At 29.6% G+C, this 57,671-nt stretch carries 52 protein-coding genes, 6 tRNA genes and 1 CRISPR repeat array (2 of these 59 only partly in view); of the genes, 49 read left to right on the top strand and 9 right to left on the bottom strand.

The features are described from left to right. Window positions 1-749, top strand: the 3' portion of a protein-coding gene (locus ACWOA3_RS03405) for a formate/nitrite transporter family protein (RefSeq protein WP_003145840.1). Its footprint begins 37 nt before the window's first position; the window shows 749 of its 786 coding nt (coding positions 38-786); its start codon lies off the left edge, out of view; its stop codon occupies window positions 747-749. Window positions 750-932: 183 nt separating this feature from the next. Here ACWOA3_RS03405 and ACWOA3_RS03400 read toward each other — a convergent pair whose 3' ends face one another. Beyond that, complete coding sequence (locus tag ACWOA3_RS03400; protein ID WP_003145841.1) at window positions 933-2,018, bottom strand: branched-chain amino acid aminotransferase; 1,086 nt, start codon at window positions 2,016-2,018, stop codon at window positions 933-935. A 294-nt stretch (window positions 2,019-2,312) separates the two neighbouring features. Here ACWOA3_RS03400 and ACWOA3_RS03395 point away from each other — a divergent pair, with 294 nt between their 5' ends. The 7 genes from ACWOA3_RS03395 (at window position 2,313) to ACWOA3_RS03365 (ending at window position 7,137) form a co-directional block, all read left to right on the top strand. Beyond that, on the top strand, window positions 2,313-3,491 hold the full coding sequence (locus ACWOA3_RS03395; RefSeq protein ID WP_442566432.1) for an aminotransferase class I/II-fold pyridoxal phosphate-dependent enzyme: 1,179 nt from the start codon (window positions 2,313-2,315) through the stop codon (window positions 3,489-3,491). 21 nt (window positions 3,492-3,512) lie between these two features. Continuing rightward, window positions 3,513-4,139: a dTMP kinase gene (gene tmk, locus ACWOA3_RS03390; RefSeq protein ID WP_003145843.1), complete on the top strand. Its 627-nt coding sequence runs from the start codon at window positions 3,513-3,515 to the stop codon at window positions 4,137-4,139. Next, window positions 4,129-4,965: a DNA polymerase III subunit delta' gene (locus tag ACWOA3_RS03385; protein WP_456884106.1), complete on the top strand. Its 837-nt coding sequence runs from the start codon at window positions 4,129-4,131 to the stop codon at window positions 4,963-4,965. Before tmk ends, ACWOA3_RS03385 begins: the two co-directional genes overlap by 11 nt. Before the next feature lie 73 nt (window positions 4,966-5,038). Beyond that, complete coding sequence (locus tag ACWOA3_RS03380) at window positions 5,039-5,701, top strand: tRNA1(Val) (adenine(37)-N6)-methyltransferase (protein ID WP_456884105.1); 663 nt, start codon at window positions 5,039-5,041, stop codon at window positions 5,699-5,701. Continuing rightward, the gene (locus ACWOA3_RS03375; protein ID WP_456884103.1) at window positions 5,685-5,996 is read left to right on the top strand and encodes a GIY-YIG nuclease family protein; all 312 of its coding nucleotides are present in this window, start codon (window positions 5,685-5,687) and stop codon (window positions 5,994-5,996) included. Before ACWOA3_RS03380 ends, ACWOA3_RS03375 begins: the two co-directional genes overlap by 17 nt. Then, window positions 5,997-6,827, top strand: coding sequence for a 16S rRNA (cytidine(1402)-2'-O)-methyltransferase (gene rsmI / locus ACWOA3_RS03370; RefSeq protein WP_456884100.1), 831 nt, complete (start codon window positions 5,997-5,999; stop codon window positions 6,825-6,827). Further along, window positions 6,820-7,137, top strand: a complete 318-nt coding sequence (locus ACWOA3_RS03365) for a hypothetical protein (protein WP_314991156.1) — start codon at window positions 6,820-6,822, stop codon at window positions 7,135-7,137. The genes rsmI and ACWOA3_RS03365 overlap by 8 nt, the downstream gene beginning before the upstream one ends. Before the next feature lie 21 nt (window positions 7,138-7,158). On the opposite strand, the gene ACWOA3_RS03360 is transcribed toward ACWOA3_RS03365, so the two are convergent. Together ACWOA3_RS03360 and trkA are read right to left on the bottom strand one after the other, a co-directional pair. Further along, complete coding sequence (locus ACWOA3_RS03360; protein WP_442566427.1) at window positions 7,159-8,652, bottom strand: potassium transporter TrkG; 1,494 nt, start codon at window positions 8,650-8,652, stop codon at window positions 7,159-7,161. Between the two features lie 3 nt (window positions 8,653-8,655). After that, window positions 8,656-10,035 carry a Trk system potassium transporter TrkA gene (gene trkA, locus ACWOA3_RS03355; RefSeq protein ID WP_456884098.1) on the bottom strand — a complete coding sequence of 460 codons (1,380 nt, stop codon included), beginning with the start codon at window positions 10,033-10,035 and terminating at the stop codon, window positions 8,656-8,658. Between the two features lie 428 nt (window positions 10,036-10,463). On the opposite strand from trkA, the gene dnaG reads away from it, so the two are divergent. The 3 genes from dnaG (at window position 10,464) to ACWOA3_RS03340 (ending at window position 15,213) form a co-directional block, all read left to right on the top strand. Then, window positions 10,464-12,254: a DNA primase gene (gene dnaG, locus ACWOA3_RS03350; RefSeq protein WP_456884097.1), complete on the top strand. Its 1,791-nt coding sequence runs from the start codon at window positions 10,464-10,466 to the stop codon at window positions 12,252-12,254. A gap of 12 nt (window positions 12,255-12,266) precedes the next feature. Continuing rightward, window positions 12,267-13,352: an RNA polymerase sigma factor RpoD gene (gene rpoD / locus ACWOA3_RS03345; RefSeq protein ID WP_003145858.1), complete on the top strand. Its 1,086-nt coding sequence runs from the start codon at window positions 12,267-12,269 to the stop codon at window positions 13,350-13,352. A gap of 436 nt (window positions 13,353-13,788) precedes the next feature. After that, on the top strand, window positions 13,789-15,213 hold the full coding sequence (locus ACWOA3_RS03340; protein ID WP_456884096.1) for a peptide MFS transporter: 1,425 nt from the start codon (window positions 13,789-13,791) through the stop codon (window positions 15,211-15,213). A 105-nt stretch (window positions 15,214-15,318) separates the two neighbouring features. Here ACWOA3_RS03340 and ACWOA3_RS03335 read toward each other — a convergent pair whose 3' ends face one another. Continuing rightward, a complete protein-coding gene (locus ACWOA3_RS03335) occupies window positions 15,319-15,579 on the bottom strand; it encodes a TM2 domain-containing protein (protein ID WP_456884094.1) in 261 nt (86 codons plus the stop codon). Window positions 15,580-15,741: 162 nt separating this feature from the next. Then, entirely contained in the window at window positions 15,742-16,128 is a 387-nt protein-coding gene (locus ACWOA3_RS03330) for a rhodanese-like domain-containing protein (protein ID WP_442566410.1), read from the bottom strand. An 85-nt stretch (window positions 16,129-16,213) separates the two neighbouring features. On the opposite strand from ACWOA3_RS03330, the gene ACWOA3_RS03325 reads away from it, so the two are divergent. From ACWOA3_RS03325 to rpsI, 29 genes are all read left to right on the top strand, one after another. Then, window positions 16,214-17,005, top strand: coding sequence for a TrmH family RNA methyltransferase (locus ACWOA3_RS03325; RefSeq protein ID WP_456884092.1), 792 nt, complete (start codon window positions 16,214-16,216; stop codon window positions 17,003-17,005). A 68-nt stretch (window positions 17,006-17,073) separates the two neighbouring features. Continuing rightward, window positions 17,074-18,027, top strand: a complete 954-nt coding sequence (gene corA, locus ACWOA3_RS03320; RefSeq protein WP_456884090.1) for a magnesium/cobalt transporter CorA — start codon at window positions 17,074-17,076, stop codon at window positions 18,025-18,027. Window positions 18,028-18,051: 24 nt separating this feature from the next. Further along, entirely contained in the window at window positions 18,052-18,258 is a 207-nt protein-coding gene (locus tag ACWOA3_RS03315; RefSeq protein ID WP_456884088.1) for a DUF1146 family protein, read from the top strand. A gap of 20 nt (window positions 18,259-18,278) precedes the next feature. Further along, window positions 18,279-19,427, top strand: coding sequence for an AI-2E family transporter (locus ACWOA3_RS03310; protein ID WP_456884086.1), 1,149 nt, complete (start codon window positions 18,279-18,281; stop codon window positions 19,425-19,427). A 246-nt stretch (window positions 19,428-19,673) separates the two neighbouring features. After that, window positions 19,674-20,096, top strand: a complete 423-nt coding sequence (locus tag ACWOA3_RS03305) for a cell division protein SepF (protein WP_456884085.1) — start codon at window positions 19,674-19,676, stop codon at window positions 20,094-20,096. Between the two features lie 2 nt (window positions 20,097-20,098). Continuing rightward, window positions 20,099-20,380, top strand: coding sequence for a YggT family protein (locus ACWOA3_RS03300; RefSeq protein ID WP_271965732.1), 282 nt, complete (start codon window positions 20,099-20,101; stop codon window positions 20,378-20,380). A gap of 4 nt (window positions 20,381-20,384) precedes the next feature. Then, window positions 20,385-21,155 (top strand): YlmH family RNA-binding protein, encoded by a 771-nt coding sequence (locus ACWOA3_RS03295; protein WP_456884083.1) that lies wholly within the window; start codon window positions 20,385-20,387, stop codon window positions 21,153-21,155. Between the two features lie 153 nt (window positions 21,156-21,308). Next, window positions 21,309-22,193: a phosphate/phosphite/phosphonate ABC transporter substrate-binding protein gene (locus tag ACWOA3_RS03290; protein ID WP_442566403.1), complete on the top strand. Its 885-nt coding sequence runs from the start codon at window positions 21,309-21,311 to the stop codon at window positions 22,191-22,193. A gap of 196 nt (window positions 22,194-22,389) precedes the next feature. Further along, window positions 22,390-22,463 (top strand) — tRNA-Asn (locus tag ACWOA3_RS03285). A 2-nt stretch (window positions 22,464-22,465) separates the two neighbouring features. After that, a tRNA-Ser gene (locus ACWOA3_RS03280) sits at window positions 22,466-22,553 on the top strand. Between the two features lie 11 nt (window positions 22,554-22,564). Then, window positions 22,565-22,639: transfer RNA gene (locus tag ACWOA3_RS03275), tRNA-Glu, on the top strand. 31 nt (window positions 22,640-22,670) lie between these two features. Further along, window positions 22,671-22,746 (top strand) — tRNA-Asp (locus ACWOA3_RS03270). A gap of 5 nt (window positions 22,747-22,751) precedes the next feature. Further along, a tRNA-Phe gene (locus tag ACWOA3_RS03265) sits at window positions 22,752-22,824 on the top strand. Between the two features lie 26 nt (window positions 22,825-22,850). Next, window positions 22,851-22,926, top strand: a tRNA-His gene (locus ACWOA3_RS03260). A 149-nt stretch (window positions 22,927-23,075) separates the two neighbouring features. Further along, window positions 23,076-23,423, top strand: coding sequence for a thioredoxin (locus ACWOA3_RS03255; protein ID WP_442566402.1), 348 nt, complete (start codon window positions 23,076-23,078; stop codon window positions 23,421-23,423). A gap of 214 nt (window positions 23,424-23,637) precedes the next feature. Further along, window positions 23,638-24,375 carry a phosphonate ABC transporter ATP-binding protein gene (gene phnC, locus ACWOA3_RS03250; RefSeq protein ID WP_456884080.1) on the top strand — a complete coding sequence of 246 codons (738 nt, stop codon included), beginning with the start codon at window positions 23,638-23,640 and terminating at the stop codon, window positions 24,373-24,375. Continuing rightward, window positions 24,350-25,909, top strand: coding sequence for a PhnE/PtxC family ABC transporter permease (locus ACWOA3_RS03245; protein ID WP_456884079.1), 1,560 nt, complete (start codon window positions 24,350-24,352; stop codon window positions 25,907-25,909). Before phnC ends, ACWOA3_RS03245 begins: the two co-directional genes overlap by 26 nt. Window positions 25,910-25,933: 24 nt before the next feature. Next, window positions 25,934-26,443 (top strand): ribosome maturation factor RimM, encoded by a 510-nt coding sequence (gene rimM / locus ACWOA3_RS03240; protein WP_456884077.1) that lies wholly within the window; start codon window positions 25,934-25,936, stop codon window positions 26,441-26,443. Beyond that, window positions 26,443-27,174 (top strand): tRNA (guanosine(37)-N1)-methyltransferase TrmD, encoded by a 732-nt coding sequence (gene trmD, locus ACWOA3_RS03235; RefSeq protein ID WP_204642753.1) that lies wholly within the window; start codon window positions 26,443-26,445, stop codon window positions 27,172-27,174. Before rimM ends, trmD begins: the two co-directional genes overlap by 1 nt. An 81-nt stretch (window positions 27,175-27,255) precedes the next feature. Beyond that, window positions 27,256-28,464 carry a 30S ribosomal protein S1 gene (rpsA, locus tag ACWOA3_RS03230; RefSeq protein WP_456884074.1) on the top strand — a complete coding sequence of 403 codons (1,209 nt, stop codon included), beginning with the start codon at window positions 27,256-27,258 and terminating at the stop codon, window positions 28,462-28,464. Between the two features lie 102 nt (window positions 28,465-28,566). Then, window positions 28,567-29,874 carry a ribosome biogenesis GTPase Der gene (der, locus tag ACWOA3_RS03225; RefSeq protein ID WP_456884072.1) on the top strand — a complete coding sequence of 436 codons (1,308 nt, stop codon included), beginning with the start codon at window positions 28,567-28,569 and terminating at the stop codon, window positions 29,872-29,874. A 272-nt stretch (window positions 29,875-30,146) separates the two neighbouring features. Continuing rightward, window positions 30,147-30,872, top strand: a complete 726-nt coding sequence (locus tag ACWOA3_RS03220) for a zinc metallopeptidase (protein WP_399544115.1) — start codon at window positions 30,147-30,149, stop codon at window positions 30,870-30,872. Between the two features lie 351 nt (window positions 30,873-31,223). Next, window positions 31,224-31,577, top strand: coding sequence for a holo-ACP synthase (gene acpS, locus ACWOA3_RS03215; protein ID WP_003145887.1), 354 nt, complete (start codon window positions 31,224-31,226; stop codon window positions 31,575-31,577). 4 nt (window positions 31,578-31,581) lie between these two features. Continuing rightward, entirely contained in the window at window positions 31,582-32,709 is a 1,128-nt protein-coding gene (alr, locus tag ACWOA3_RS03210; protein WP_003145888.1) for an alanine racemase, read from the top strand. A gap of 1 nt (window position 32,710) precedes the next feature. Beyond that, window positions 32,711-34,879, top strand: coding sequence for a Tex family protein (locus ACWOA3_RS03205; protein ID WP_456884069.1), 2,169 nt, complete (start codon window positions 32,711-32,713; stop codon window positions 34,877-34,879). A gap of 11 nt (window positions 34,880-34,890) precedes the next feature. Further along, window positions 34,891-36,762: an acyltransferase family protein gene (locus ACWOA3_RS03200; RefSeq protein ID WP_456884067.1), complete on the top strand. Its 1,872-nt coding sequence runs from the start codon at window positions 34,891-34,893 to the stop codon at window positions 36,760-36,762. A gap of 424 nt (window positions 36,763-37,186) precedes the next feature. Beyond that, window positions 37,187-38,650: a glutamate--tRNA ligase gene (gene gltX / locus ACWOA3_RS03195; RefSeq protein ID WP_442566684.1), complete on the top strand. Its 1,464-nt coding sequence runs from the start codon at window positions 37,187-37,189 to the stop codon at window positions 38,648-38,650. Between the two features lie 253 nt (window positions 38,651-38,903). Next, window positions 38,904-39,341, top strand: coding sequence for a 50S ribosomal protein L13 (gene rplM, locus ACWOA3_RS03190; protein WP_003144827.1), 438 nt, complete (start codon window positions 38,904-38,906; stop codon window positions 39,339-39,341). 19 nt (window positions 39,342-39,360) lie between these two features. Continuing rightward, window positions 39,361-39,753, top strand: coding sequence for a 30S ribosomal protein S9 (rpsI, locus tag ACWOA3_RS03185; RefSeq protein ID WP_003145894.1), 393 nt, complete (start codon window positions 39,361-39,363; stop codon window positions 39,751-39,753). A gap of 169 nt (window positions 39,754-39,922) precedes the next feature. Here the strand turns inward: rpsI and ACWOA3_RS03180 are convergent, their stop codons facing one another. Continuing rightward, window positions 39,923-40,543: a hypothetical protein gene (locus ACWOA3_RS03180; protein WP_456884065.1), complete on the bottom strand. Its 621-nt coding sequence runs from the start codon at window positions 40,541-40,543 to the stop codon at window positions 39,923-39,925. A gap of 359 nt (window positions 40,544-40,902) precedes the next feature. On the opposite strand from ACWOA3_RS03180, the gene ACWOA3_RS03175 reads away from it, so the two are divergent. From ACWOA3_RS03175 to ACWOA3_RS03160, 4 genes are all read left to right on the top strand, one after another. Continuing rightward, on the top strand, window positions 40,903-41,565 hold the full coding sequence (locus ACWOA3_RS03175; protein ID WP_003145896.1) for a gamma-glutamyl-gamma-aminobutyrate hydrolase family protein: 663 nt from the start codon (window positions 40,903-40,905) through the stop codon (window positions 41,563-41,565). Window positions 41,566-41,832: 267 nt separating this feature from the next. After that, window positions 41,833-42,435: a 30S ribosomal protein S4 gene (rpsD, locus tag ACWOA3_RS03170; protein ID WP_003145898.1), complete on the top strand. Its 603-nt coding sequence runs from the start codon at window positions 41,833-41,835 to the stop codon at window positions 42,433-42,435. 687 nt (window positions 42,436-43,122) lie between these two features. Beyond that, window positions 43,123-44,238 (top strand): alanine dehydrogenase, encoded by a 1,116-nt coding sequence (gene ald / locus ACWOA3_RS03165; protein ID WP_003145899.1) that lies wholly within the window; start codon window positions 43,123-43,125, stop codon window positions 44,236-44,238. Between the two features lie 250 nt (window positions 44,239-44,488). Then, complete coding sequence (locus tag ACWOA3_RS03160) at window positions 44,489-45,862, top strand: amino acid permease (protein ID WP_456884135.1); 1,374 nt, start codon at window positions 44,489-44,491, stop codon at window positions 45,860-45,862. Window positions 45,863-45,957: 95 nt separating this feature from the next. Here ACWOA3_RS03160 and ACWOA3_RS03155 read toward each other — a convergent pair whose 3' ends face one another. Further along, window positions 45,958-46,503, bottom strand: coding sequence for a thermonuclease family protein (locus ACWOA3_RS03155; protein WP_456884063.1), 546 nt, complete (start codon window positions 46,501-46,503; stop codon window positions 45,958-45,960). Between the two features lie 342 nt (window positions 46,504-46,845). On the opposite strand from ACWOA3_RS03155, the gene ACWOA3_RS03150 reads away from it, so the two are divergent. From ACWOA3_RS03150 to csn2, 5 genes are all read left to right on the top strand, one after another. Then, on the top strand, window positions 46,846-48,324 hold the full coding sequence (locus ACWOA3_RS03150; RefSeq protein ID WP_456884061.1) for an aldehyde dehydrogenase family protein: 1,479 nt from the start codon (window positions 46,846-46,848) through the stop codon (window positions 48,322-48,324). A 258-nt stretch (window positions 48,325-48,582) separates the two neighbouring features. Continuing rightward, window positions 48,583-52,758, top strand: coding sequence for a type II CRISPR RNA-guided endonuclease Cas9 (gene cas9, locus ACWOA3_RS03145; protein ID WP_456884059.1), 4,176 nt, complete (start codon window positions 48,583-48,585; stop codon window positions 52,756-52,758). Next, window positions 52,733-53,608 (top strand): type II CRISPR-associated endonuclease Cas1, encoded by an 876-nt coding sequence (gene cas1, locus ACWOA3_RS03140; protein ID WP_442566680.1) that lies wholly within the window; start codon window positions 52,733-52,735, stop codon window positions 53,606-53,608. The genes cas9 and cas1 overlap by 26 nt, the downstream gene beginning before the upstream one ends. A 4-nt stretch (window positions 53,609-53,612) precedes the next feature. After that, window positions 53,613-53,918, top strand: coding sequence for a CRISPR-associated endonuclease Cas2 (gene cas2 / locus ACWOA3_RS03135; RefSeq protein ID WP_048803087.1), 306 nt, complete (start codon window positions 53,613-53,615; stop codon window positions 53,916-53,918). Next, window positions 53,915-54,589: a type II-A CRISPR-associated protein Csn2 gene (gene csn2, locus ACWOA3_RS03130; RefSeq protein WP_456884057.1), complete on the top strand. Its 675-nt coding sequence runs from the start codon at window positions 53,915-53,917 to the stop codon at window positions 54,587-54,589. Before cas2 ends, csn2 begins: the two co-directional genes overlap by 4 nt. A gap of 161 nt (window positions 54,590-54,750) precedes the next feature. After that, a CRISPR array of direct repeats spans window positions 54,751-55,834; the repeat unit is 36 nt; unit sequence GTTTGAGAGATATGTAAATTTTGAATTCTACAAAAC. A gap of 207 nt (window positions 55,835-56,041) precedes the next feature. On the opposite strand, the gene ACWOA3_RS03125 is transcribed toward csn2, so the two are convergent. Together ACWOA3_RS03125 and ACWOA3_RS03120 are read right to left on the bottom strand one after the other, a co-directional pair. Then, entirely contained in the window at window positions 56,042-57,403 is a 1,362-nt protein-coding gene (locus ACWOA3_RS03125; protein ID WP_456884055.1) for a UDP-N-acetylmuramoyl-tripeptide--D-alanyl-D-alanine ligase, read from the bottom strand. A gap of 8 nt (window positions 57,404-57,411) precedes the next feature. Then, window positions 57,412-57,671, bottom strand: partial view of a D-alanine--D-alanine ligase gene (locus ACWOA3_RS03120; protein WP_456884054.1) — the 3' portion only. Its footprint extends 808 nt past the window's final position; only the last 260 of its 1,068 coding nucleotides appear in the window; the start codon falls outside the window, past its right edge — the gene reads right to left on this strand; the stop codon is at window positions 57,412-57,414.

The following is a 57,671-nucleotide window of genomic DNA, read 5'->3' as shown; positions in this document are numbered from 1 at the left end:
CACAAGAAACTTACGAGTTAACTTGTAAAAAAGGTGTTGCTAAAGCGACTGCAAGCCTTAAATACATGTTAAGTTTAGGATTCTTAGGTGGTGCATTCATCGGGGTAGGTTTCTTAGCTTTACTTCGTGTATCAGGATCAATTCCTAAAGAATTCGGAGGAATTGGTGCATTATTAGGGGCATCTGTTTTCCCAATCGGACTTATTTGTATTTTAGTAGGTGGTGGAGAGTTAGTTACAGGTAATATGATGGCTGTAACTGTTGCATGGTTTAATAAGAAAATTAGTTTTAAACTATTAGCTAAAAACATGGTTGTTATTTCATTTGCAAACCTTGTAGGTTCATTAGTTATTGCTTATTTCTTAGGACATTTAACTGGTTTAACTGGTGGGGCTATTGCAGCTAAAACTATTTCAGCTGGTGAATCAAAAGTATACTTAACATTCTGGCAAGTATTCTTCTCAGCTGTAGGTTGTAACTGGTTAGTAGGTATGGCAGTATGGTTAAACTTCGCTGCTAAAGATGTAGGTAGTAAAATGTTTGGTGTATGGTTCCCAATTATGACATTCGTTGCTATTGGATTCCAACACTTGGTTGCGAACATGTTCGCAATCCCAGCTGCTATGTTTGAAGGTGCAAATATCTCTGTTTTACAATTTATCCAAAACATGGGAACAGTATTCTTAGGAAACTTTGTTGGAGCTGTTACTTTAGTTTCTGCTCTATACACATTTGCTTACAAAAAATAAGTTTATAAAAGTCGATAAAATATAATTTACATTAATAATATTAGCAAATAAAAATAAAGATGAAGTTGGTGTTATACTATACTTCATCTTTTTATTGTATTACATATTATTTGTACTTTGGATAAATAACAACAAGATAAAAAAGATTCCAAATTGTTTAACTTGGAATCTTTTATTTTTATATTATTCTTCTACTTTAACAACCCATCCGAATTTGTCTTCAACTTTACCAAGTTGGATACCAGTTAGTAGGTTGTAGATTTTTTGAGTCCATTCTCCTGGTTTATCATCTTTGATAAGTTCTAATTTCTTAGTACCATCGAATAATTCACCAACAGGAGCGATTACTGCAGCAGTACCACATAAGAATACTTCTTCAAGTTTTCCATTGTCATATGCTTCGTAAACTTCTTCAAGAGATAATTTTCTTTCTTCTACTTTTTCACCTAATGATTTAAGTAATTCTAATACTGATGCACGAGTGATACCTGGAAGGATTGAACCGTTTAATTCAGGTGTAACGAATGTTCCATCAATTTTGAAGAAGATATTCATTGCTCCTCCTTCTTCGATGTATTTTTGTTCTACTCCATCAAGCCATAGAGATTGAGAGTAACCAAGTTCTTGAGCTTTCTTTTGACCTTTAAGAGATCCAGCATAGTTACCTGCAGTTTTAGCGAATCCGAATCCACCACGTACAGCACGTACATATTCGTGTTCTACAAAGATTTTATTAGGTTGAAGACCAGCTTTGAAGTAGCTTCCTGATGGAGATAAGATGATTATAAACTTAACTTCATGGTTAGGGTGTACTCCAAGTGCTTCTTCAGAACCATATAAGAATGGTCTAACGTATAGTGAAGTACCTTCAGATTTTGGAATCCAGTCTTTATCGATAGAGATTAATTTTTTAAGAGCTGCTAATGCGAACTCTTCATCTAATTGTGGTAAAGCTATACGGTCCGATGATTTATTTAAACGTCTAAAGTTTTGTTCTGGACGGAATAAAACAGCTTCTCCATTTGCGTTATATGCTTTCATTCCTTCGAAAACACTTTGTCCGTAGTGTAATACGTTTAATGCAGGTGATACTGGGATAGGTCCATAAGGTACGATACGTGGATCATACCAACCTTTGTCAGATGACCAATCCATAACGAACATGTGATCAGTGAATACTGAACCGAATCCTAATTTATCATCTGGTGTTTTTTCCTTTGGATTTTTAGTAAGTTCTACTCTTATATCATTTACTGTTAGTTTTGTCATAATAATATTTCTCCTTTTATAAACAATTAATTTTTTAAATATGTTAAAGTTATTATAATACTAATCAAAGTTTTTTTCAATACTTTTCTTTAAATTTTCTGAAATTTTAATCAAAATATCCGAAATTAGATGTTGAAAATTTTCTGAAAAATGCTATAAAATTATATGTAAACATTGATTGAAATTTTATTCTATATTACTAATATGAATTCTATTTTTACTAAAAATATGATACAATATTAGTAGTATTACATTAACAATGTATCTAATATAATAAGGAAGGAAGATAAATTTATGGAAATTAAAAAATCATTAGAAAATAAGTTCAACACGTCACTTGCAAACCTTACAGGTTCACCGATAAGAGAGTTTGATAGATATGCTTCTTCTATAGAAGGAATTATCAAATTAACTTTGGGAGAGCCAGATTTTGACACTGCAGAAGAAGTTAAAGAAGCTGCTAAACGCGCTTTAGATAATAATAGAACACACTATTCAGTAAATAATGGTATTGCTGAGTTACGTACAGCATGGGCTGCGAATTTAGAGAAAAGATATAACTTAAATTATAGCCCTGATGAAATTATCGTAACAATAGGGGCATCGGCTGCGATAGAACACACAATTTCTGCTGTTACTAACGAGGGAGATACTATCTTAGTAGTAACACCATACTTCTCAGCTTATGAGGGAGTTGGTATTTTAAATAAATGTAATATCAAATTTATAGATACAGTTGACAATGGATTTAAAGTTCTTCCTAGCGATTTAGAAAAAGCTTTAGAAGAAAATAAAGATGCAAAAGCAATATTAATTAACTATCCAAATAACCCAAGTGGTGTTACATATACAAGAGAAGAAGTTAAAGCTATTGCTGATGTATTAGGAAAATATGATATTTTTGTAATTAGTGATGAAATATATGGGGATATTACATATAATTACAAACACACATCATTAGCGGAATTTATTCCGGAACAAACTGTTCTTATTAGTGGATTATCTAAATCTCATGCTATGACAGGATGGCGTGTAGGATTCATCGCAGCTCCATTAGCGATGATTAGAAAAATTGGAGTATTCCACTTATTTACAGTTTCTGGTGCAGCTACATTTATTCAAGACGCAGCGGTAGTAGCACTTAATGATGAAAATGTGGATAAATACAATAGACATATGATTGAGACATATAGAGAAAGAAAAGATTATATGGTTCCAAAACTACGTGAATTAGGATTTGAAATTCCTGAAATCGATGGAGCGTTTTATATCTTTGCTAAAATTCCAGCTAAGTACCGTGATTTAGGTGCTATGGAGTTCTGTAAAATATTAGCGAAAGAAGCTCGTGTTGGAGTTATTCCGGGAACAGCTTTTGGTAGCGCATATAATGACTTCTTTAGAATTAGTTATGCAACAAGCATCGAGAATATTAAAGAAGCAGTTGAAAGAATTTCTCAATTTATGAATAAATAATATAGTAGAAAGGTTATTCGAATGAAAGGTAAATTCATAACAGTAGAAGGTTCAGATGGTTCAGGTAAAACGAGCTTTATTAACTTTGCTACAGAGTATTTAACAAGAAAAGGTTATAAGGTTATTACAACACGTGAACCTGGAGGAACAGATTTTAGTGAGAAAGTTCGTGAACTTTTATTTGATAGTTCTAACGATATTGACGCTAAAACTGAAAGTTTGCTATTTTGTGCAAGTAGACGCGATCATATTGTAAAAAAAATACTTCCACATGTAAATGAAGGTTATATAGTTATATGCGATCGTTTTGTTGATAGTTCAGTAGCTTACCAATCTTATGGTCGTGGACTTAGTAAACAAGATATATTGGATATTAATGCATATGCTACTGATAACTTAGAACCTGATTTAACTTTATACTTTTCAGTAGACGTTGAGGTAGGTCTAGCTCGTACAAAAAATAGAGACGACAATAACCGTATGGATCAGGAAAGTTTAGACTTTTATAAAAATGTAAAACGAGGTTATGATGACCTTTCGAAAGAGAATACAGAGCGCATCAAAGTAATTGATGCAAGTGATACTTATGAAAATGTTCAAAAACAAGCACTTTCAATACTGGAAGGATTTTTAGACAATGAACTTTAGTAAAGATGAAATTGTAATAAAATCTTTAACAAATACATTAAAAACTAATAAACTATCCCATGCCTATCTAGTGATAGGCGAGGATAGTTTATATTCTGATGAGTTTATTTTAAGTTTTGTTAAAGCAATATTTTGTTTAGAAAATAAAAATAAAGAATTTTTTAGTTGCGAGAGCTGTAACAATTGTCGCAGTATAAATCACGGCAACTATGTAGATTTTTATAAATTAACTAGTGATACTTCTATAAAAAAAGATGAAATTCAAACATTGAAATCTGACTTAAGTATTAAATCATTTTATGGTAAAAAAATATATTGGATAAAAGATATCGAAAAAATGACAGAACAAGCTGCAAATAGCTTGCTTAAGTTTTTAGAAGAACCTGAAGACGATATTATTGCTATTCTTAGCTGTAAAAATATTAGTGCAGTATTACCGACTATTATTTCACGATGTCAACAGATAAAATTAGTAAGGCAGAGTGAAGATAGGGAAGTTACAGAAAATGAAGAAATAATAAAGATTGTTTCTGAATATGTAAAAAGATATAGTAGGAAGCCACATATGGCTAATATCTATGTTCTAGGCTTACTTAAAGTTAAGGAAGATATATTAGAGTTTTTTAAATATTTGAGCATTAAAACTACAAACAGTTATTCTGAATCTAGTCAACATGACATAGTGAACATAAGTAAAGTTCAAGAGAAAGTACTGCTTGCTTTAGCTGATTTAAATGCTAATGTTAATGCAACATTAGTTTTAGAAAAATTTTTATTTACAGTTTTATTGGATAAAATCAATTTAGATTTTTTATTGCGAGGTTAGTATGGAAGAGAATTTGAGAGTAGATTTAGTTTCAAAAAATTTTAAAATTTTGCAGAAGGTTGATTATTATAGTATGTCAACAGATTCTTTTTTACTTCCTTATTTTGCTAATGTACCGAGAAGTTTCAAAAAAAGTATAATTGAACTTTGTAGTGGTAATGGTGGGATTTCGATTATTCTAAGAGAAAAATCAGATGCTAAAGTTGAAATGTTAGAAATTCAAGAAGACTTAGTTGAACTTACTAAAAAAAGCATAGAACTTAATGGAATTACGAATATAGAAGTAAGAAATGGTGATGTAAAAAATGTGAAAGAATACTATAAGCCATCATCGTTTGATTATGTAATTTGTAATCCACCGTACTTTCCAGTGGAGAATATGCCGAATCAACGTGAAAAGTTAAATCATAATATTTCACGTCATGAACTTTTATGTAATTTAAGTGATATTGTAAAAGCAATAAGATATTTGGTTAAACAAAATGGTAAGTTTGCTATGGTACATCGAACATACAGGATAAGTGATATTATTTCTGAATGTGAAAAAAATGGCTTAGCTATTAAAAGAATTAGATTTGTTTATAGCAAAGAAACAAGTGATACTAGTAAAATAGTATTAATTGAAGGAAGTATCTCGAAAGTTAGTGATATCAAAGTAGAACAACCATTTTATATTTATAATGAAGATGGAAGTTATACAGATGAAATGAAGAAAGTGTATGGTATTTATGAGTAGTTTTATGTATGTAGTTGAGTGTAGTGATAAAACTTGGTATACTGGATATACGACTGATATTGTTAGACGAATAAAAACTCATAATGCAAAAAAAGGTGCGAAATACACTAGGGTTAGAGTGCCGGTAAAACTTTTGTACTTTGAAGAATTTGAAACTAAAAGTGAAGCGACGAGAGCTGAAAGTTTATTTAAGAAATTAACACGTACTAAAAAAGAAGAATTTATTTTATTAAATTTAGATGCAAGTAAAAGGCAAGAAGTAAAAGGTTTAAATAAAAAAATAGAGGAAAAATAAATGTTATATTTAGTAGGAACGCCAATAGGTAATTTGGAAGATATTACTTTAAGAGCATTAAGGGTGCTAAAAGAAGCGGATATTATAGCTTGTGAAGATACAAGAAATACACAAAAATTATTGAATCATTATGAAATAAAAGGTAAAAAACTACTTAGTTACCATGAACATAATGAAGATAAGATGAGTGATAAAATAATAGAATACTTAGAAGAGGGATTAGAAATAGCATTGGTAACAGATGCTGGGATGCCATGTATTTCAGATCCAGGGTATGTACTGGTGGAAAAGGTGAAGGGAGCAGGACTTGATGTTGTTGCTTTACCTGGTGCTAATGCTGGACTTACTGCATTAGTGGCAAGTGGAATAGAATCATATAATTATACTTTTTATGGATTCTTACCACGAAAAACTAAAGAACTTAAACAAAAGTTAGAAATTATTTTAAGCTCGAAAACAACTGGTATTTTGTATGAGAGTCCACATAGGGTGAAAAACTTAGTGGAAGAAATCGTAAAAATATCCCCAACAAGAAAAATTGCAGTAGCGAGAGAACTTACAAAGATGTTTGAACAAATTGAAACATTTGAAGCTAGTATAATATTAGATATGTTGGGTGAAGAGATTAAGGAAAAAGGGGAGTTTGTTGTTATTATTTCTCCTTCAAAAGATGAAGAAAAAGATGAATTTAATCTTGATGATATTGTAGAAATAATTTATGAAAAAGTACAAAATGGTGAAAAAAAATCAGAAGCTATTAAAAATACTGCTAAAGAATACGGCATAAATAAAAAAGAGGTTTATAGTTTATATCATGAAAAATATGATTAATTTCATAATAGTAAATGTATTGATAATAATATTTTTAATTGCCGCAATTCACATAAAAATATTTTTCCTACCTTTAACAGTATTTGTATTCTTAAATATATATCTAATATATAGAAGAAGTTCAGATTTAGATAAAAATGAACAGAAGAAAAAAATTATGTTGCACAATGTTAAGAATTCTCTAGGTGTGATTCTAGGATATACTGAAGCTCATAATGATGAATTAATTACAAAAGAGGAACTTGATGAACGAATTAATGAAGAAATTCAAGAGATAGTTTCAATGATAAAAGACGAGATCTATAAGTAGAACTCGTCTTTTTGTTTTGTATTACTCATTATAACTATTTATTATTCTTTGACTTTCTCTAGCTTTTTTTCTACGTTTTTTCCATGTGTTAGCAGAGAAGAATACTATTAATGGCATCAATTCTAAACGACCTAATAGCATTGAGATAGATAATATAATTTTAGTAAAATATGGTATTTGTGAGAAGTTACTCATTGGACCATAGTGATTGAATGCTGGTCCAGCGTTACTGATTGATGTAACTGTTAAAGAAATTGCATCTTCAAAGTCATTGATTTGGAATGTTATTAAGAATAATATTATCACATATACAAATCCGAATAATAGTAAATAGTTAGAAAGTGGAGTAGTGTCTTTTATTACTTTTCCATCGATTTTAACCATCGCTATTTTTCTAGGGTTTAAAGCTTTACTTATACTTAGTTTGGCATTTTTTACGAAGAAAATAAGTCGTGGAATTTTTATTCCACCAGCAGTTCCTCCTGTACAACCTCCAACGATCATCAGTATTAAGATTATCATTTTTGAAAATACTGGCCAAATGTTAAAGTCATTATATGTAAAACCTGTAGTGGAAACAACAGATGAAACTGTGAAAAATACATCTAATAAACTATGGTTTGGCGTATCATATGAACGATAAATATCTAGAAACATGATTACAGAAAGTATACCAATCATTCCAAAGAACCATCTAAGTTCTTCACTTTTTAGAACTTTGAAGTATCTTTTAAAAATAATAAAATATAATAAACTTAAATTCATTGAGAAAATAAGCATAAAGATAGCGATTACTACTGTAACATAAGTACTGTTATAATATGCGATTCCTGCATTTCTTACTGAGAAGCCACCGGTTCCAGCAGTAGAGAAAGCTAGGTTTATACTATCAAAAAATCCAACGCCACCAAACATTAAGAATATAAATAAAAGTACTGTAAGTGCTATATATATTCCATATAGATAAATTGCTGTTTGTTTCATAGAAGATACAACTTTCCCGAAATAAGGACCAGGTACCTCGGCTTTTGCTATATGAATAGTATGAGGGGATCTTGGTAAAATTGCTAGAGCGAATACAATAACCCCCATACCACCTATAAAGTGGGTGAAACTTCTCCAAAATAGTAAACTTTTGCTTAAAGTCTCAATATCTTCTAAAATAGTTGAACCAGTAGTTGTAAAGCCACTTACTGTTTCGAAGAAACTATCTATATAGTGAGGTATTTCTCCTGAAATATAGAAAGGAAGTGCTCCAAGAATTGAAAAGATAACCCAAGTAAGAGTAACTATCACATACCCCTCTCTTTTGTAGAAATCACGTTCGGTAACATCTTTTGTTAAAAAATGTAGTAATAATGATATTATAAAACATATCATTATAGTAATTAAAAATGAGTTAGTCACATAAGTAGGTTCTTTATATATTAATGAAATAATTGTAGGAAGTATTAGTAAAGCGGCTAAAAGAATTAGCATTTTACCTAGAACATTAAAAATCATTTTAAAATTCATAGATTACCTCCTAGCAAGAATATCATCGATATGTTCAATTTTCTGTTGATAACTAACTACAACGACATTATCATTCACTTTAATTTCATCATCACCATTTGGGAAGATTTGTCTATTATTACGAATTATAAATGCTATAAGAGTATTATCATTAATATCAAGATCTTTCAATTTAATACCAATAACTTTTGAATTTTCGCTTGAGATTTTGAACTCAATTACCTCAGCGTTATTATTCGCTATTCTATAGAAATTCTCTATATCTGTAGTACGACTACATTGTAAAGATTTTGTATGTTTTTTTATTATATTTCCCACGATTTCTTTAGGAGTAATATATGAATATTGACCGATATCCTCAGCTATCTGTTTTAGAGATGCACGATTAACTTTTGCTACAGTTTTCTTAATACCAAGTTTATGTGCGTATATATTAATTATAATATTTTCTTCATCTAAACCAGTTAAAGATATACAACTATCGAAAGTCTGAATACCTTCTTCTATTAAAGTATCACGATCGCTTCCGTCAGCCCAAATAACATCTATTTCAGGATATGTCTCACTCAAAGAAATTGCTTTTTCTTTATCAATTTCTATTACTTTAGTGTAGAAAGAAGCTTTTTGTAAAAATTCCACAAGATAGTAGGCTACTTTTCCTCCACCTATTATTAAAGATGAAGTTATTTTCTTTTCTAAATTTTCTTTATTTCCTAATAGTTTATAGAATTTCTTTAGATTTTTATTTGAAGCAGTTATATGAACTTTATCTCCAACTTCAAATATATAATTCCCACGAGGAACGAATACTTCTCCCTTTCTTTCAACTAAACATACTAGGGAAGGGAAATCAATGTATTTTCTAATATCAATAAGTGAAACCCCCTTTAGTAAACTATTTTCATTTATTAATACTTCTAGAATATTAAATTTATTGTTTGAAAAACTTTCTACTTTTGTTGCGGTAGGATACTTAAGCATATAGAAAATTTGCTTAGCTGCTTCGTACTCAGGGTTAACCATAAGATCTATTCCTAGAGATTGTTTAATAAATTCTTTTGTTTTAGAATATTCAGGGTTACGAATTCTTGCTATCGTATATTTTGCTCCTATTTGTTTAGCTGCAATACAAGATATCATGTTTATTTCATCACTAGTAGTTACTGAAATAAACATGTCAGAATTAGCTGCATCTGCTTCTAATAATATGTCTGAATTTGCTCCGTTACCGATTAATCCATTTATATCATATGTTTCAACAAGTTTTTCAACACGACGTTCATTTGTATCTATAATTGTGACTTCATCAAACGTGTTAGAAAAATCGGCACAAAGAAGCTCTCCGACTTTACCGCCACCGACTATAATTACTTTCACTTTCATACTCCTTTTTTAAATGATATTCATATTATAACCTAAATTAATAGAATTTTCTATACCATATGATTTTACTAATGACTGACGTGATATAATAGGTGGATTTAAGGAAGAGTCTGATTTAAATTGTATCTTATCAAAATGTATAAATATAATCTTCTAAAAATATCATTTTATGTGAGTTTGGAATTGTTAATCATTAGACTATAGAATTGATAACAGTGATATTATAATAAAATTTGTCATTATAAAATCTAAATGTATGATTGTAGAAATAATATAATATTAATTTTGAGAGGAAAAATTAACTTAGTGTGATAATATAAATATTTTAACAAAGTCTATCAAAATCCCTTTGTTTATGTTATAATTAGTGTTGGGAAATAATCTATTCATTTATTCTTAATGGTAAATTGAGGAAGAGGAGGAGTAAGGTGGCAAAAATATCTAAACAAGACATTGACTATATTTTTGATAATATTGATATAGTTAGTCTAGTTAGTGAATATGTCAAATTAGAAAAAAGAGGACAAAATTATTTAGGTTTATGTCCGTTTCATAATGAGAAAACACCATCGTTTACTGTTTCTCCAGAGAAAAAAATAGCCCATTGTTTTGGATGCGGTAAAGGTGGAAATATTTTCCAATTTGTTTCGCTAATTGAAAATATTACGTATAATCAGGCGATCGTAAAGCTTGGGGCAAGGTTAGGACTGAATATAGAGTCAAAAGTGAATTTAGAAGCTAATTACGATTTAAATAATGAGCTGGACATAATGTATTATGGGCACATGCTTTTAGCAGATTATTATAACTATATTTTACTAAATACAAAAGAGGCTGAAGAAGCGCTTAATTACTTATTGAATAGGGGACTTAGCATAGATGTTATTAAACACTTCAATATAGGTTATGCTCCCCGAGATAATAATATAGCTTTAAACTTTTTTAATTCTAATCAAATTAGCTTAGATTTAATGGTTGAAGCTGGGCTATTAGGAAAAAATGAAAGTGGCAATTATTATGATGTTTTTAAAGACAGAGTAATGTTTCCTATAAAAAATAATCAAAATCAAGTTGTAGCATTTTCGGGTAGAACTATGTCTACGGATAAAAGTGTTGCGAAATACTACAATACGCATGAAACGAAAATTTTTGAAAAAAGAACAGTCTTATATAACTTCTCGGATGCGAGAGCTTTTATAGCTAAAGAGAATGAAGTAATATTATGTGAAGGTTATATGGATGTTATTAAAGCTCATCAAAATGGTATAAAGAATGCTGTTGCTTTGATGGGGACAAATATAGACAATAATAAATTAAAAGAGATTTTATCACTTGTGAAGAAGGTCACATTAAGTTTAGACAATGATGACGCTGGTTCAAAAGCACAGATAGAAATTGGGAATAGGATTATCCAGACAACAGATAATGTCTATAAATTAAAATTTTCTGGATCTAAAGATTTAGATGAGTTTTTATCAGATAAAAATTCTAAAAATAAAGATTTTGATGCTGTAAACTATATTAAAAATAATAAAGAACACTTTATTAATTATAAAATTAAATATTGTAAAAATGATTCTAAGACTAATATTGAACTAAGAATTCAGTATAAAAACGAATTACTTAAAAATATTGCTTATATGGAAGATGAATCATTAAGATACATATTGCTTACTAATTTGGCAGAGGAGTTCGGAATCGAGCGACAAGTTCTTCTTAGAGAATTAGGTCAAGTGAATGTGAAAAGAAAACAACCGGCTGTTGAATGGGTAGCGCCATCTAATCCAGAACAGTTGTTTAGAGTAACGAATTATGACAAAAAGGTGTGCAAGTTATTTAAATACTTTTTTGTTGATAGGGCATTGTTTATTGAAAAATATAATGATCTAGAGAAATGTAATTTCCCACAAGAAGTATTTGTGAATCTTATGGATTTCTTGGTTATTTACTATAATAATAATCTTGAGTTTCATATTCATAAATTCATTCATAGTATTGAAGATGATGAGGTTGTCAGACTTGCAACTTATATTGATGAAACAGATTTTCTAATAGAAGAAAATCCAACTGTAGAAGTTGTAAGCGACTATATCAAGTATTTTTCAGATAATCAAATTACATTAGAAGAGATAAAAGACAGACTTAGGGTTGCGATTCAAGAAATGGATGTGGAAACTCAAAAAGAATTGCTGTCACAGTTGAAAAAGTATAAGAAATAGAAGGAGAAGAACATGGCTAAGAAAGCAAAAGATTTTGAAACAATAAAAAAAGAATTGTTAGAAAAAGGTAAAAAACAGGGTGAATTAACTCAAGAAGAGATTGTAGATGCATTGTCAAAATTAGACATTTCTTCAGAAGCGATGGATGATTTTTATGAAGAGTTAAATAGTGAAGATATTATTTTAATTAATGCAAATCATGTAGAAGAAGAGGAAGAGGAACTAGATTTAGAAGATTTATCAGTTCCAGCTGGAATCAGAACAAATGACCCTGTAAGAATGTACCTAAAAGAAATTGGTAAAGTTCCTTTATTATCAAAAGAAAAAGAATTAGAACTTTCAAAAATTATTGAAACAGGAACAGAAGCGGAAAAAGAACAAGCTAAAAAAGATTTAGCTGAAGCTAACTTACGTCTTGTAGTAAGTATTGCAAAACGTTATGTAGGACGTGGAATGTTATTCCTAGACTTAATCCAAGAAGGAAACATGGGATTAATTAAAGCTGTTGAAAAATTTGATTACTCAAAAGGATTCAAATTCTCAACATATGCAACATGGTGGATTCGTCAAGCGATTACTCGTGCTATTGCCGACCAAGCTAGAACAATTCGTATCCCTGTTCACATGGTTGAAACAATTAACCGTCTGATTCGTATTCAAAGACAATTACTTCAAGATTTAGGGCGTGAACCTAAACCAGAAGAAATCGCTAAAAAAATGAATATGACTCCAGAAAAAGTACGTGAGATACTAAAAATAGCTCAAGAACCTGTATCATTAGAAACACCAATTGGTGAAGAAGATGATTCACATTTAGGAGATTTTATCGAGGATAAAGATGCACAATCTCCAGTAGAGCATGCGGCTAACGAATTATTAAAAGAACAACTAGAAGAGATTTTAGAAACTCTTACTGATCGTGAAGAAAATGTATTAAAACTACGTTTCGGCCTAAAAGATGGTAAGACTCACACACTTGAAGAGGTTGGTAGTGCGTTTGGAGTAACACGTGAACGTATCCGTCAAATTGAAGCGAAAGCTATTAGAAAATTAAAACACCCATCTAAGCTTAATAAACTAAAAGGGTTTATGGAGTAATATTTAATTGAATTGCTTAAATTGATTAAACTTATAATAATGGCAATGGATAGTATTTAAAGAAATTATTATAACAGTAAAAAGGCAGTCTAAAGACTGTCTTTTTATTTATGAAAAATTTCTATTTTAAAATATATATTTGTTGAAACTAAGATATTATTGTATATAAATTTTTTTAACATTTTTTTAATGTAATCGATATAATTTATCATTTGAAATCAACTTTACGTATTATAAAATAATAAAAGAATAAAAGTAAAATAATCATGTATAATTTTTCTGTTATAGTACATAAAATTTTAAAAATAGGAAAATATATTTATGGTGTAAAATTGGCGCTAACGCAACATTTCAGAAATAAATTGATTTTTATAAAAGCTTAGTATATAATGTAATTGTAAATACATAACGAGGATAAATTAAGGAGGAAAATGTTATGGAAAAAAAAGAAAAAATGAAACATCCCAAAGGTCTTCATTTAGTAAATTTAACAACTGTTATACAAAACTTTTATGCTTATGGTATCATCGGGTTCATGATTCTGTTCTTCACAACAGGGACTTCGGAAGGTGGATTAGGTCTTGAAAAAGGATTTGCGGTAACTTTATACGGTTACTATGCCGCTGCAGGATATATGATGGCTCTTATTGGTGGTTGGTTAGCCGATAAATATCTAGGTCTTCAAAAATCTATCATCTTAGGGACATTGTTTAGTTGTATAGGTTATATTGCATTATACTTTTCAACTAGTGAATTATGGACAGTAATTTCAAGTTTAATTCTTTTATTAGTTGCAGCGGGTATTGGTAAAGGGAATATCAGTGCTATAGTTGGTGCTCTTTATGAGCGTGACCAAGTTACAATGAAAGATGCAGCATATAGTATCTTCTATATGGCGATTAACATTGGTAGTTTATTTGGACCAATAGTATTTGGATTAATTACAGATAGCTGGTTTGCAAATGTTGCTAATGACGGAAAAATTGTTTCTTATGGATATCGTGTTGGATTCTTAGCTGCTGCTGCTCTAGCATTCTTACAATTTGCAGTATTCGCATTCTTTGCACCTACTTGGTTAAAAGATAAAGGTAAATATCCAACAGCAAGTAAAACTGCTAAAAAATCAGTTAACCATCCATTAACAAAAATTGATATGGATAGAATGAAAGCTATGGCAGTAATGTTTGTATTCTCAACTTTATTCTGGGCAGCTTGGTTCCAAACTCAAACTTCATTTGCAATTTTAACTCAAAAAGCTGTAGATAGAAATATTTTTGGTTGGACAGTACCAACACCATGGTTAGTATCATTTAATGGTCTGTTATGTGCAATACTAGCTCCAGTATTTGGTGCATTCTGGGTTAAACTAAGTAAAACTAAACGTGGAGATTTAGATACTGGTACAAAAATGGGACTAGGAATGATTATTTCAGGATTAGCTTTCGTTGTAATGGTATTAGGTCTAAATACAATCAATGGTGACGTAGAAAGTGGAATGAAAATTAACATCATGTATGTTCTTTTAACATATGTATTATTAACAGTTGGGGAACTATTCTTATCTCCGATCGGAATGGCAATGTTTAATAAACTTGCTCCAGCCAAATATGCATCATTAGCTATGGGTATCTGGTATTTAACATTCTCATTAGCAAATATTATTTCTGGATATTTAGCTAAATTAACAGTTCAATTAAACTATACTCAAGTATTTACTTATATTGGAGGGGTAGTTATTGTTCTAGGTGTAGTATTAGTTCTTCTTAAAGGATACTTAAATAAATATATGCATATTGATAAATTAGAAGAAGAAGCAAAAGCTATCGCTGATGCTGAAGAAAAAGAAGCTGAAGTAGCTTAATAAAAAATTTGAAGACGATAATAAAAACTCAAGGTTATTACGGATGTGATAGCCTTGAGTTTTGTTTTTTTTAGTATTTACGTAGCAATTGAATTTATTATCTAATTAATAATGGATAAAAATATCACCCTGCTCATTAGCTGGTCTAAACAGTGTAATTATAAAAGAAAAAACAGCTATTATCGATGGGATGAATATCCAACAAAATAATAGGCACAGTATTCCTTTAAAATTTTTACCTACATAAAAATATTGTATTCCAAAATGTCCTAAGAAGAATGTAATTAGAAGATATACAACTTTATTAACATATCTTCCTGGGATGTATCCACGGTTCATATTAGGATCATAGTAATATTTAGTCATAAATTGACCTCCATTTGGATTGATTAAGCATATAATACCATAAATTATAGTAGTGTTCAATAAATAATTATCAGTGAATTATTTTATAGGTGTTAAAACTATTCTCAAAAATAAAAAAAGTACTTAACAATCTTTATTAAGATTAAATTAAGTACTTAAAAATTATTTTTTAGTTTTTAGGTTTTCTTTCCAATCTTGTAGACCATTTTTTAGCATATATACATTTGTATATCCGTGCTTTTTAAGAGTTAGTGCAGCACGAGGAGCTAATGTTCCATTTTTATCGCAAAGATAAATAGGTTGGTCTTTTCTTAAAGATGTATAAAGGAAATTGAATTGAGAAGATGGCATGTTACGAGCACCGTTGATGTGAGCGTATTTAAAATCTTCTTTTTCTCTAACGTCAATTAATTGAACTTTTCTAAGATTTTTTCTAAATTCTTCGTAAGGAAGTTTTGTTACAGCACCTTTTAATCTGAAGTAATTAAAAAGTCCAACTGCTCCTAAAACAACCACTAAAACTATTGTTGATAGTAAAAATGATGACATAATGAACTCCTTTTTATTGTAATATCTGTAAATGAATTATATCATAATTTGAATATTTCTTCAATATTGTTTATAATTATTATGAATGCTAAAAGTACAAACTAAATTTATTGGAGAAAAAATGATCACATCAGTTAGTAATAAGAAAATTAAAGATATACAAAAATTAAAAGAAAATAAAAATATAAAAAAATATGGAAAGTATTTAATAGAAGGGAAACATCTTGTTGAAGAGGCTATGAAAGCAAGCGTAGTTGATGAAATAGTGATTTCAGAAGACTTTGAGGAGTGTAGTCTGATAGATGCTTTTGATGGAGAAGTTACTAAAGTTGCAAACAGTGTAATGAAACATTTATCTGATACTATAACTACACAAGGAATAATAGGGGTATGTAATATAGATAAAAAAGAACTAGACATAAAAAAATATAAGAAAGTTCTTATTCTAGACAAAGTTCAAGATCCGGGCAATTTAGGTACTATTATCAGAACTGCTGATGCATTTGCTTTTGATTGCATTATCCTTGGAAAAGGTACTACGAGCTTATATGGACAAAAGGTCATTAGAAGTACACAAGGAAGTAATTTCCATATAGATTGTTTTGACAATGTTGAACTTGTGGATTTACTTGGAAAAATGACAGATTTTAGTGTTTTTGCAACAAGTTTAAAAGCTGATAAATATATAGAACAATTAAATAATATTACAGGAAATGTTGCGGTAATATTTGGTAATGAAGGTGCTGGAGTAAGTGAAGAAATTTTAGATAAAGTAAATAACTTGCTTAAAATATCGATGCCTGGTAAAGCGGAGAGTTTGAATGTCTCAATAGCTGCGGGTATTGTAATGCATTATATTTCTTCTAATTTAAAATAATAAATTTACTATTTTTTATAAGTGTGGTATTATTGTAATTGTGAAAATAAAGAGAGAGGTGAAATCTAATGTTAAAAACTATAGCAGTAGATAAAAAAGGAAACATACTTACTGATGTTAGTTTAGAAAGACTTAAAGATCAGGATATAGCATGGTTTTGGGTTGATTTTGATACGCCAACACGTAGTGAAATCAATTTGCTATCTACATTCTTCAAGTTCCACGAACTTTTAATTGAAGACTGTTTAACACTTTTACAAAGACCAAAAATTGAAATTACAAGACAACAAATATTCTTAGTATCTCATGTTTTGAAAAATATTGATGATGATTATGAAACTTTGAATATGTTTGTTGGAAAAAATTATATCGTAACGTTTCACCTCTCACATATACGTTATGTTAATAAGATTATACCGAAGATTTTACAACGTGGTGCAGAATATTCACCTTTACATGTAATGCACATGCTTGTTTCAGAGATTGTAGAAGGATACATACCTATAATTTCAAAAATCGAAAATCGTCTGGATGAAATAGAAGAGACAGACTCATATACTTCAGGAAGTAAGATAATGGATGAGGTATTTGACCTTCGAAGTGATTTGTTAAAACTTAGACGTGGATTATTACCGACTCGAGAGCTTATTCATAGATTCTTAGTTTCTCGTCGTGTCGAAATGACTGATAATGATAGAAAGTATTTCCACGATATATATGATGACCTTGTTCAACAAACAGAGATTATAGAAGCGAACCGTGAGTTAGCTAGTGATATCCGTGAAAACTTCATGACATACAACTCATTAAAATCGAACAATATTATGATGACCCTAACGGTTATATCTACAATTTTCCTTCCGTTAACCTTCATAGTTGGATGGTACGGTATGAACTTTAAAAATATGCCAGAGTTAGAATGGCATTATGGATACTTTTTAGTAGTTGCTATAATGTTCGGTATTGCGCTTGGAATGCTTTGGTTCTTCAAGAAAAAAGGTTGGCTTGATATGTTTAAATAACATATTAAGTATAGAGGATTACTTATGAGTATTTTTAAACTGACAGTTTTGTTTTTTATGATATTATTAGCGAATTTCTCTATATTAAGAATTGATTTTGGAAAATTTTTCAAGAAAAACAGTATTAGAGAAATTAAAGTTTTTGTAAGTCTAGCTTCTTTTGCGCTGGGGTATATTGCTTATAAGACCATTATTACAATTTATGAATTATCTTTAACTATAGTTAAGTAATTCAATAGAAAGGAAATTGTATGGATAAAGAATTAGAAAAAAATAATAGAGAATCAAGATTAGAAAAATCTAGAGAAGATAAATTATTAGCTTTTATTGGAGGAAAATTCATAATCTATATATTATTAATAGTTATTTTATTAGGAATCGCTATTTATTTATATACAGAAATTTCTTATATATTTACTCCAATTAATACAATAATTTCTAGTATAATTACACCGATAATAGTAGCGTATGTATTTTATTACATGTTAAATCCACTTGTAAATTTCTTTTCTAAGAAAATTTCAAGATTTTCAGCGAGTCTACTTGCGATTTTAGTTGGTATAATTACGATACTAATTGTTATTATTGGAGTAGTACCTATAATTGTTGAACAAACACAAAACTTGATTACTGCAATGCCTAGATATATTGAAATTGTAAAAGGATATTTAGAAGAATATTCTGATAATGCTTATGTCCAAGTAGTTGTAGAGTATGTTAATACGAACTTAAATGCTTCAAAAATTAGTGCAAGATTGATTACGATTGTAACATCGGTTGCTCAGGGGATAGTTTCATCTATTTCTTCAACGGCTTCGGTGTTGGTAACTATGCCATTTGTTCTATTTTTCTTATTAAAAGATGCATCTAAATTCAATAAGTTTGTAATAAGTTTATTACCTAAAAAATTAGAAAAACCAGTTGCAGAAACAATTGATGAAATTGATGAAAAAGTTGGATCTTATATTCAAGGACAAATGTTAGTGTCATTATGCATAGGAGTAATGTTATTTATAGGGTATAATGTAATAGGGTTACACTACGCATTTTCACTAGCTACTATTGCTGCATTTTTAAGTATAGTTCCTTATTTAGGACCGGTTATCGCCATTACACCTGCCATGTTAGTTGCGGCATCAACAAGTTGGGTTATGGTAGTTAAAATGTTGGTAGTTTGGGGAGTTGTACAGTTTTTAGAAGGAAATATAATTTCTCCTAACATAATGGGACGAAGCATGAATATGCATCCTTTAACGGTTATTTTTGTAATCTTGATAGGGGTGAATATTTCGGGTGTAGTTGGGGCAATCTTAGGAATACCTGTTTATTCAATTTTAAAAGTTTTAATTTCTAAACTTTTAATTTCTCTAAAAGATAGATACGATAAATTTTATGGATAATTGATAAAATGAGCTTTAGAGTTTATAACTCTAAGGTTCATTTTTATTTTTGAACTTAAGAAATGGGTGTTTGATCTGGATGTAATTTAATAAGTTAATTAATGATTATGATGGTATAGATTAATTTTAGAAATGTATTTTGAAATATTAATATAATTTAAGTAGATATTAGTAAATCATTTTCATTATTGCTAGAAATATGCTATAATATTGTAGTTAAATATTAGTAAGTTGAGGTTTAAGAATATGAGTATGATGAAAAAATTTAATAATTTATTCGTTAATGAAGATGATTTTGAAGATGAAGTAGTAGAAAGAGAAGAAGTAAGACAAGAACAACCGAAACCAAGAGTTGTAAAAAAGGAGAATCTAGTGCAAAGTAAACAAAATGTACAAAGTCAACCATCAGGAAGAACAAATAATGTAATCTTAACAGAACCATTAGTTTTTGCTGATAGTAAAGATATAGTTGACGATATTAAACGTAATAAAGTAGTAATTATTAATCTAAGTAAATTAGATGTTGAAACTTCAGATAGATTGTTAGACTTTATTTCAGGTGGAATTTATGCACTTGGAGCAAGATTAAAAACTATAGGTGAAGATATTTACCTATGTGTTCCTAATGGAGTTGAAGTGTCAGGAGACTTTTACGAAGGAGAGTATTAATTTTGCTAAATATAACAGAATATTTTTGGGTGTATAAATTCATAATTTATTTATTTAATTTTTATGAATACAGTATGCTAGCGTATATTTTAACATCATGGGTACCGCAAATCAAAAATAATTTTATAGTAGAATTTCTAGAAGCTATTTGTGAACCGTATTTAAAACTATTTAGAAAGTTCATACCACCTATTGGAATGTTGGATATTTCACCTGTCGTAGCGCTTATTGTATTAAGTGTAATACAAAACCTTATAATAGCATTGTTGTTTAAAACAGTATAGTATTATGAAAAAATTAAATTTTTTACAGCAAGCGTCAGTAGAACAAAAAGAAGTAGCCGAAAAACTTTTGCAGAGTATAAGTTTTGTGGAAAATAGAAATACTGTTACAAAGTTTCTAACTAATTTCGAACAGGTAATTTTAGAACAAATAGTTGCATATAATTATAGTGATTTTAAAATAGAATTTTTTGGTGGATATAATGATGCTGAGAAAAAGAAAGTAAAGATTATTTCTAATGAATATTATGATATAGATTATGATATTGTTTGCTTGAAAGCTAAATATAATAATAAATTTAACAAGATAGAGCATAGAAATATTTTAGGTGCAATTCATAACCTAGGTATTAATATAAATAGATTTGGGGATATCGTTGTTCTTGAGAATGAAGTTTATATTTTTGTTGATGAAGAAATTGCAGATTTTATAGCGATGGAATTTACAAAAGCGGGTAGGGTAAACCTGAATTTCGAAAGAGTTGAATTAGCTGATGTTGCTATAGAAAAGAAATATGAAGATTTTGAAATAGTAAGTTCCTCATTTAGATTAGATTCAATAGTAGCGAAAATTACTAATAAATCTCGAAGTAAGGTGAAAGAGTTCTTAGATCAAGATTTTATAAAGTTAAACCATGTAATCGTTAGAAATGGCGAAAAAAATTGTACAATTCAAGATATAATTTCTATTAGGAAGTACGGCAGATTCGTGGTTAAAGAATACAAACAAAACAAAAAGAGTTTAAAATATAGAATTACAATATCAAAATTAATTTAATCAAATGATTGTCTCAAAATCGACATAAAGTCGTATTATGAGACAATTTTTTTATTGTTTTTAAAATGAGCGTTTTCATTTTATTGTTGAATGTATTATGCTATACTCAATTGTATAAAACAAATTTATACAAATAATTATGAGGTAAGTAAAATGAAAAAAATATTATTAACTATTTTTTCTTTCTTATTGGTATTTTCTTTAATTGGTTGTTCTCAAAAGAGCTCAACTAAAGAAGAAAAAGTGTTAAAACTTGGTGTAGTACCTAGCAGCAATAGTGAAAAACTGGTAGATGATTTATCACCATTTGCGAAAGCTCTAGGAGATAAACTAGGGATGAAAGTTGAGGTATTTACTGCTAGTAGTTATATTGGAGTTATAGAAGGTATAGGAAGTGGAAGTGTTGATTTTGGGTTGGTACCTCCATTTTCTGCAGTGCTTTCTAATAAGCAAAGTAATACAAAAAACCTACTAGTAGGAAGAAGTACTAGTGGAAAACCTGGTTATTTTGCAGAAGTATTTGTTAGAAAAGATTCTAACATAAAAAGCTTAGCTGATTTAAAAGGTAAAAAAATTGCTTTTGTTGATCCTTCATCTGCTTCAGGTTACATTTATGCAGGTGCAATGTTGAAAGATGCTGGAATTGATTTAGACAAAGATATACACTATCAATTTAGTGGAGGTCATGATAAAAGCTTACAATTATTACTAAATAAAGATGTTGATGCAGTAGCTAGCTATGAAAATGTAATTAGAAAATATACAAAAGAATTTCCTACGCTAAAAGAAGATGTTACAGCAATAGCAAAAAGTGAGCTAATACCAGGAGTAACAGTAGTAGCATCTAACAATTTAGATGAAGAAACACAGAAAAAAATTAAACAGGCATTATTAGATATTCAAAATGATAAAGAAACAATTCAGATTTTAACAAATCTATTCAGTATTACTGGTTTTGAAGAACCAAATAATGACGCATATAAAGCAATAGTGAGAATCTCTGAAAAAATGAATATTGATTTGAATAAAGTAAAATAATACGAATAATTTCAAAAAAATATTAATTCTATAAAAAAATTATTCAAAATTGAATTTTAAAAATGCTATTTTGTCAAAGATAATAGGTTATTTTTAAATATGTAATTGGAAAAATAAAAAAAGTTATACAAAAGTATTGACATTATGTTAATACTTTTGTATAATAAATATTGTTCGTTAGGAGCACAAATATTTATCCACAGTAGCTCAGTTGGTAGTAGCATCTGACTGTTAATCAGAGGGTCGCAGGTTCGAGTCCTGCCTGTGGAGTTGGAGTAGTACTCAAGAGGCTGAAGAGGCGCCCCTGCTAAGGGTGTAGGTCGGGAAACCGGCGCGAGGGTTCAAATCCCTCCTGCTCCGTTTTTTTTATTGGCCCGTTGGTCAAGTGGTTAAGACACCGCCCTTTCACGGCGGTAACACGGGTTCGAATCCCGTACGGGTCACCATTTGAATTAAATACATTGAGAATAAGAGTTAGGTCCCGTGGTGTAGCGGTTATCACGCCTGCCTGTCACGCAGGAGATCGCGGGTTCGATTCCCGTCGGGACCGCCATTTTTGCCTTGATAGCTCAGTTGGTAGAGCAATGGATTGAAGCTCCATGTGTCGGCAGTTCGACTCTGTCTCAAGGCATTTTTTTATTTAAACTTAATATTTTGGCGGCTGTGGCGAAGTGGTTAACGCATCGGATTGTGGTTCCGACATTCGGGGGTTCGATTCCCCTCAGCCGCCCCATTTTTAGAAATTAGCAAAGGAGTAGTGTAGAAGTACATTACTTCTTTTTTCTATATAATATGGAATTTTAAAGTTTGTAAGCAAAAAAATAGAAATTTTTAAAAAATAAGAGTAAAATTAAACCTATAAACTTAAGGAGATAAAATAATATGGGAAAAACATTTGAACAAGATTTAGAAAACTTTAAAGTAATTGATTCAAAAACTGCATTTGAAAAAATTGAATCAAAAGAAAAATTTGTACTATTTATTGGTAGATCATCATGCCCATTCTGTAGAAGATTTATGCCAAAAATTAGTGAAGTAGTTGTTTCTAATAACGTAGAAGCATTCTTCATTAACTCTGAAGATTTTTCTGATGCATCAGGAATAGATTCGTTACGTGAAAAATATTCAGTTAGAACAGTACCAGGTTTATTAGTTGCTGAAGCTGGTGAAGTTAAAGTTGTATGTGATTCTAGTTTATCTGTAGAAGAAATTACATCATTTATTAAATAATAATTTAACTCGTCTATTTAAGGTAGGCGAGTTTATTATTTTATAAGCTACAATAATCAATTATTATAAAAATTCATGGTAAATATATTGTATAAATTTTAAATGTAAAATACTGAAAAAAAACGTTTTAAATGATATAATAGTAGTTATAAAATTTTGCTAAAGTATTTATTAGTTTATTTTAAAATTCATTATATGATAATGAGGTGATTGAGTGAAAAGTGAAAAGTTAGAAGTTAAAAACTTAGTTTTTAATTATGGAGTAAAAAATATTTTGAATGATATTTCGTTCAACGTTGAAAAAGGGGAATTCATAGCTGTAGTTGGAAAGAGTGGCGCAGGTAAATCAACTTTACTTCGTTGCTTGAATTTATTAAATAAACCCAAATCTGGGGAAATTAATATTGCAGGCGAGAATATAATAAATTTTAATAAAAAGAAGTTGAAACTCATTAGAAGAAAAATTGCTTTTATCTTCCAAGATTACAATGTTCTTGATAATCTTTATACAGTTGAAAATGTTTTAACTCCTTATTTAGTAAATAAGTCGGCTCTTGGTTTATTACTTGGATATACAAAAAAAGAGTATATTGAAGGTGTAGGATATTTAAAACAGGTTGGATTAGAAGAAGAAGCGTTTAAAAAATCTAAGTATTTATCGGGAGGGCAAAAACAGCGTGTTGCAATAGCTAAAGCTCTCGCTCAAAATCCAACAATATTGTTAGCGGACGAGCCTGTAAGTAGTTTAGATGAAAAAAATACTACATTAATTATGGATACATTTAAAAAGTTGAATGAAAAAAATAGAATTACTGTTTTAATTAACTTACATGATGTAAATCTTGCAAAAAAATATAGTACAAAAATTTTAGGATTGAAAGACGGAAAAGTTTTATTTTATAAAGATTCTGATATGGTGACTGAAGATGAATTTGAAGAACTTTATAATTAAAAAACATATAAATAAAATATTAGCAGGGATATTTGGAATATGTATATTTCTGATTGTTAATATGCAATATGATGCTAAGACTTTTTCAGTAGGATTTAAAAGAATACAAAATTTATTAGGTCGTATGTATCCTATTGATTTTACTATTTTAGGAGAACTAAAACAACCTATAATTGAAACTATAAATATTGCTTTGTTTTCATCAATATTAGCTTTATTTACAGCGTTATTATTTTTACCGATATTGACAAATTTACTTTTTAAATTGAAAATAATACCTAAATTATTTAGTGCTATATTTTCCATTTTTAGAACAATACCTTTTCTAATTATTGCGGCTATTCTTGTTAGTTTATTTAGTACAGGTGTGTTTAGTGGATTTGTAAGTATTTATTTAATTAATTTCCTTACAGCTTCTAAATTGCTTAAGGAGTATGCAGAAGAAGTAGAGATTAAACAGTTAGAGGCAATGGAGTCATTAGGAAGTTCAAAATTTATTATATATAAAAATGCAATTCTTTCTAATTTGAAACCTCAAGTAATTTCGGTTTATTTCCTAACATTAGAGTCTAGTATTCGTGGAGCGAGTGTTCTAGGATTAGTAGGAGCAGGTGGGATAGGTCAAAGATTGTGGCAAGAGCTGAATCATTTGAGATATGATAGAGTCTCGATAATTATACTTACTCTAGTAATTCTAATATTTTTTATCGATTTAGTGAGTTACTTTTTTAGAAATTATAGTAACTCTTCACAATTAACTTTTGATAAATTCATCTTTAGAAAAAATATCATTAAAGTTGTTACGCCTATAGTTCTAGTTGGTAGTATTCTGTATGTCACTAAATATATTACTATTACTCAAGAAAGATTTTTAATAGGATTAAAACAGTTAAGAGTACTGGGAAATGGAATTATAAATCCTGATCTAGCATATGTACCAAAGATGTTTACCGAGTTAATGGTAAGTATTGAAATAGCATTTAGTGCAACGATATTTGCGGCAGTAACAGCAATTTTCACATCGTACTTATCTTCGGTTAATTTATTTGGTAAATATAAAGCGCTAAGCATGAAAATTTTCATAAATATACTAAGAACATTCCCTCCAATAATAGTAGCCTTAATATTCTTTAGAGGATTTGGACCAGGGGCAATCAGTAGCTTTTTCGCATTATACATTTATACAGTTGGTGTAATGACAAAAATGTATAATGAGGTTCTAGAAGGGATAAATACTAATGTGCTTTTAATGGCGAAGAGTCTAGGTCTTGGAAGTTTCATTAGTTATATAAAAATAATATTTAATGGATATTTCCCTGAATTTATTACTATAGTGTTGTATAGATTTGAATCGAATATTAAAAATTCTACGATACTAGGTATGGTTGGAGCAGGTGGAATTGGACATTTACTTGTAAATAATATAGAATATAGGAATTGGAATAGAATTTCAACATTATTAATTGGGTTATCACTTTCGATAATCATTATAGAAAATATATCATATTTAATTAGAATGAAAGTTAAAAAATAGTATAAAAGTACATAGGAGGATTAAATGCGTTTAAAAGTAGGAAAAATTGTAAATACGCACTCATTGAAAGGAGAAGTAAAAGTAATTTCATCTACAGATTTTGAAGAGCAACGCTTTGAAAAAGGCACTGAATTATTAATAACACGTGGTAATCAAGTTGTAAAAGAAGTGACTGTAGAAAGTTATAGAACTCATAAAAACAACCTTTTAGTGAAGTTTGTTGGAATTGACTCGATTGAAGAAGCAGAAAAACTTAAAAATCTGCAAATTAAAATTGACTCAGAAAATATTGGAGAGTTGGAAGAAAATGAATTCTACTTTCATGAAATCATCGGATGTGAAGTTTTTGATGAAAATGGGAAATCTTTAGGTGAAATTTCTGAAATCCTAACACCAGGAGCTAATGATGTTTGGGTTATAAAATCTCAAAACGGTAAAGAAATCTTGATACCATATATTGAGGATGTAGTGAAGAAAATAGATGTTGAGAATAAGAAAATAGATATCGAAGTTATGGAAGGGTTAATTGACTAATGAAAATTGATATACTGACGTTGTTTCCAGACATGTTTGATTCATTAAATCATTCTATACTTGGAAAAGCAAAAGATAATAAGTTATTAGATATAAATATTGTCGACTATCGTAAATTCTCTGGGAATAAGCATAATCAAGTAGATGATTATCCATTCGGTGGAGGTCAAGGTATGGTTTTAAAACCCGAACCAATATTTAATGCCGTTGAAAGTTTAGATAAAACAGATAAAACACGTATCATCTTATTATGTCCTCAAGGGGAAAGATTTAGTCAGAAAAAAGCTGAGGAACTTTCAGAAGAAGAGCATTTAATATTTATCTGTGGTCATTATGAAGGATATGACGAAAGAATTAGAGAATACCTTGTAACTGATGAACTCTCAATTGGAGATTTTATCTTAACTGGTGGGGAATTTGCTGCGATGACTATGGTTGATAGTATTGCTAGACTAGTACCAGATGTATTAGGAAAAGAAGAATCTCATAAAGATGATTCATTTTCAACAGGTCTTTTAGAATATCCACAATATACGAGACCAAAAGATTATAAAGGGATGGTAGTCCCTGATGTTTTAACAAGTGGACATCATAAGAACATAGAAACTTACAGAAAAAAAGAAAGTCTACGAAGAACATATCTTAGACGTCCAGATTTACTAGATAACTATGAATTGAGTAAAGAGGAATCAAAATTACTCGATGAAATAAAAAAAGAATTAAAAAATTAACATAAAATAAATGACATAACTATATTTTTGATGTATAATATTAATATAGTATGTATTGTAAGCACAGGAGGATTAGAAGTAATGACAACTTCATTTGAGGAATTATTAAATAGCTCAGAAATGCTGAAAAAAGGAGACAAAGTAACTGGTACAGTATCTAAAATCGAAAACGATAAAGTATACGTAGATGTAGCAGGAGCTCAATACGACTGCGTAATTTTACGTAATCAAATTACAAGAAAACCATTCGAGAATATTGAAGAAGTATTATCAGTTGGCGATGAAGTAGAAGCTCAAGTAACAGGAATCAGAGCTGACCGTGAAAAAAGATCAGAAGATGTACCTGGTGCAATTTATTTATCACACAAAATTTTAGAAAATGCTGAATATAAAAAATTAATGGAATTATCTTGGACAGGAATCATTGAAAAATTCGAAAATGGAGAATTAATTCAAGCTACAGTTTCAGGACAAACTAAAGGTGGATTATTAGCAGACGTAGAAGGATTACGTGCATTTATCCCAGGTTCATATATCGACACTAAATTTAGAAAAGACCTATCTAAATTTGTAGGAAATGAGTACACATTCAAAATTGAAGAAGTGGACAAATCTAAAAATAAAATTATCTTAAACAGACGTGTAATTTTAGAAGAAGAAAAAGCTAAAAAATTAGCAGAAGTTTATGGTAACATTAATGAAGGTGATGTTATCGAAGGTAAAGTTAGTCGTATTACTGACTTCGGTGCTTTTGTAAACATTGGTGAAGTTGACGGATTACTTCACATCTCAGAAATTTCTCATGCTCGTGTAGAAAAAGTTTCTGACGTACTTTCGGTTGGGGATACAGTTAAAGTTGCTGTTATCGCTGTAGATAAAGAAAATGAAAAAATTTCACTTTCAGCAAAAACATTATTACCAACTCAATGGGAAGTAGCTCGTGCTACAATCAAAGCTGGTGATGTATTAGAAGGAGTTGTTCGTAACACAACTGCATTCGGTGCTTTCGTAGAAGTTTTACCAGAAGTTGAAGGATTAGTTCACATTTCTCAAATTTCTCATGATAGAGTAACAAACGTAGAAGACGTTCTTAAAAAAGGTGACAAAGTTACTGTAAAAGTATTAGAATTTGATTTCGAGAGCGAAAGATTATCTCTATCAATCAAAGAACTTTTAGAAAAACCAGTTAAAGAAGAAGTTAAAGAAGAAGCTGAATATGATACTTCTTACTTAAAAGATGAAGACACTTCATTTAGTTTAGGAGAAAAATTTAAAGACATCGAACTTTAATTTGAAAAAATAGAGAAATAAAGGCAGTAGATAGCTTGTCTATTGCTTTTATTTTTTAGGTATAAAGATAAAGTAAAAATTTAAAGATATGGAGGGAAAAACATGGCAAAACCAACAGTTGCGATAATAGGACGACCTAATGTAGGTAAATCTACAATTTTCAATAAAATTATTGGTGATAGACTTTCTATTGTAGAAGACGTAGCAGGTGTTACGCGTGATAGAATTTATTCAAAAGCAGAATGGTTGAACTATTCATTCTTCATGATTGATACAGGGGGAATTGAGTTAGAAGATACTCCATTCCAAAAACAAATCAGAGCGCAAGCTGAATTAGCAATCGATGAAGCTGATGTAATTATATTCTTAACAAACGGTCGCGATGGTGTTACTAGTGATGATGAAGAAGTTGCAAAATTATTATATAAAACTGATAAACCAGTAGTTCTTGCAGTAAATAAAATTGATAATTTTGATATGAATCATATGATTTATGATTTCTATTCATTAGGATTTGGAGATCCATTCCCAATTTCTGGATCACACGGTTTAGGTATCGGTGATTTATTAGATGAAGTTTGTAAAAACTTTAAAGTTCAAGAAGAAGAGGAAGAAGATGATAAAATCAGATTCTCACTAATAGGACGTCCTAACGTAGGGAAATCAAGTTTAATTAACACAATCCTAGGAGAAGAGCGTGTAATTGCCTCTGATATTGCTGGTACAACACGTGATGCTATTGATACTGACTTCAGACATAATGGTGATGAATATGTAGTAATTGATACAGCTGGTATTAGAAAACGCGGTAAGGTTTATGAAAGTTGTGAAAAATATTCAGTTTTACGTTCTCTTAAAGCTATTGAACGTTCAGATGTTGTCTTAGTTGTTCTTAATGCTGAAGAAGGTATTATTGAACAAGATAAGAAAGTAGCTGGATATGCTCACGAATCTGGAAAAGGTGTAATCATCGTTGTAAACAAATGGGATGCAATTGAAAAAGATGATAAAACTATGAAAGAATTTGAAGAAAAAATTCGTGATAGTTTTGCATACCTAGATTATGCGAAAATCGTTTATGTTTCTGCAAAAACAAAACAACGTGTATTTAATATATTCCCATTAATTAAAGAATCTTATGAAAATAGACAACGTCGTATTCAAAGTTCTACACTTAACGAAATCGTTGTGGATGCTGTTTCTATGAATCCAACACCACAAGATAAAGGTAAAAGACTTAATATTTTCTATGCATCACAAGTTGCGATTAATCCACCGACATTCGTGTTCTTCGTGAATTATCCAGAACTTATGCACTTCTCATATGAGAGATTTTTAGAAAATAGAATTCGTGATTCATTCAATTTCGAAGGAACTCCTATTAAACTATTAGCAAGACAAAGAAACTAGTAAGGATATTTTAGGTATTCAAATTTCGATATATTAACTTAATAAAGTGTTAAGAGAGTGGGGCTGACTCGACAAAATCGATTTCTACGGAATCACGATTTTTGAGTCACTCCCGCTCTTTTTGCTAGTTAAATTATGAAACTATTGTTGAAAAATAACTTATGAAATTTTCATTTAAATTTAATGGTAAAATTTAGTCAAAATACTAGCAAATATACTTAAAACATGGTATAATTCATCTTATATAATTTACTAATTAGGAGGTAATCTATATGCCATTAGGATATTATGGAATGTCAGGAAGTTATATACTTTACTTTTTACTAATTATGTTAATCCCACTATGGGCACAATTCAAAGTAAAAAGAACATACGAAAGATATAAAAAAGTAAGAACAAAATCAGGATTAACTGGAAAAGAAGTTGCAGAAATAATAATGCAAGCAAATGGAATTACAGGTGTTAGAGTAGTAAGAGGTGAGGTTGAATTATCAGACCACTATGATCCAACTAATAATGTTGTAGTTTTATCACCAATTGTACATGATCAACCTACAGTTGCATCAGTTGCAATTGCTGCACACGAAATTGGTCACGTTATTCAAGATAAAGTAGCCGACTACAAACCGATGAGATGGAGACACTCACTAGTACCTTTAGCAAATCTTGGAGGAAACTTATCAACTATTCTTATTATGGTAGGATTCTTATTAACAGGATTAATCGGACAATTTGGTTATACTGTTGCTTGGGTTGGAGTAGGCTTTATGCTATTTGCAGTACTATTCCAAGTAGTGACATTACCTGTAGAGTTCGATGCTTCAAAGCGTGCTTTAGAGCAAGTAGTTGATTTAAATATTGTAGATGATCAAGAACACAGACACTGTCGAAAAGTTCTAACTGCGGCAGCATTAACATATGTAGCAGCAGCGATGGTTGCTTTAATGGAACTATTAAGATTCATCTTTATCTTATTAAACAGTAATAATAGAGATTAATATAAAATTAATCTAATATACGGATATATAATTTAACGACTTAAAGTTAAGAATTTTTTAAAATTTTGATCTTTGAGTCGTTTATTTTTTTATATATGTACTATTAAAAAAATATAATTTTAAATAGTTTTACATGATAACTTATAAATACAGTGGCTTATTATTATCTAAATTCGTTTTATAGATGCTTTTAAGATTTTCAATAAACTTTGCGGGATGAGTTAATGACGATATCATGATTTTTCTATTCATTTAAGTAAATAATAAAGCTAAGTAACTAGTATATAAAGCTTTCATAATATTCGTATTAGTGTTATAATATTGTAAGATTATATAATAAAGAGGTAAAAAATGATTTACGGAATCGGTTGTGATATCGTGGATATTCATCGCTTCGAAAAGTATGTTGATGATAAAAAACGACTTGAAAAATTATATACAGAAAATGAATTAAATGAATTTTATAAAATAACAAATAATAGAAGGAAAATGGAGTTTCTTGCGGGACGATTTGCCGTAAAAGAAGCAACCTCTAAAGCACTTGGAGTAGGAATTTCTAAGGAATTTTCTTTTCATGATGTTGAGGTGAAAAAAGATGAAAATGGAAAACCATTTATAGAATATGGTGACTTTAGGACACATCTGACTATAAGCCATACTGATACAACAGTAGTGGCGTTTGTTGTTTTAGAGAAAGGGGATTAGATTAATGATTAATGATAGACCAACACAATTAAGAGTAAATTTGGATGCATTGCTTAATAATTATAATAAGCTAAATAGTCTTAATAATGAAAAAATAGGGTTAGCTGTTGTTAAAGCTGATTCTTATGGATTAGGTTCGAAAGTAATCGCAGAGCATCTATATCAAAATGGAGTTAGACATTTCGCAACAGCAACATTAGAAGAAGCTTTAGAACTTAAAGATGTTATTAAAGATAGCATGGTTCTTGTATTAGGAGTTATAAATTCCCAAAATGTTAAATATGCAGTAGAAAATAATGTCTCTTTAACTTGTCCTTCTAAAGAGTGGTTAGAAGAATCTTTAGTACACTTGCAACAAATTGAAGGAAAATTAAAAATTCATGTTAAGCTAGACACTGGTATGGGAAGAATTGGAACTTCTGATTTAGAAGAACTAAAAGAAATTGATAACTTATTAGATTCGGAAAAAATTGATTTTGAAGGAATTTTCTCACACTACTCAAATGCTGATGGAGAGGATGATAATTATGACAATTATCAGACAGAAAACTTCGAAAGAAGTCTTAAAATCTTTACACATAAACCAAAATACATTCATATAGAAAATTCAGCTGGTACAGTTAAGTATAGCAATAGAGATGATCAGTATAATCTTACAAGAATTGGTATTGCTATGTATGGATGTTATCCTAGCGGAAATATTGAGAAATTAGATAAGGTGCAACTAGAACCTGTAGCTAGTTTAGTTAGTAAAGTGACACATGTGAAAAAATTTCAGGCAGGACAAAAGCTTGGTTATGGTGTTAGTTATGAAGCTAAACAAGATGAATATATCGCAACAGTGCCAATAGGATATGCAGATGGTTTATTACGAAGAGCCCAAGGGTTTAAAATTAGAGTAGGATCTGAAGAGTGTGAGATTGTCGGACGTGTATGTATGGACCAACTTATGGTTCGTTGTAGTAAAAATGTAAAAGTGGGTGACGACGTACTATTCTTTGGAGAATATAGCGGACAAAAAGTCTCAGTAGACGAATTCGCTGAATATCAAAATACAATAAGTTATGAAATATTTTGTTGTATAAATAAACGTGTTCCAAGAGTTTATTATAAAAATAAGATGGAGTTATAGAATGTACGAGAAAATTACAAAAAATTTAGCAACTAAGCTAAAAATACAAGATAAATATATAGTAAATGTATTGAATCTGTTAGAAGAAGGAAATACAATTGCTTTTATCGCTAGGTATAGAAAAGAATTAACAAATTCATTAGACGAAGTTGCAATAAAACAAATTCAAGATGAATTTAATTACTTAAAATCTCTTGAAGAAAGAAAAGAAGAAGTAATTAGATTAATTTCAGAAAAAGGTCTACTTACTGACGAGTTGAAAAAAGATATTTTAGCTCAAGAAAAACTACAAAGGGTAGAAGATTTGTATCGTCCGTTTAAAGAGAAAAAACGTACGAAAGCTACGATAGCTAAAGAAAAAGGATTAGAAAATTTAGCTAACTACATATTAAAATTACCAAAATCAATTGATGATTTAAATAAAGAAGCAGCTAAATATATAAATGCAGAAAAAGAAGTAAATAGTATTGAAGAAGCAATTAATTATGCACTAGATATTATTGCTGAAAATATTTCTGATAGTGCAAAATATCGTGAGTATGTATTAGAAAACACTAGAAAATTCGGTCAAATCACTTCAGTGCTGAAAAAAGGTGGAGAAGAGAAAGACGAAAACTCTACATACAAAAACTACTACGAATTCGGTGAACAAATTTCGAAAATTGCTTCTCATAGAATTCTTGCTTTAAATAGAGCAGAAAAAGAAGGAATAATTCGTGTAAGTATAGAAAACGATAAAGATAGATTACATAATTACATTCTTAGAGGGTTAACAAAAAATCGCCAAACAGCAATAAATGAATTACTATTAGAATGTATTGCGGATAGTATGAAACGCTTAATCTATCCATCTATCGAAAGGGAAATTCGAAGTGACTTAACGAAGAAAGCAGAAGAAGATTCTGTAGTTATTTTCTCGGAAAACTTAAAACAGCTTTTAATGCAAAGTCCACTAAAAAATAAAAAAGTACTAGGAATAGATCCAGCGTTCAGAACTGGTTGTAAGATGGCGATTGTTGATGAATATGGTAATTTTATAGATAAGATGGTTATCTATCCACATAAACCAGCATCAGCAGACAAACAAGAGAAATCTAAAAAAGATCTAATTAAATTTATTAATAAACATAATATCAATCTGATTGCTATTGGTAATGGGACAGCATCTCGTGAAACTGAAAAATTTGTTGTAGAAAATTTAAAAGAAGTGGGATTAAAAATAGATTATGTTATAGTAAATGAAGCGGGGGCGAGTGTTTACTCTGCTAGTGAAGTAGCTCGTGAAGAATTCCCTGATTTTAATGTAGAAGAAAGAAGTGCAGTATCTATTGCACGCCGTATTCAAGATCCGCTTAGTGAACTTGTAAAAATTGATCCTAAGTCTATTGGTGTTGGACAATATCAACATGATATAACACCTAAATTTTTAGAAAAAGAGCTTACTTTCGTTGTAGAGACAGCGGTAAATAAAGTAGGGGTAAATGTTAATACAGCCTCAGTATCTTTATTATCATATGTTTCAGGTGTTAATAAGCAAATAGCTAAAAATATAGTAGCTTATCGTCAAGAAAACGGAAAAATAGAAACTATTAAAGAAATTGCTAAAGTACCAAGATTAGGTAAGAAAACATATGAGCAATGTGTAGGATTCTTTAGAATACCGGACAGTAAAAATATCTTTGATGCTACAGGTATCCATCCTGAGAGTTATAAAGCTGCAGAAAATTTATTAAAAGAATTGAAATTATCTACAAAGGAAGTTGGAACTGAAGAGTTTGCAACTACTGTGGAAGCTGTAGATAAGAAAGAACTGGCTGAAAAAATCGGTGTAGGATTAGAAACATTAGAAGATATAATTAAAGATTTAAAACAGCCATTACGTGATGAACGTGAATCATTTGCTAAACCATTGTTAAAATCAGATATTCTGACAATAGATGACCTGCAAATTGGTGTGAAATTAGCAGGAACTGTTAGAAATATTACACAGTTTGGAGCTTTTATTGATATCGGTCTTAAGCAAGATGCTATGGTTCATATTTCAAAAATTAGTAAAAATTATATTAAAAACCCATTAGACGTGTTAAGTGTAGGACAAATTGTTGATGTTTATGTTATTGACGTAGACAAAGAACGAAGTCGTGTTGCACTAGCGATGTTTAAAGATTAGAGGAGGTAGAAATGAGTAATAACAAATCAAAATACCTTCCAAGTATAGATAGCTTGAGGGCATTGGCAGTATTAGCTGTTATTATTTATCACGTCGATGTAAATTACTTACCAGGTGGTTTCTTAGGTGTTGATTTATTCTTTGTTTTATCAGGTTATTTAATAAGTTCATTGATTATTAAAGAATATAAAAAGACAGGTTCTCTAAATTTATATAATTTTTATTTAAGAAGGGCTAGACGTCTATTGCCAGCGGTTTACTTTATGATAACTGTAGGATTAATAGTTATGGTGCTATTCAATGATGTACTACTACGTAAAAGTCATCTTGATGCAATATTTGGTTATATATATTCAAGTAACTGGTGGTATATATTCCATAAATTAGATTACTTTGATAGTTTTGGATCTCAAAGTCCATTTAAACATTTATGGTCATTAGCAATTGAAGAACAATTTTACATGGTTTTCCCGTTATTATTTTTAATATTTAATGGGAAAAAGAAAGCCAAAGATGGAACATATAAATTAAATAAGAACTTTTTATATGTTGTTGTAGGACTAGTACTTATATCTTTAATAACGCATATTTTATTATTTGATATAAATAATATTAGTAGAATTTATTTTGGAACTGACACAAGAGCATTTTCATTACTTGTAGGTGTGGTAGGTGCGATTTTATATCCTATGGATAAACTTAATACGAGAGTAACGCCTAAAGAAAATATACGTTATAGTTTAGTATCGTTTGTTTCAATAGCTATCTTAATAACAATCATGATTTATACTTCAGAGTATAATACTTGGCTATATCGAGGAGGATTCCTACTTGTAGCTATTTTAGGGTTAGTAATTATAATAAGTAGTGGGAAACAACATACTATAATGTCAAAACTATTATCATTTAAACCAATAGTATTTATTGGAAAAATTTCTTATAGTTTATATTTATGGCATTTTCCAATATTAGTGTTAACTACACCAGTGTCAGAAATTGGTAATCCTAATATTTTATATGTAATACTACGAATTATCCTTACGTTTGCTGTAGCTATTATAAGTTACGTATTTGTTGAGACACCAATGCGAAAACTAGGATTTATAAACTACGTTAACCTAGTTTACAAAAAAATAGTAAAACGTCCTAAAAAAGCAAGAAAAGTATACGCTAGTATTGTAGGAATTGTATCATTACTATTTGTGATGGGAATATTTGGGAAAGGTGTGCCATTCCTTTCAACAGCATTTGTAAAAGAAATGGAAAACAATAAAGAAACTCAATTTGTAAATAATCAAAATAATAATAGTGAGAATAATCAAAATAAATCTACTGATGAGAATAAAGATACCAAAGAAAATAAAGATGATAAAAATAATTCAGATAAGAAATATAGTTCTGTAGTTGTAATGGGAGATTCTCTGACAGTTGATATAGGAGAGAAATTTAAAGAGTTATATCCAGGAGCTGTTATCGATGGTAAAATCGGTCGACAATTATATATGGCCGTAGATGAAGCTAAAAATTACGCTCAATATAACAATGAGAATTCAGCGATAATATTCCAACTAGGAACTAATGGACCATTCACTGAAAGCCAACTTGATGAATTAGTGAAGATTTTTGATAAAGCTGATATTTACTTCGTTAATGTTAAAGTACCAAGAGCTTGGGAAAAAACTGTAAATTCAGAGTTAACAAAAGCAAAAGAAAAATACTCTAATATATCGATAATCGATTGGTATTCGGTAGCAAATGGTAATACTACATTATTTGAACCAGATAAGGTGCATTTAAAACCGAACGGCGCTGAAAGAATGATTGATTTAATAGTGAAAAATCTTAAACGCCCAGTAGAAGTTAAAGAGAGAATGACTCAATAATCGTGATTTCAAAGAAATTTATTTTGTCGAGTCATCCCTGCACAGTTTATTAGATATCAATAAACCACTGCGTCTATGGGTTCCCATATACACTTTGTTAAAATTTAGGACTTTTAGATCGGCCCTTTAAATAAAAAAGAAAAACTAAGTAGTTTTGAAAGACTGCTTAGTTTTATTTATTAAATTTTATTAAATAATAACAATATAAAAACGAAGAAGTATTATTTAATTGGAATTAAGTTTAGTTTCTCATGAATTTCTGAGCATAAGAAATTTAATTAATTTTTGTGATTGAAACATAAATATAACAATTGATAAGGCTTTTATTAGTGAATTGTTGAACTTTCATTGAAATATGAATATAGTTTGTGATATAATAATTTAGTATTATAAATATAATTAATAGTGATAAAAGGAGATAACTATGACAAAAGTAAGAGTAAGATATGCACCATCTCCAACAGGAAATTTACATATCGGAAATGCAAGAACAGCATTATTTAATTACCTTTTTGCAAAACATTACGGTGGAGACTTCGTACTAAGAATTGAGGATACTGACTTCAAACGTAATAAAGAAGAAGGTGAAAGAAGCCAACTTAAATATATGGATTGGCTAGGTCTAGACTATGATGAAGGTATTGGAAAAGAAAAAGAGTTCGGTCCTTACCGTCAATCAGAAAGAATCGATATCTATCAAAAATATGCAGATCAACTTATTGCTGAAGATAAAGCATATAAATGTTATATGACTGCTGAAGAATTAGAAGCGGAAAGAGAAGAGCAAATTGCTAATGGATTACCACCACGCTATAGTGGAAAACATGCTCATCTTACTAAAGAAGAACAAGAAGCATTTGAAAAAGAAGGTAGAAAACCATCTATCCGTATTCGTGTTCCACAAGACAGAACTTATAAATTTGATGATATGGTTAAAGGTGAATTATCATTTGAAGGACACGACTTCGGTGATTTCGTAATCGTAAAAAATGATGGAGTAGCTACTTATAACTTTGCTGTAGCAATTGATGACCACTTAATGCAAATTTCACATGTACTTCGTGGAGATGACCACGTATCAAATACACCAAAACAACTTGTTGTATATGAAGCATTAGGATTTGAACCACCAAGATTTGGTCACATGACTCTAATCGTAAATGAAAACAAGAAAAAATTATCTAAACGTGATGAAACAATTATTCAATTCATCGAACAATATGATGAATTAGGATACCTTCCAGAAGCATTATTCAATTTCATTACATTATTAGGATGGTCTCCAGAAGGTGAACAAGAAATTTTCACTAAAGAAGAATTTGTTAAAATCTTTGATGAAAAACGCTTAAGTAAATCACCAGCGTTCTTCGATAATAACAAACTAACTTGGATCAATAACCAATATATCAAAGCACAACCTTTAGAAAGAATCGTAGACTTATCATTACCATTCTTCGTAAAAGAAGGTGTTGCAACTGCTGAAGAAGTAGAAGCTAATAAAGCTTGGTTTGAAAAATTAATTTCATTATATCAACCACAAATGAGTTATGGTGCTGAAATTGTAGAATTAACAAAACAATTCTTCGTTGAAGAAGTTAAATTTGATGAAGAAGAATTAGAAATTCTAAGACAAGAAACAACAGCAACAGTATTCGAAGATTTCTTAACAAAAGTTGAAGAAGTAGAAGAATTTACTGCTGATAACATCAAAGCTTTAATCAAAGCTATTCAAAAAGATACTGGAGTAAAAGGTAAAAACTTATTCATGCCAATCCGTATAGCTTCAACAGGATCAATGCATGGTCCAGAATTAAACACAAGCTTAGAATTACTAGGTAAAGAAAGAGTAGCATCTAGAGTAAAAGCTGCATTAGAAACAATCAAATAAAAAGTTTTAAATTTACATAAATTAAGGGCGAAATAAATTGAGAATATCTAATTTTAGATTAGCCCTTAATTTTGATTTTCCAGCTGGAAAAAATAAGAGAAGAAATATAAATAAAAGTAAAGAAAATATCTTGACATTTAGCAGTAAATAAGGTATTATTACTTATGATATTGTTTATATATCTTCACGAGTAAGCCCCGGAAAACTTAGTCGTTATGACAGATTAAAAACAACATCTAGGAGGAAAAAAGACATGCGTCAAACATATATGGCAAAGCCATCAACTGTAGAAAAAAAATGGTATGTAATCGATGCTGAAGGACAAACTTTAGGTCGCTTATCATCAGAGGTAGCTTCAATTTTAAGAGGGAAACACAAACCTACTTATACACCACACATCGATACTGGGGATAATGTAATCATTATCAACGCTGAGAAAATTGTGTTAACTGGTAAAAAATTAACTGATAAAATTTACCGTCGTCACACAATGCACCCAGGTGGGTTAAAAGAAAGAACTGCTGGATTAATGGTAGAAAAATATCCAGAAGAACTTTTAGAACTATCTATCAAAGGTATGTTACCAAAAAATACTTTAGGTAGAGCTCAAGGAATGAAACTTCACGTTTACCGTGGAGCTGAACACCCACACGCAGCACAAAAACCAGAAAAATACGAATTACGTGGATAATATAGGAGGAAATAATTAAATGGCACAAGTAGAATATCGCGGTACAGGACGCCGTAAAAGCTCAGTAGCACGTGTAAGATTAGTACCTGGAACAGGGAAAGTTGTTATCAACAACAGAGAAATGCGTGAATACTTACCATTAGAATCATTAGTATTAGACTTAATGCAACCTTTAGAAGTTACATCTACTACAGGTAACTATGACGTTTTAGTTAACGTTAACGGTGGAGGATACACAGGACAAGCTCAAGCAATCCGTCACGGAATTGCACGTGCTTTACTAGAAGTAAACCCAGAATACCGTAAAGACTTAAAACCAGCAGGATTACTAACTCGTGACCCTCGTATGAAAGAACGTAAAAAATACGGTCTTCGTGGTGCGAGACGTGCTCCTCAATTCTCAAAACGTTAATATTGGTCTTATACCAAAGTACGTCAAGGCAACAGAGAACTTTCTCTGTTGTCTTTTTTTGTTCTTTGTCAAATGAGATGTAAAAAGTCCAAAATTAAGTTAGTAAAAAATAAAGAAACTGAGGCTACCTATAATTTAGTAGTAATCTCAGTTTCTAATTTAACATATTTTATTCATAAATCTCAGAATCTTTTAGTGTGAAAATAACTTCAGTTCCTTCTGGATAATTATCTAAAGATAATAATAGTATTTTTTCTTCTAATTTTTTTGGTTTTATTTCTGCGCTAACTTGAGCTATTTCATTTAACTCATCATATAAATTTTTAAATAATTTAGCATCCTTTACGTTAATTTTTGGATTTATTTGATAAATTGGAGTTTCTCCAAACCATGTATCTTCATTTTTAAAGTCAATTTCTGATTTTTCGTTAATCTTCAGCTTAATTGAAATATCATAATCAAAAGTATATCTATCAAATAATTTTGCTAGATTACTGATATAATCATGAGATCCTTTATTTGAGCGATTTATAAATTTAAGTTTTGCGCTATAGTCAATCGCATTAAGATCTAAGATTTCTGCTAATTTAAAAACATCGAATTCATCATATACATCAGAAGTAACAAAGTTAACTTTGACATCATATCCTACGCGTTGAAACTCTTGATATTTTTCTAAAAGTTCCTCTGAAGTTAAATCCTCATGATTTTCTTTCACATTGGTAACCGACTCTTTGCCATCCTCTATAACTTCTTGTTTAGGATATTTAACAGTCAATAAATAATTCATTCAATTATTCCTCCTTAATATTTAACACATTACTATTATACATATCTTTCAGTATATTTACAATAGAATGTATGAAGTTTAACATTAGATTAATACTCTGAATTTAATATATAGATATAATGGTAATTTTAAAAGTTCACTATTACCAAGTGGAGATAAATTAAATAGTACTAATCCTTAATAATATTTAAACAAGATAGCTTATAAAATTAAAATTGATACAAAAATTATATTTAATATTTAAACTTATTAATATACTTAAAGTTTTCATATATTTTCATGAAAATCCTGTTCTTGACAATTTTCTATAATATTTATATAATAATAGTCATAAAATTTAAAAAAGGAGGTCATTGCATATGAAAATAATTGCAATTTCAACAAGAAGTGTCGATTACCAATCAGATGCTGGTATAGCAAAAAGACGTCTATACATCAATGGTTATTTTTCAGAAGTAGCAGAAAAAGCTGGATTTATATTATTCCCAGTTTGTTCTCAAAACGGAATTGAGGAAATTGTAGCCATGTGTAGTGGCCTAATTATTGCTGGTAGAGATCGGGATATTAATCCTAAGTTTTACGGCGAAGAACCTCTAGAAGGTTTAGAATATCCTGAAGATCCATATGAGGATGAATTAGACTTTAAACTTATTGAGCTTTTCGAAAAGAATAATAAGCCAATACTTGGAATCTGTAGTGGATTACAAAGTTTAAATATTTATCATGGTGGTTGTTTAAAACAGCATATAGATGATCATACTAGTAAAGAGAATTTGGTTCGTCACAATATAGATATAGAAGAAAATTCATTTGTACATAGTTTATATGGAGATAAAGCAGAGGTTAATTCAATTCATCATCAAGCAATAAATAGAGTTGCAGAAGGATTTAAAGTAACAGCAGTTTCTGACGATGGAACTGTAGAAGCAATTGAAAAAGGAAACTTAATTGGATTACAGTGGCATCCAGAAGTTGATTATGAAATTGATACATTTAAAAAATTCCTAAATCTATGTGAATAGAATTTTGTATTACGTTATTATTAAAAAAAATAAGAATACAACATCAAAATAGTTGACTATTACTAAAAATAATGGTAAACTAATCTTTGTGTAAAATAATAGCAGTGGATTAATTGTTATTGCCTCTATGTTATACATTATTTAATGTGGCAACTCGTAGCCTATGCTGCTAGGCGAAGTTCCAGTTTTATAACATATACAACAACGATAATCGTGCTTTTTGTTTTCACAAAAATAAAAACAAAAAGATAAAAGGAGGAGCACATAATGGCTCGTTTTACAGGTTCAACTTGGAAAAAATCTCGTCGTTTAGGAATCTCACTAAGCGGTACTGGTAAGGAGTTAGCTAAACGTCCTTACGCACCAGGACAACACGGTCCTAACTTAAGAAAAAAACTATCTGAGTATGGTTTACAATTACAAGAAAAACAAAAACTTCGTTACCTACACGGAATGAACGAAAAACAATTCCGTAAATTATTCGATAAAGCTGGTAAATTACAAGGTCTTCACGGGGAAAACTTCATGGCGTTACTTGCTACACGTTTAGATTCTGTAGTATACAGCTTAGGATTAGCTAGAACTAACCGTCAAGCTAGACAATTAGTTAACCACGGTCACGTTCTTGTAGATGGTAAAAAAGTAGATATCGCTTCTTACGCTGTTAAACCAGGTCAAGTAGTTTCAGTAAGAGAAAAATCTAGAAACCTTGAAATCATTAAAGAAGCTGTTGAAATCACTAATTTTGTACCTGAGTACTTAACTTTTGATGCTGACAAATTAGAAGGATCATTAGTAAGACTTCCAGAAAGAAGTGAATTACACCCAGAAATCAACGAACAACTTATCGTTGAGTACTACAGCCGTTAATAAGACAAAGCCCTTTAAACTAACGTTTAAGGGGCTTGTTTTTATTTCTGCGCAAAATCTAAGAAAAATAAAAAAAGCCAAAAACTAATTTGTTTTTAGCTTTAAAATAATTTTAGAATATTAGGTAAAAGAGAATACCTCTTTTCACTATTATTATTCTATCATAAAAAGAAGAAAAATAATATCAGAAATAATTTTAATTATATTATTTAATATCAAATATTTAACAAAAATAAATAGTTTAGTTATATCACATAAAAGTATATTGTATTATCAAGAATTGATATTTTTCATTAAATAATGTAAAATATAACAAACTGAAAAGCAAAAATTAATTTTGTATAAATATTTTAGCTTTCAATAAAAGTATATACTTTTAGTAAATAATTTTGTATAAATTAAAAATTTTAAAAATAAAATTAATCTCGTTATACTCTTAAAACAGAATTACTTAGAAAATATAACAGCTGTTTTTCAGATTTCTTTTCTAAAAATAATTAATGCTTATTTTCATAAAAATAGTGTTAATATAAAATTAAGAATAGCTATTCTATAGGTTTTTATTTTTATATAATTATAATAAAATAGGGAAAATATTTTCATCATTACTTTCATCAGAAAAACGCTTTCATTAATTTGGTATATGTGTTAATATATAAGTACAGAAAAAATTAGGAGGTAAGGGAAATGATTATCGGAGTACCAACAGAAATTAAAAACAACGAAAGTAGAGTGTCTGCAATTCCGGGAGTAGTACATGAATTAGTACTAGATGGGCACACTGTTTATGTAGAAAAAGGAGCTGGATTAGCTTCGGGTATTTCAGATTCGGAGTATGAAAAAGTAGGAGCTGTTTTATTAGATAAAGCAGAAGATGTATGGAATAAATCAGATTTAATCTATAAAGTAAAAGAACCAATTCCATCAGAATATAAATACTTCAGAAAAGGTTTAATTATCTATACTTACTTACACTTAGCAGCAGATCCAGAATTAACTAAAGCAATGGTAGAATCAGGGACTATCGGTATTGCTTTCGAAACTGTAAAAGTAGGTCGTACTTTACCATTATTAAGACCTATGAGTGAAATTGCGGGAAGAATGGCTATTCAAGAGGGTACAAGATTCTTATCCAAAGTACAAGGTGGTAAAGGTAAATTATTACAAGGTGTTCCAGGAGTTCAACCAGGTCATGTTGTAGTTATTGGTGCAGGGGTAGCAGGAACTGCAGCAGCTACAGCAGCTTCAGGATTAGGAGCGCGCGTAACAATGCTAGATGTTAACTTAGATCGTTTAACTGAATTATCACATATTTTCGGTGGTAAAGTAGAAACAGTTTACTCTAATAAATTAAATATTGCTAATGCAATTAAAACTGCTGACTTAGTAGTAAGTACAGTATTAATTCCAGGAGCTAAAGCACCAAAACTTGTAACTAAAGAAATGATTAAAGATATGCCTGATGGTGGTGTTATTGTAGACGTGGCTATCGACCAAGGTGGTACAACGGAATATACAGAAGGTCGTCCAACAAGTCATGATAATCCAATATTCGTTGAAGAAGGAGTATTACACTATTCAGTAGCAAATATACCTGGAGCAGTAGCTGAAACAGCAACATATGCATTATGTAACGCAACAGCTAAATATGTTAAACTAATTGCTAAACTAGGAGTTAAAGAAGCAGTTGTTAAATTCCCAGAATTAGTACCAGGTGTTAACGTAGCTAACGGGAAAGTAACATTCAAAGCAGTTGCAGATGATTTAGGATATGAGTATACTCCAGTAGAGCAAGCTTTGTAATATAATATTAAAAACAAAATATAGAAAAATTATATTGTAGAGGAAGTGGTATGTATATTTATAATATGTTATCCACTTCCTTTTGTTAGATTAGTTATATTTAATAATATATTATTTTATTAGGATATTTATTGTTTGCTTTTTTCTTTACTTACATAAGTAAAGTATTTAGTAGTAAATAATCTGTAACTGTGATATAATTAATAAATATTATTAATAGGGGAGAATATTTATTTAATATTAGGAGGAAATTATGAGCGTTTTTAGAAAAAAATCTATTGATTCTATTTTAGCTGAATCAAGAAATAAAACGTTGAATCCCACGATGAAAACTTTAGATTTAGTTCTATTCGGAATTGGGGCAATTATTGGTTCAGGAATTTTAGTTTTAACAGGGAAAGCTTCAGCAGAAGCAGGACCTGCGGTTGTGTTCTCATTCCTTATTGCAGGATTAGCTTGTTGTTTAGCTGCACTTTGTTATGCAGAGTTGGCTTCAACTATTCCATCAAGTGGTAGTACATATACATATTTATATGTATCAGTTGGTGAAATCGTAGCTTATGCGATAGGTTGGGTTTTAATAGGTGGATACGTTCTTACTGCAGCAACTGTAGCGAATGGATGGTCAAGTTACTTTTCACGTCTATTAGCAGGTTTGGGTGTAGAAATTCCAAAAGAATATTATACACTACCGGCAGTAGGTGGATATGGTAATATTCCTGCGATTATTATTGTATTATTAATTACTTTCATCCTATCAAAAGGAACTTCTAGTAGTAAACTAGTAAATAACCTGATGGTAGCTGCAAAAGTAGGTATTGTAATTTTATTCATCGTTGTTGGTGCATTTTACGTAGAACCAACAAACTGGACAAATAACTTTGCTCCAACAGGATTTTCTGGGGTGATGTTAGCTGCAACAACTGTATTCTTTGCATACTTAGGATTTGATGCAATTTCAACTTCAGCAGAAGAAACGATTAATCCGGAAAAAGCATTACCTAAAGCAATTATTATAACGATGGTAGTTTGTACAGCATTCTATATTCTTGTATGTTTAGTATTAACAGGAGTTGTTGAATACAACAGACTTGGAACTGGAGATGCATTAGCATTCGTGTTAGAGGAAGTTGGACAAAACAAAGTAGCAGGAGTCGTATCTCTTGGTGCGGTAATCGGTCTTATGGCTGGTATCTTATCATTCATGTATGCAGGTATTCGTATCACTTATACAATTGCTCGTGACGGATTATTACCAAAAGGATTAACTAAAGTTAATGCAAACAAAGTACCAAGTACTGTAACTTGGGGATTAGGAATTTTAACAGCAGTTTTAGCAGGATTCTTACCTTTAGGAAACTTAGCTGATCTAGCTAACGTAGCTTCAATTATTGCATTCGCATTAGTAAGTTACACAACTATCGTATTCTACAAAAAATTCCCAGACTTAAAACGTGGATTTAGAGTACCTGGTATGCCTGTATTACCAATTATCTCTATCGTTTTATTTGGAGCACTACTATACAGTGTTACATTAACAACATGGATTATCTTCATCGTTTGGGTAATCATAGGTATGATAATTTACTTTACATTCTCGTACAAAAATAGTAAATTAAAATAATATAAAATAAATGCAACTCAGCAATAGACTTTTAAGAGATCTAATTGTTGAGTTGCTTTTTTGTTGTTACTATGTAATTATATTAATTCTTAAGTCTATGCACTAGACCAGAGATTACGCTTATTGCTTTTAGCCTTGTTCTGTGCTTTTTTATATTCTTTCAGGTATCTTGTATCGGGTGGTTTAACATATTTAATTTCTGCTAAACCAGCTAATAGTAATTCTTCCTGAACACTTTTTCCATCGGCGTATACGTAGCATAATGCTCTATGATACTTATCCTCTTTTTGAAAAACATCGAATTCAATTTCAACGTTTTTAGCGTTTGACAATAACTTTCCGTTTAATTCACTAGCTTCAGGTCCATATTTTTGAACTTCGACTCCTGATTTAACTGTTTCAGGAGTATCGACTAATAAATATCTCACTTTTAGTTCTTTATTGTTGAATTGTACTAAAATCGTATCACCATCAATTTTTTTAAGGAATTTAACCTTATATTTAGTTTTATCGCCTTTAATTAGTATTCCATTAACATTTGATTCCTTATAGTCTTCTCCATGAGTATTTATGATTGAAATAATAATCATAAAGGTACTTAAGAAGATAATAAAGAAGATAATAAAAACTTTCTTATTCATAATTATCCCCCCCTTTATAATTAATTCTATCACTTTTAATGCTAGTAATAAAGAGATAATTTAACACAAAAATATTAAATATTTAATATTAAATTTTACTAATAATTATAAACTTAATATTGATTTATATAATAAAATATTAACTCTAAAGAGTTTACTATATATCAAAGAACTCCCTATGAAATAACGGTTTCAACTTGTATATATATGATTAATTATTGTTTCAATATTTCCAAATAATACTTTATTTAAACAGTGTTAATTAAGTATAAACAGATACTTTGTAAACGTACTCTTTCGGTGGTAGTATAAGATTACAATAAAAAACAAAGGAGAAAAAATATGACTAAATTAAAAAAAGAAAATTTTAAAATGTTTATCAACGGGGAGTGGGTAGATGCTGAGGATAAATTAGTATTAAAATCATACAATCCAGCTAATTCTGAATACTTAGCAAACTTCCCAGATGCAACAGAAGGAGATGTAAATAGAGCTGTAGAAGCTGCACAAGAAGCATTTAAAACATGGAAATATACAACAGTATCTGAACGTGCAGCTTTACTAAACAAAATTGCAGATATTATTGATACTAATACAGAATTATTAGCTACGGTAGAATCTTTAGATAATGGTAAACCAATTCGTGAAACACTTAATGTAGACATTCCATTCAGTGCTAGACATTTTAGATACTTTGCAGGATGTATTTTAGCTGATGAAGGACAAGCAACAGTTTTAGATAAAAAATTCCTAAGCTTAGTTTTAAGAGAACCTATTGGAGTAGTAGGACAAATTATTCCTTGGAACTTCCCATTCTTAATGGCAGCTTGGAAAATTGCACCAGCTTTAGCAGCAGGTAACACAATCGTACTAAAACCATCAAGTATTACATCGCTTAGCATACTTACATTCGTAGAATTAATTCAAGATGTATTACCGAAAGGTGTATTAAATGTAATTACAGGACGTGGAAGTAAATCAGGGGAATTCCTAAAAAATCATCAAGGATTAAATAAACTAGCATTTACAGGATCTACAGAAGTAGGTAAAAAAATTGCGGTAGCAGCTGCAGAAAAACTAATTCCAGCTACATTAGAATTAGGTGGTAAATCTGCGAATATTATCTTAGATGATGCTAATATAGAAAAAGCACTTGACGGGGTACAATTAGGTATTTTATTCAACCAAGGTCAAGTATGTTGTGCAGGCTCAAGAATTTTCGTACAAGAAGGAATCTATGATGATTTTGTAGCAAAAGTAAAAGAAAAATTTGCAAAAATTAAAATCGGTGATCCGCTAGATCCAAATACACAAATGGGTAGCCAAATAGATGAAAACCAAGCAGAAAAAATTGTTAATTATATCGAAATAGCTAAAAAAGAAGGTGGAGAAGTAATTGTTGGTGGTGAGCGTTATACAGAAAATGGATGTGATAAAGGGGCATTCGTTAAACCAACATTAATCGCTGGAGTAAACAATGGATGCCGTATCTCACAAGAAGAAGTATTCGGACCAGTTTCAGTAATCATCAAATTCAAAACAGATGAAGAAGTAATTGCTCAAGCTAACGATAGTGAGTATGGACTAGCAGGGGCAGTATTCTCTACAAACATTACACGTGCATTAAATATCGCTCGTAAAGTAGAAACAGGAAGAATGTGGGTTAATACTTATAACCAAATCCCAGAACACGCACCATTTGGAGGATACAAAAAATCAGGAATTGGACGTGAAACTCATAAAGTAATACTAGAACACTATTCACAAATGAAAAACATCCTAATTGATTTAAGTGATGATGTATCAGGATTCTACAACTAACATAATTAAATAAAATCATAATCATGAAGCAACTCAGAATTAATATCGTTTTGAGTTGTTTCTTTTGTTTTATTAGCTAAATCATGTGGAATGTATTTTTTTCAAAGCAACAAAGTATTTATTAATTTCTTTATCTTGTAAATTTAATTTTGAAAATAATATTAATTGCCTTTTGATATTTATTGTAAATATGATAAAATAAAAGATGAAAATGTTTTTATGAAATATTATTTTAAGTTTTGAGGAGGAATAGGAAATATGACTAATAAAACATGGTATCTCGGTTTAGATATTGGAACAGCAAGTGTGGGTTGGGCTGCCACTGATAATGAATATAAAATTATTAGAAAAAATAAAAAAAGATTATGGGGAGTTAGATTATTTGAAGAAGCTACTACTGCAGAAGAACGCCGAGGATATCGTTCTGGGAGAAGAAGATTAGCTAGAAGAAAATGGCGTTTAAACTTATTAGAAGAATTATTTACTCAAGAAATAGCCAAAATTGATGCTAATTTTTTCTTAAGGTTAAAAGAAAGTCAATATCATTATGAGGATAAAACTCATCAAGTACCGTATGAGATTTTTAATGATAAAGATTATACAGATAAAGATTATTATAAAGAATATCCAACAATTTATCATTTAAGAACAAAACTTATGACTGAGGAAAACCCTGACATAAGAAAAGTATTTTTAGCAATACATCATATCTTAAAAAATAGAGGGCATTTCTTACTACAAGGTCAAAGTTTTAAAGCTGGTAATTTAAACAATTTAATTAAAGAATTATTAGAACTTGATATACTTCATGTAGGATTTGAAGTAACAGAAAAAGTTGTTGATAAAATTGCGGATATTTCATTAGAGAAAAAAACTTCAAAAGATAAGTTGAATGATATTAAAGAACTATATCCAAAAGAAAAACAATTATTAGAAGTATTTAGATTAATTTTTGGTGGGAAACCTTCGCTAGATAAATTATTCGCAATAGATGAGTATAAAGAATTAGATGCAGTGATAAAATCTGTATCGTTTAAAGAAAAAATTTATGAAGAAGTTCGACATGATTATGAACAAGTTCTATCAAACTATATTGAATTACTAGATTTAGCTAAATTAGTTTATGATAGTATTATTCTTTCTGATATTAAAAAAGAAGGGAAGACATTATCAGAATCAAAAGTAGATCTTTATAATAAACATAGAGATGATTTAACTAAATTAAAAAATCTTGTGAAAAATGATTCAAAATTATCAGAAGATAAAAAAGTAGAGCTTTATGCAGCAATATTTAAAGAGGATAAAGATAAGGGAAGCAACTATGTAAATTATATTCGTAAGAGTGATGAAGGAAAAGGATGTAATTATGAAGACTTTAAAAATTTCTTAGTTAAAGAACTAGCTAAACTAGAAGAAAGTGCAGCTAAAGAAGAAATTTTAAGAGATTTAGAATTAGAACTATTCTTACCACTTCAAAGAACAAAAGATAATTCAGTAGTACCGTATCAAATCCACAAAGAAGAATTGATAATAATTTTAGATAATGCGGCTAAATATCATAAGTTCTTAAATGAAAAAGATGATAGTGGATATAGTATAATAGAAAAAGTAATTCAATTATTAGAATTTAGAATACCGTACTATGTTGGTCCACTGAATTCTAGTAAAAAAGCTAAAGAAGATGGATTTGCATGGTCAGTAAGAAATAAAGGGTATGAAAAAACACCAGTAACTCCTTGGAATTATGAAAAAGTAATTGACGAAAGTGCAAGTGCAGAGAAGTTTATTACCAATTTAACTAGTAAATGTACATATCTTAAAGGTGAAGATGTCCTTCCGAAGAGTTCATTATTATATTCTGAGTTTGCCCTACTAAATGAGCTGAATGCATTAAAATATGATGGTAATAGAATAAGTTTAGAAGCTAGAAATGTTATTATTGAAAAACTTTTCAAAGAACAAGGTAAGAAAGTTACAAAAACAAGTATTAAAAACTTATTAAAAGCAGAAGGACATATAGACGGTAAGGGTGAAATTACTGGAATTGATATTACTGTAAAAAATGATTTGAAATCATATAGGGATTTCAAAAAAATCCTAGGAGATAAATTTAATACTGAACATGTAGAAAATATAATTCTTTGGATTACATTATACGGAGAATCTAGAAAATTAATAAAAGATAAGATAGAAGCTGTATATGGTGATATATATTCAAAAGAAGAAATAGCAAAAATGTCTAGGTTAGTATATAAAGATTGGGGAAGATTCTCTAGAAAACTGTTGACAGAATTAGTAAGTAAAAAGCTTTATAATGAGGAAACGGGAGAATGTTTAAATATAATTGGAGCAATGTGTCAAAATAACATACTATTCATGGAGTTATTGGCAGATAGATTTGATTATTCACAACAGATAATTGACTACAATAAAGAGTTACAAAAAGAAGTAACAGAAATTACACCTGAAATTTTAGATGATTTATATGTATCGCCATCTGTTAAACGTTCGATTTGGCAAACCGTAAGAATAGTAGAAGAACTTAAGAAAATTATAGGATGTGCTCCAGCGAAAATTTTTGTAGAGACAACTAGATCTAATCAAGAGAAGAAAAAACCAACAGATTCTCGTAAGAAACAATTAGAATTATTCTATAAAGCAGTAAAAAAAGATGTAAAAGATTTAGAAAAAGAGATAGGTTCATTGAACTTTGATAAGCTGAATGAAAGATTGAGTTTAGTAGAACCATCTAAACTAAAAGCTAAAAAATTATATCTATACTATACACAATTAGGAAGATGTATGTATAGTGGGGAAACGATTGATATTACGCAGTTAAATACTACAGCCTATGATATAGATCACATATACCCTCAAAGTAAAGTGAAGGATGACAGTTTTACAAATACTGTATTAGTAAAAAGAGAATATAACGCAGCTAAAACAGACAGATATCCATTAGGAAGTGATATTCAAACACCTAGTAATAGAAGATTCTGGAAATTCCTGAAAGAAAAAGGTCTAATTACTGATGAGAAATATAATAGATTAGTAAGAACTGAAGAATTTTCTGATGAAGAGTTAACAGGATTTATTGCTCGACAATTAGTAGAAACATCTCAATCAGTTAAAGCAGTAGCCGGAATATTAAGAGAATTAAATCCAAAAACTTTAATTTGTTATTCTAAAGCAGAAAATGTATCTAGTTTTAGACAGAATTTTGGAAAAATTAAAGAAGGTAATAGAAAATCAGATAATACTGAACAGTTAATCAAGGTTCGTGAAATTAATGATTATCATCATGCGAAAGACGCATATTTAAACGTTGTAGTAGGTAATGTTTATGATACAAAATTCACACGAAATGTCTTTAACTTTATTAAAGATAAGAAAGATGGAAGAAAATACTCATTGAATAATGTCTTTTATGAAAATGCATCTAATTCTAATAACGTTGCTTGGGAATTGAATAAAACAGTTCATCAAGTAGAAAAAGTTATGAACAATAACAATATTCTAGTAACAAGAAGAACATCAGAACAAAAAGGTGGATTGTTTGATGCTACTGTATATAAAGCTAAGGTAGCTGCTAAGGCTAAAGAAGGTGTGTATTATCCTTTGAAAACGTCTGATCCTGTAGTAAATGATGTTACAAAATATGGAGGATTCACAAAAGTTAAAATTGCATACTATTCAATTTTTGAATATACTTTAGTTAATAAAAAAGGTGAAGAAAAAATAACTAGAATTATTCCAATACCTATTTATGTTTCTCAAAACATAAAAGATGATAGTACATTATTAGAATTTGGTAAAACTCAAATTAATATTAAATCTGGTGAAGAAGTTAAAGATTTTAAATTGAAGTATAGGAAGTTGTGTATTGGGGATTTAGTAAAAATAAATAATTTCTTTAATTTCATAGGTGGTAAGACAAATGATAGTTTTGTATATGATGGAGCTGTACAGGTTACTTTAGATACTGAAAGTGAAAGATACATAAAAACTCTATCAAAATATCAAAATTGGAAAAAAGAAAATAAAGATGGGGAACCTTGGGAAAGTATTACTAAAGAGAAAAATATTGAGTTATATAATATACTAGTTGAAAAGATGAATTCAGGAATTTTTATTAAGAAAAAACCAAATAAATTTAGCGAATTAAATAGTGAAGAGATTCGAAATAATTATAGTAGTATAAGTGTAGAAGATCAATCAAAAGTATTACTAGAAGTATTGAATTTATTAACTAATAAAAAATCTACATTTGATTTGAAAGTTATAAAAATGACAGCAGCAAGAGGAATAGCGAGCTTCAATTTGACAAATCAAAACCAATTCTCAATAATAGAGCAATCTGTTACTGGATTCTATGAAAAAGAAATAACAATAATAGGGGATAAAAAAAATGACATGGAGAACTATAATAGTTAGGGATAGGGCTAAGCTAGATTATAGCTTAAATTTCCTAACAGTAAGAAAAGAAGCGGAGACTAGAAAAGTTAGTCTTAGTGAGATATACATGATTATCATTGAAAGCACTGCGGTATCAATTACCGCCGTGCTTTTAAATGAACTCATTAAAAATAAAATAAAAGTAATATTTTGTGATGAAAAAAGAAATCCAAGTTCGGAATTAATACCATACTATGGAAGTCATGATACAAGTCTAAAATATAAAAATCAATTAGAGTGGACTACTGAAAGCAAAGAGCGTATTTGGACAAGAATAGTATATGAAAAAATACAAAATCAGATGTTATTGTTAAAAAAATTAGGTAAAGAAGAGTATGAATTATTAGAACAATATCTTACTGAACTTGAGTGGAATGATAATAGCAATAGAGAGGGACATGCAGCTAAGGTTTACTTTAATGCAATGTTTGGTATGGATTTTAGTAGAAATAAAGAATGTTTTATAAATGCTGCATTGGATTATGGCTATTCAATAATTCTTTCTGCATTCAATAGAGAAATTGTCTCGTGTGGATACTTCACTCAACTTGGACTATGTCACAGAAATCCATATAATAAATTTAATTTAGCCAGTGATTTTATGGAACCTTTCAGAATATTAGTAGATGAGGTTGCGTATAGTTTAGAAGGTAATGAATTTACTAAAGAGCATAAAAATATACTAGTCAATATTCTAAATACTGCTATTAAGATTGATGATAAAGAACAAACAGTAGCTAATGCAATAAAACTATATGTTAGAAGTCTGTTCACAGCCTTAAAAGAAGATGATTTAGAGTATATAAAAATGTATAGTTATGAGTTATAGATTTATGAGAGTATTAGTTATGTTTGATCTTCCTACAGAAACATCACTACAAAGAAAGAACTATAGAAAATTTAGAAAAACATTAATAAAAAATGGTTTTATTATGATGCAAGAATCTGTCTATGTAAAATTGGCTATGAATCAAGGTAGTGCTGATTTAGTAGTGAAGAGTATAAGAAAAATATGTCCTGAAGAAGGTATTGTACAAGTTTTACAAGTTACAGAAAAACAATTCTCTAAAATGGAGTTTCTGGTTGGAGAGAGTCAAACGGAATATGTTGATAACGATGAAAGGTTACTGGAATTATGAAGATAATTAACAAAAACTGGCAAAGAAAAATTGAGATTGAAGAGAACACTATTTATACATTGGTATTTGAAAATAAAAAATATTATAGGGAAAATATAAAGGAGTTAATAAGTCAACACAAAGGAAATGAAGGTAATTATATATATTCATATGAGAATAAAGAGATATCATTTGAAAAGTGTAGTTATATAATTACTGATATTTTTAATATAGAAATTAATAGTAAAAAGATTCTAACGAAGATTTATAATTCACTTTTAAAACAAATTATAGACGATACTGTAGAGTATAATGAATTAACAACACATATAAGAGCATATTTTGAAAAATTAATTTTTAATAGTTCATTTGAAGTTGAACAAGGAGAAGAAATAGATATAAATTCTTTATTAAAATTAGGTGATTTTCAAATTCATGTAGAAGAAGATAATATTTTAGAAAAATTCATTACATTTCTGAAAGTACTTGTACAATTATGTGGTATCAATACTATCTTTATAGTTGGACTTCATAACATTTTCACAGATGAAGAGATAAAAGAAATTTATAAGGAAGCTTGTGTGAATAAAATTAGTATTATAAACATAGAATACCAACAATTTGATAATCTATCTGATGATAATTACATAGAAAAAGTTTATATTTTTGATAGAGATAATTGTGAAATATAATGTTGCAATTTTTGGAAAATACTTGTATAATATAGGTAGATTCAAAATTTACATTCAAGTTCAAATAAAGATTTTATCTAAATTGCCTTTTTGGCTGGATCGGTGTCGGTCCATTTTTTTATACCCAAATTCAAAATTTCTTCTTCAAATCTCAATTTGAGGTTTGAGAGATATGTAAATTTTGAATTCTACAAAACTTGCTTCAAGTGGTAAATTTAAAGAATTAAGTTTGAGAGATATGTAAATTTTGAATTCTACAAAACTATTGTAAGTCCATAATAATCATACACAGGTTTGAGAGATATGTAAATTTTGAATTCTACAAAACTTAGATGGATGCCAAAATTTATAATTTTGTTTGAGAGATATGTAAATTTTGAATTCTACAAAACATTAAGACAAGTGGAATTAAAAGAATACACGTTTGAGAGATATGTAAATTTTGAATTCTACAAAACTCCCAAAATGTTGAATGGCGTGACCTTTTTGTTTGAGAGATATGTAAATTTTGAATTCTACAAAACAGTCATTTCATCATAAGATAAACTATTATCGTTTGAGAGATATGTAAATTTTGAATTCTACAAAACTAATTCTTGATAATTCATTATATAGTTTATGTTTGAGAGATATGTAAATTTTGAATTCTACAAAACGCATATCAAATCAATGATAAAGAGATCAAGTTTGAGAGATATGTAAATTTTGAATTCTACAAAACTTGAATAACCTTGCTACTTGTTCTATTCCTGTTTGAGAGATATGTAAATTTTGAATTCTACAAAACTTGGTTGATAAAGAAAATTATAATAACGCTGTTTGAGAGATATGTAAATTTTGAATTCTACAAAACTTAAAGATGCTTATGAAAAAGCCTTATTAGTTTGAGAGATATGTAAATTTTGAATTCTACAAAACTTTAGAAGGAGAATATCAATTTAAAGTTTCGTTTGAGAGATATGTAAATTTTGAATTCTACAAAACTAGAAATGGGAGATATAGTAGGTAGTATTGTTTGAGAGATATGTAAATTTTGAATTCTACAAAACTGTGTGTTCTAAATTACAGAGCATTTGTTGTTTGAGAGATATGTAAATTTTGAATTCTACAAAACAGTGGTGCCAGTAGATGGGCCACCTGTCCTGTTTGAGAGATATGTAAATTTTGAATTCTACAAAACTTCACTAATCAAAAACCTACTGAATTTATGTTTGAGAGATATGTAAATTTTGAATTCTACTAAACAGAAATGTAAAAGATAGAGAACGTTATGCAGTTTGAGAAATAGGTAAATTTTATGATTGTATAATAAGATTATTGATGAGATAACATTGAGTGTTATTTGATCTATAATCTTATTTTTTGTTTACATAAACTTTACCGAATAGAAGAGGGTATAAAAAAAGGGGTTCACGTTAATCTCAATAAACGTAAACGCCCTCTAATATTTTGTTACTTCGTTATCTCCTCAATAATCGTCTCTAATTTCATTGATCGACTTGCTTTTAATAGGATAACTTCGTTTTTATGTTTGTTATTTTTTAAATATTCACTTACTTCTGCTGTAGTAGGGAAGTGTAGTGTTTTTATTTTGTCATTTTTAATTTGTTTAGTAATGTTTTCGGCAAGTTCTCCTACGCTGATTACTAAATTTATATCGTTAGTTTTGTTAGAGATGTATTCACCAACTTCAGCGTGGTAGTTAACTTCATTTGGTCCAAGTTCGAACATGCTTCCTAATACTAATGTTTTAAAATCGAAGTCATCAAAACTACTAACGACATCTACTCCAGCTTTCATAGAAGTAGGGCTGGCGTTATATGCATCGTTAATAATAAGTGAATCTTCTTTGTAAGGAATACTTTGCAGACGCATACCAGTGATTTCTACAGTATTTTCGATAGCTTTACGAATTTCTTCATTAGTTAATCCAATTTTACTAGCGATAGCTGTTGCGAACATAATGTTAAATAAATTATGTTTTCCTTTTAATTTAGTGAAGTATTGTTCATCGCTGATGTTAAGTTTAAAATCAATTCTATCACGAGTAATAGTGTAGTTTTCCAAAATAATATCGTTATAGTTATTTTCACCACATGAAGTAGTATTGATATCTGATGAATCTACTAATGATTTTAGAAGAACTTCATCTCCGTTATAAACGAAGTATCCATCTTTTTTCATTCCGTTAGTGATTTCGAATTTAGCCTTAGCAATACCTTCACGAGATTTGAAGAATTCTATATGACTTTCACCGATATTTGTAATTACTGTATAATTTGGTTCAACCAACTTAGATAAGAAATCAAGTTGACCGAATCCATCAGCTCCCATTTCAAGTACTAGTATTTCACTATCTTCTGGTGCAGCAAGAATAGTTAATGGTACACCAAGTTCATTGTTAAAGTTACCCTGTGTTTTGTGAACTTTATATTTTGTTGATAATACACTTGTAATTATATCTTTTGTAGTAGTTTTACCGTTACTACCTGTGATAGCGATTGTTTTAGCATTTAGGCTGTCTAAGTAATGTTTTGCTAAAGTTTGAATAGCTTCGTAGCTATCATTAACATAAATAATGTTATTATCAGAAATGAAGTCATCTTTTAGAGATAAGCTCGCTGCAGCACCTTTTTCAAAAGCACTTTCTATATAGTTATGTCCATCTACATTTTCACCTAAGAAGGGGATAAATAGATCCCCTTGTTTAACTTTTCTACTATCAATTGCGATACCTGTAATTTCTGTATCATTTGTGATATTTACTTTTTTTGCATTTAATATTTTTTCTAAATCTTTAACTAAATATTTCATGTCTTATCCTATTCTTCAGTTAATAAGTCTTTACGATCTTCATAACGCTCTACAGCTAACTTGAATAATTCTTCGATAATTTCAGAATAACTTACATTCATATTTGCCCATAGAGAAGGGAACATTGAGAATGGTGTGAAACCAGGCATTGTGTTTACTTCGTTAATGAAGATTTCTCCTTCTTTAGTGTAGAAGAAGTCAGCACGTACTAGACCAGAACCACTGATTGCACGGAAAGCAGTAGCTGCCATTTCTCTAAATTTAGGAT

Source organism: Gemella taiwanensis (genome assembly GCF_054054385.1).
Note: the sequence above shows the minus strand (reverse complement) of the source record. Positions and strands in the feature narration are given on the sequence as shown.

Excerpts from the sequence above, each read along its gene's own strand:
- ACWOA3_RS03400 (WP_003145841.1), bottom strand. The coding sequence starts at position 2,018 with ATGACAAAACTAACAGTAAATGATATAAGAGTAGAACTTACTAAAAAT.
- ACWOA3_RS03395 (WP_442566432.1), top strand. The coding sequence starts at position 2,313 with ATGGAAATTAAAAAATCATTAGAAAATAAGTTCAACACGTCACTTGCA.
- tmk (WP_003145843.1), top strand. The coding sequence starts at position 3,513 with ATGAAAGGTAAATTCATAACAGTAGAAGGTTCAGATGGTTCAGGTAAA.
- ACWOA3_RS03385 (WP_456884106.1), top strand. The coding sequence starts at position 4,129 with ATGAACTTTAGTAAAGATGAAATTGTAATAAAATCTTTAACAAATACA.
- ACWOA3_RS03380 (WP_456884105.1), top strand. The coding sequence starts at position 5,039 with ATGTCAACAGATTCTTTTTTACTTCCTTATTTTGCTAATGTACCGAGA.
- ACWOA3_RS03375 (WP_456884103.1), top strand. The coding sequence starts at position 5,685 with ATGGTATTTATGAGTAGTTTTATGTATGTAGTTGAGTGTAGTGATAAA.
- rsmI (WP_456884100.1), top strand. The coding sequence starts at position 5,997 with ATGTTATATTTAGTAGGAACGCCAATAGGTAATTTGGAAGATATTACT.
- ACWOA3_RS03365 (WP_314991156.1), top strand. The coding sequence starts at position 6,820 with ATGATTAATTTCATAATAGTAAATGTATTGATAATAATATTTTTAATT.
- ACWOA3_RS03360 (WP_442566427.1), bottom strand. The coding sequence starts at position 8,652 with ATGAATTTTAAAATGATTTTTAATGTTCTAGGTAAAATGCTAATTCTT.
- trkA (WP_456884098.1), bottom strand. The coding sequence starts at position 10,035 with ATGAAAGTGAAAGTAATTATAGTCGGTGGCGGTAAAGTCGGAGAGCTT.
- rpoD (WP_003145858.1), top strand. The coding sequence starts at position 12,267 with ATGGCTAAGAAAGCAAAAGATTTTGAAACAATAAAAAAAGAATTGTTA.
- ACWOA3_RS03340 (WP_456884096.1), top strand. The coding sequence starts at position 13,789 with ATGGAAAAAAAAGAAAAAATGAAACATCCCAAAGGTCTTCATTTAGTA.
- ACWOA3_RS03335 (WP_456884094.1), bottom strand. The coding sequence starts at position 15,579 with ATGACTAAATATTACTATGATCCTAATATGAACCGTGGATACATCCCA.
- ACWOA3_RS03330 (WP_442566410.1), bottom strand. The coding sequence starts at position 16,128 with ATGTCATCATTTTTACTATCAACAATAGTTTTAGTGGTTGTTTTAGGA.
- ACWOA3_RS03325 (WP_456884092.1), top strand. The coding sequence starts at position 16,214 with ATGCTAAAAGTACAAACTAAATTTATTGGAGAAAAAATGATCACATCA.
- corA (WP_456884090.1), top strand. The coding sequence starts at position 17,074 with ATGTTAAAAACTATAGCAGTAGATAAAAAAGGAAACATACTTACTGAT.
- ACWOA3_RS03315 (WP_456884088.1), top strand. The coding sequence starts at position 18,052 with ATGAGTATTTTTAAACTGACAGTTTTGTTTTTTATGATATTATTAGCG.
- ACWOA3_RS03310 (WP_456884086.1), top strand. The coding sequence starts at position 18,279 with ATGGATAAAGAATTAGAAAAAAATAATAGAGAATCAAGATTAGAAAAA.
- ACWOA3_RS03305 (WP_456884085.1), top strand. The coding sequence starts at position 19,674 with ATGAGTATGATGAAAAAATTTAATAATTTATTCGTTAATGAAGATGAT.
- ACWOA3_RS03295 (WP_456884083.1), top strand. The coding sequence starts at position 20,385 with ATGAAAAAATTAAATTTTTTACAGCAAGCGTCAGTAGAACAAAAAGAA.
- ACWOA3_RS03290 (WP_442566403.1), top strand. The coding sequence starts at position 21,309 with ATGAAAAAAATATTATTAACTATTTTTTCTTTCTTATTGGTATTTTCT.
- ACWOA3_RS03255 (WP_442566402.1), top strand. The coding sequence starts at position 23,076 with ATGGGAAAAACATTTGAACAAGATTTAGAAAACTTTAAAGTAATTGAT.
- ACWOA3_RS03245 (WP_456884079.1), top strand. The coding sequence starts at position 24,350 with ATGAATTTGAAGAACTTTATAATTAAAAAACATATAAATAAAATATTA.
- rimM (WP_456884077.1), top strand. The coding sequence starts at position 25,934 with ATGCGTTTAAAAGTAGGAAAAATTGTAAATACGCACTCATTGAAAGGA.
- trmD (WP_204642753.1), top strand. The coding sequence starts at position 26,443 with ATGAAAATTGATATACTGACGTTGTTTCCAGACATGTTTGATTCATTA.
- rpsA (WP_456884074.1), top strand. The coding sequence starts at position 27,256 with ATGACAACTTCATTTGAGGAATTATTAAATAGCTCAGAAATGCTGAAA.
- der (WP_456884072.1), top strand. The coding sequence starts at position 28,567 with ATGGCAAAACCAACAGTTGCGATAATAGGACGACCTAATGTAGGTAAA.
- ACWOA3_RS03220 (WP_399544115.1), top strand. The coding sequence starts at position 30,147 with ATGCCATTAGGATATTATGGAATGTCAGGAAGTTATATACTTTACTTT.
- acpS (WP_003145887.1), top strand. The coding sequence starts at position 31,224 with ATGATTTACGGAATCGGTTGTGATATCGTGGATATTCATCGCTTCGAA.
- alr (WP_003145888.1), top strand. The coding sequence starts at position 31,582 with ATGATTAATGATAGACCAACACAATTAAGAGTAAATTTGGATGCATTG.
- ACWOA3_RS03205 (WP_456884069.1), top strand. The coding sequence starts at position 32,711 with ATGTACGAGAAAATTACAAAAAATTTAGCAACTAAGCTAAAAATACAA.
- ACWOA3_RS03200 (WP_456884067.1), top strand. The coding sequence starts at position 34,891 with ATGAGTAATAACAAATCAAAATACCTTCCAAGTATAGATAGCTTGAGG.
- gltX (WP_442566684.1), top strand. The coding sequence starts at position 37,187 with ATGACAAAAGTAAGAGTAAGATATGCACCATCTCCAACAGGAAATTTA.
- rplM (WP_003144827.1), top strand. The coding sequence starts at position 38,904 with ATGCGTCAAACATATATGGCAAAGCCATCAACTGTAGAAAAAAAATGG.
- rpsI (WP_003145894.1), top strand. The coding sequence starts at position 39,361 with ATGGCACAAGTAGAATATCGCGGTACAGGACGCCGTAAAAGCTCAGTA.
- ACWOA3_RS03180 (WP_456884065.1), bottom strand. The coding sequence starts at position 40,543 with ATGAATTATTTATTGACTGTTAAATATCCTAAACAAGAAGTTATAGAG.
- ACWOA3_RS03175 (WP_003145896.1), top strand. The coding sequence starts at position 40,903 with ATGAAAATAATTGCAATTTCAACAAGAAGTGTCGATTACCAATCAGAT.
- rpsD (WP_003145898.1), top strand. The coding sequence starts at position 41,833 with ATGGCTCGTTTTACAGGTTCAACTTGGAAAAAATCTCGTCGTTTAGGA.
- ald (WP_003145899.1), top strand. The coding sequence starts at position 43,123 with ATGATTATCGGAGTACCAACAGAAATTAAAAACAACGAAAGTAGAGTG.
- ACWOA3_RS03155 (WP_456884063.1), bottom strand. The coding sequence starts at position 46,503 with ATGAATAAGAAAGTTTTTATTATCTTCTTTATTATCTTCTTAAGTACC.
- ACWOA3_RS03150 (WP_456884061.1), top strand. The coding sequence starts at position 46,846 with ATGACTAAATTAAAAAAAGAAAATTTTAAAATGTTTATCAACGGGGAG.
- cas9 (WP_456884059.1), top strand. The coding sequence starts at position 48,583 with ATGACTAATAAAACATGGTATCTCGGTTTAGATATTGGAACAGCAAGT.
- cas1 (WP_442566680.1), top strand. The coding sequence starts at position 52,733 with ATGACATGGAGAACTATAATAGTTAGGGATAGGGCTAAGCTAGATTAT.
- cas2 (WP_048803087.1), top strand. The coding sequence starts at position 53,613 with ATGAGAGTATTAGTTATGTTTGATCTTCCTACAGAAACATCACTACAA.
- csn2 (WP_456884057.1), top strand. The coding sequence starts at position 53,915 with ATGAAGATAATTAACAAAAACTGGCAAAGAAAAATTGAGATTGAAGAG.
- ACWOA3_RS03125 (WP_456884055.1), bottom strand. The coding sequence starts at position 57,403 with ATGAAATATTTAGTTAAAGATTTAGAAAAAATATTAAATGCAAAAAAA.